We start from the raw sequence: 57,671 nt of genomic DNA, 5'->3' as shown, positions 1-57,671 counted from the left end.
AGGCGGGGCGCAGCCGTGCCGGTGCCCCAGGACGACTGCCAGCCAGCACCGGCGCCACCCGGATCGCTGAATCGGAACTCAGCGATGCCGGCGACGTCAAACAGGCCCTGCGGCGTCCCGCGGCCGCTGCTCCACGACACCCGCGTGTGCTCGCCATTCGGAGATAGGCTGATCGAGGCGCGGCAGCGCTCGCGCCATCCGCCGGCTGTGCGGCACAGCGCAAGGACGGAGACACTGCGCGAATCACCGGAGAACCGGTCGGACTTTGCCAGCCCGACCTGCGTCGTACCCAGCAGGTCGCGGAGCACGTGGTATCCGATCGCGAACTCGCTGAGTTGCACCGCGCGTTGCTGCGTGACCGTCGTGAGTCGGCGAAGACCGTCGAGCGAGGTCACGGCAGTCAAGAGCAACATGGCCGTGAGCGACAGTGCAATCGCCAGCTCGAGAACGGTGAACCCGCTGCGGCGGTCCTTCATTCGCCGCCTCGTTCAGGCAGCACGATGGTTGAGAGCAATGCCAAGCCATCCTCACTAGCCACGTCGAGACGCACGAGGCCTCCAGCAAGCTCGTGGCTGCGCACAACCACACGGCCGAATTGCCTGCCAGCTGCGAAGGCGAGCAGGCTGTCGGGCGGTGCTGCAGCCGCAAACGCCAACGCAGAATCGGCTTCGCGGATCAGCCGATCGTGCGCACCGAAGGCAACGACAGCACGGCCGGACTGTCGCGCCAACACCATCCAGCCGACAGCCGCAGTACCGAAGATCGCGATGGCGACCAAGGCCTCGATCAGCGCCGCGCCGCTTCTCGTCGTGCGCATGTTCATCGAGTCGGCTCCGGGATCAGCCCCAGCCCGACCAGAGAGTCCGTCACAACAAAGCCGTCAGGATAGGCTGTGATGAGCGTCGGCGTCGAAGAGTCGCCCATCAGCGCAGAGCGGGGCCGGCCGCTCGCCAGCGCATCTCCCTCCAACTGGGCGCGCACCGAGTGATCAGTGCGCCCCGAGGCTTCCGGTATTGACAGCGTCACCAAGCTCAGAACGAGACCAAGCACTAGCAGGACAACAACGAGTTCCACGAGCGTGGCTCCGCGCCTGCGGCGCGCGGTCTTACTGCGGTCGTACCGCATACACAGCCTGAAGTAGTGCGGACGAGACTAGCCCGACGACCAGCGCCAGCCCAAGGATGAGACCCGGCTCAAGGAAGCGAAGCGCCGCGCGAATGCGCCGCTCGGCCTCATCGGCCTGAACCGCAGCGGCACGCAGGCAGAAGACAGACACGCGCCCCGTGCGCTCGCCGGCGGCCACCAGCGTCAGTGCCACCGGACCGATCACGTGGAATCGCTCAAACGCGCGCCCAAGACTCTGCCCCTCGAGCACCGCCTCCCGCGCAGCGGCGAGCCGATGCCTGAGCTCCAGGTGCCGCTCGGCGTCGATGGCAATCTCGAGAGCTCTGCGAAGGGGAACGCCAGCGTCCACCGCAGACCCAACCGTCTCCAGTAGTCGTGCATCAAGCGATGCGCGAATGACCGGGCCGACTATCGGCGCGGCGAGCAGCAGGCGCTGCAGCTGGCGTCGGCGCTGGGGCGACCTCAGCAGTCGCTCACCTGCCGCGAGCAGCAGGACCGCACCGATGACGACGACGGCGCCGTACGACCGCAGAAAGTCCGCCGCGCCAAGGAGCAGCGCGAGGCCTCGAGGAACCCGAGCACCCATGTCTAGAAGCAGCGAAGCAAATCGCGGGATCACCGCGAGGACGAGCACCGCGAGGGTGACGACGCCCACCCCAAGGACGATGCTTGGATAGGCCAGGGCCGCGCGCAGTGCCTTGGCGCGCGCCTGCTGAGACTCGGCGTACGTGGCGGCTCGCATTAGCGACGGGCCGAGCGATCCGGCGGCCTCGCCCGCCTGCACGATACCGATCAGAGAACTCGCCAGTGGCCTCGGCATCTGGGTCAGGGCCGACGCCAGCGTCTCGCCCTCACGGATGGCCTGGAGAAGGGCCGGAAGAGCCTCCAGCCAGGTCGCCGGAGCAAGCGCGCCAAGCGTCTCCAATGCTGCCTCGATCGGAAGTCCTGACGCCAGTAGGTCCGCGAGCAGCCGCAGCCCGACGGCGCCATCGCTGCCAGGCATCTCGCGCCGCAGGTCCGCTGCGTCCGTGGGGACGAGGGAAACAGGCAACGTCCCCATCGCGGCGAGGCGCGCGCGGGCGGCTCCCTCGTTCGGCGCCCGAACGACGCCGCTGCAGCGTTCCCCTGAGGGCAGGAGCGCGGTGTACCGAAACGCCGCCGCGGCCTGCATCAGCGATCCACCGAGCCGTTCCACGAGGTGACATCGGCATCCTCGCCCTCCCCACCGACGAGACCGTCCCGCCCGAGAGAATACAAGTCATAGGAGGAGGTGTTCACGACCCCCGGGGAGCGGTAGAGGAAGGGCCGGCCCCAAGGATCCAACGGGACCTCCTGTTGCAGGTAGGGCCCGCGCCAGCGGGAGCCGGCCCCCACCGGACCGGGGTCTGCGCGCAGCGCCTGCAGTCCTTGCGCGCTCGTGGGGTAGGTGAACGCATCGAGTCGATACGTATCGAGCGCCAGCGCGAGCGTCTGGATCTGTGCCTTCGCTGCGCTCGCGCGCGCGTCGCCCACATTCCGGAAGAGGCTTGGTGCGACAACGCTCGCGAGCGTTGCGATGATGGCGATGACCACCAGCAGTTCGACCAACGTGAAACCGGGGCGCGCCCTACTCCGCCATGGCGACACGCTGCACCTCCTCGGCAGTTGTCTGCCCGTTTGAGACCTTGCGCTCTCCGTCGACCGTGAGTGGTTCGTATCCGACTTGCTTCGCGAGTTCGCGGAGCGTTGAGACGCTCGCCTGCGACGAAATGCGCTCGCGAAAGCGATCGTCAGGCTCCAAGAGCTCGAAGAGGCCAATGCGACCCTGATATCCGGAGCCGGCGCAGGCGGTACAGCGGGAGCTGCCCTTGCGCGTCGTTCCGTGGCAGGACGGGCACGGGCGGCGAACCAGCCGCTGACCGACCACGGCAAGCAGCGTGGCGGCGATCAGGTAGGGTGGCACGCCGAGGTCAAGCAGGCGCGGCACCGCTGCCACCGCATCGTTCGTATGCAAGGTCGACAGCACGAGATGGCCGGTGAGTGCGGCCTGAACCGCCAGCGCGGCGGTTTCTGCATCGCGCATCTCGCCAACCAGGATCACGTCTGGATCCTGACGAAGGATTGACCGCAGGGCCGCGGCGAAGGTGACGCCCTGCGACCGGTTCACCGGAACCTGGGTGACTCCGGCCAGCCGATACTCCACGGGATCTTCCACAGTGACCAGCTTCTCCCGACTGGCGTCGCGGAGCCGGAGCGCCGAGTAGAGCGTGGAAGTCTTGCCGCTGCCTGTGGGTCCCGTTACGAGGAGCAGGCCGTGAGGCCGCTCAACGATTCGCCGAACGCGCGTCTCGATCTCCGGAGGCATTCCCAGTTGACGCAGTTCTCCGGGACCAGACCCGCGATCGAGCACTCGGAGGACGACACTCTCGCCGAACATGCTCGGCAGCGTGCCGACGCGGATGTCCAAGTCGCGGTCGTCCAGGCGGATTCGCATTCTTCCGTCCTGCGGCCGCGCCACGTCAGAGATGTCGAGGTCCGCCAGCAGCTTCACGCGCGATACGACGGCCTTGCTGAAGTGCGGCGGCGCGTCCGGCGCCGGCCGCAGCGATCCATCCACGCGTACACGAACGGCAAGCTGTTCGGGGCCGAGTTCAAGGTGCACATCGCTCGCCCGCTGGTCGATGGCGAAGCGCAGCAGGAGGTTGACGTAGCGCACGACGGGCGCCGCCTCGACCTGATCGCGAACGTCGGTTGCGGCACCCTGCGCGGCGCCGGTCGAGGCCCTGTGGGTTTCCGACTGGAGGCTCGCGGCGTACTGCTCGATCAGGCGGTCGAGTTCCGCATCGTCAACTTCGCGGGCGCAGACCTCGCGACCGAACTCGACGCCGATCTCGTCCAGCGAGTCGAGGCTCGCGGCCCTGGTCGCTGCCACTGCGAGGGCTCCGTCTGGCTCGATGTTTAAGGGGCAGACGCGATGCGCAACCAAGTACTCACGCGCGATGGCGTGGGCCTCGAATTGGGAATCAGAGGTATGGTTAGGTGCAGTCGGCACGACCCTCGGAAGTGCACGAAGTGTGCCGCGTGGCGGTAGCCTATTAGGTCGCTCGTCTTGTGTGTGCGGCTAGAGAGAACTCACTGCCGTTCGCTGCGGTCGCGGTCTCACCGTCTCACTGCAGTCTCACGACGGGACTGCACGAGACGAGAGTGAGACCGTGCTTGAGGCGTCACGCCGACTGCTTGCTGCGCAAAGCCTTGAGTCTCCGAAACAGGGTAGAGCGACCGATGCCAAGCATGCTCGCCGCGACGTCGCGCTTCCCGCCGCACGCCGCCAGCGCCGCGATGATTTCGTCGTCGGTTGCTGCGCCGCTCGGCGGCCTCGGCGGAACCATCGGGCGTTCCGCAGTGCGAGCGACGCTCCCCGAAGCTGCAATCTCCTCCGTGACGACCTCAGCGCTCAGCTCCGACGCCTCGCGATGCAGCGTGAGGAGGCGGGCGACGACCCCCGCGACCTCTCGGAGGTTTCCGGGCCAGGTGTATTCGGCCACCACGCGGGCTGCGTCGGGATGCAGCGCAGGCGCGGGCCTCCGGGCGTACGAGAGGGCCGCCCGGCGTTGCATGAACCAGCGGAAGATGTCGGGCAGGTCCTGCTGGCGCTCACGAAGGCTCGGCAGTCTCACCACGAACGGTGAGACGCGGTACCGCAGGTCGTCGAGGAACTGCCCGTTGGCCACGAGCGTCGCGAGGGGGACGTTCGTCGCGCTCAGCATCCGACACTCCATCGGCACGTACTGTTTCGATCCGAGCGGGAGAACGCGCCGGTTCTCGACAACGTCGAGCAAGGCGCGCTGCAGCGGTGGCTGCGCGTGTCCGATCTCGTCCATAAACAGACTGCCCCCCTGGGCCTGTACGAACAGGCCATCGTGATTCGAGGTCGCGCCCGTGAAGGCACCTTTTCGGTGCCCGAAGAGGTGGCTGTGCATGAGGTCGTGATCCAGTCCGCTGAGCGAGACATCAAAACGGGGCCCGCGGCGTCTGGGGGAGAACTCGTGCGCGGCGATTGCCAAGTGCGACTTACCCGTTCCCGTCTCGCCTTCGAGAAGGATGGGGTCGTCTGCGAGTGCAAAGGCTCGCAGCCTCGCTACCGCCTCCTGGACGGACGGGACCTCCGACCTGAGAAAGAGAGCGTCGAGGCCGGAGCTCTCCGAGCTCACGCTTCCAAACGGGGTGGCGCGATCGGTCATTTGAGCCAGGTGTCGGGCACAACCATCTGCTAAAAGGACATAGAGTGCGCCGACAACTGCTCAATCTATGGCTTACATCGCTTCGGGCGTGAGAAGATAGAACTGGCTCGACCCAACGTCAACAAGCTCTTCCTTCTCTGTGCCACCGACCTGAACGCGCGCCGAGCGTGTCATGTAACTCCTTTCACCACATATAGTTACGGCGGGCACATTTCGTGCACGTCGTCCGGCAATCCTCCACCCTTCGCCTGGACGCGTTGCCGATGACGATTCCGCCAATCCGCATCCCCACCCTTGGCCGACGTGTGGCCATTGTCGTGGCTCTGGCTGCACTGCCCGCGTGGGCCGGACTCTCCTCAGGTCCAGCCCGTGAGGCCGATGCCGCGGTGGAGGTACCGGAGTCCGCACCAAGCATCGGCGCAACGGAGGCCGTCACGCCTCCGTTCTACGTCTCCTCGATCCCCTTCGGCTCGACGCTGAACGACCCGAACGCGCAGATCGCGGTGTCGATCTGCGGCGAGAATCTGCAAGGCCTTTCCGTAACCTCTTCTCGCGGCATCGTTGCCGACGGTGCGGCCGAGAACTGCGACGGCATGTGGGGAGGTCCGGGCGTCGCCTACTTCGTGAACTGGAATGAGGCCAACTCGAACGAGCTCCTGCACGGAGCGAACGATGTGCGGATCCAGGCCTGCAATCAGTACTACGAGTGCATCGACGAAACCGCCTACATCTTCTATGCGCCCCCGAGCCCAGACCCGGTGCAGCTCGAGGCCCCAGCCGAGCAGCTGACGACGACGCTGGGTGACAGCGTCGTCGTCAAGTTCGTCGTGCGGAACAACGGTTCGACGTCGCTGACGTACGATACGGTCGCCACGAAGTGCTACGGTGGCCTCGGGTCCTGCACCAAGCTGACGAGCACCGTCGTCGCCGCGGTCGGAAAGGGGACCTCGCCAGACACGGTGAAGGTACGTGTGCGTGGCGACTCGCTTGGCTCGAAGCCGGTGTCGGCGACCATCTGCCGCAGTACGCCGTCCTTGGTCTGTGTATTCGGGTCACAGACGGTGGCCGTCGTCCCCCCGACACCCGTCGCGGCCAACTTGGTTGTGACGCCGACGCTTGCGACTGTCGCGAAGGGGAACGGAACCTCGTTCAACGTGACGTTCACGGTGCAGAACCTGGGGTCATCGAGTGCCGTCGTCGCCCTGGACCGGGCGTGCGACGCTTCAGTCGTGACGCCTGCCTCGTGCAGCGCGCCTACGCAGACGACCTTGGCAGCGGGCGCCTCGACCCTGATCACCGTCGGCTCTCTCACGGCCGTCAGCTCAGACACGCTCGTGACAGGTGCCGTCTCGCTCACGGCGCGGCACGGCGCGGCGACCGTCACGGCCCATACCGGAGTCACCGTTGGTCCGAATGGCGGTGCTGGTGGGACCGCCGGAATCCTCGTATCGACAGCGAACCTGAATCCAGAGAGCTCTGTCTCGCGCGACCAGTGTCTGATGTACGCCGCCGGCGATGCGGCGGGCGTTGAGTGCGGCAGTCTCCGCCTGGCCCATTCGCTCGCGCCGATCCAGACGATGGGACGCACCCGAGCGCCCCGCCTCGTCTACCTGAGTCAGCACGCGCGGCCTGTGTACTTCGTGAGCGCCAACGTCACGACGCGACACGCCACGCCTGACACGGTGATGATGACGCTGACGATTCCCGGCAAGTCTCCCGTCGTTCGCAAGTATTACTGGAGTTCGTCCTGCCGCAACGTGGAATGTCGGGTCTCGATTCCAGTGGATGCTGAGGCGCTCTCGCTGGCCACGGGCTACTACACGTATTCCCTCGAGGCTCGCATCAACGGGACCAGCACGACGGCCACGACCTCGGGCGAGTTGGCCATCGTGAACCGCGCCAAGAGCCCGTATGGACGCGGCTGGTGGATTGAGGGGCTCGAACAGATCATCCATGTCAACGACAGCACGAAGTTCTGGGTCGGCGGTGATGGTAGCACGCGCTTGTACAAGCGCATCGTGGACTCAGTCTACACCGTGGCACACCTAGTCTCGCGACCGGACACGCTGCGTTTACACAGCGGCACTCACAACTGGCGCCGACGACTGCCAAACGGTGCGTACGTGCGCTTCAACTCGAGCGGCCATCACACGCACACTGTCAATGCCCAAGGACATGTTACTCGGTTCTTGCCGACGACTCTCGGCGGAGTGTCACGAGTCGACTCGATCACGGTGCCGGTGGAGAGCTCGACCATTAGTGTCGCGTACTGGTTCCGATACGATTCCACTACTCGCATTCTTTCTTCGACGACGCTCAAGCGTTCGGATATTCCCGACAGTGTGACCCGCGTTACGCAATTTGGTCATGTTCAGAACGACTCTTTGCTCAACACCATCACCGACCCAGATGGAACGTCAATAGCGTTCTCCTACGACGCCGCTACCGGCCGAGCCCTGAAGCGACTCAACCGAAAGGGAGACAGCACCACCTACGCGTACGACGCCCACGGTGCCGTGACGACCACGACCGTCGCCGTGCCAGGTGACAGCGCCATCCAGGTCAGGTTCTGCCATGCCGCAACAAGTGGCCTCGTCTCCTGCGGGTGGGGCCCTTCCACACCTCTCGGTGGCGTCCCCGTTGCATCCGCGCTCACCCGCGTGGACGGTCCGCGCGGCGGGTTGATCGACGTCTCGACCTTCCATCTCAATCGCTTCGGGGGGCCGGACAGCGTCCAGAACCCGCTGGGTGGCCGGACCAGGATTGAGCGGCACTGGAAATTTCCGGCGCTCGTGACCCGCATCGTGGACCCGATGGGGATCGAACAGCGCGCCTGGTATGACACGACCCGCGGGCTCGCCACGCAGGTACAGGCTGCGGGGCTCACCGCGAGCGACAGCAGCGCGCGGACCAAGATCACGTGGCACAGCAAGTGGACCTTGCCCACGCAGATCGTGCCGCCGCTCGGCGACACGACCCGCATTGGCTACGACGGCTCCTACGCCAAGGTCCTGTGGCGCCGCCTCGGCCCGCACGACTCGCTGAAGGTCACCTTCACCTACGATGCCAAGCATCGCGTCGCCTCGGTGGCCTCGCCAGGCAGCCCGACCGAGACGTACGACTACGACGCCACGCTGGGTAACATCGCCGAGGTTGAGACGCCGCCGATGACGACCACGGTGACGCGGAATGTCTGGGGAGAGGACACGGTGTCCTTTGACGGTTTCGCGCGCACGACGTCGTATCGCAGTGTGCTCGGGCGCGTCGACTCCACGCGCACCGTCAGCGTCCCGAGCTCCTATTCGCTGCTCTATTCAAGCCTGTCCGGCAGTGCGGACTCCGCACGCCGGATGATCCATACCTTCTACGACCTCGAGGGAAATGTCGACAGCATCGTGCGTCGGGGTCGCACTTCCGCCGGCGTCCTCACGACGGTCGCCAAGACTGCGTGGACGTACGACGCGGCCAGGCGCGTGAAGACGAAGCGCGAGGACGGCATGGGGCCCGACACGTTCACCTACGACCCCGCTGGTCTCGTGACGCGCCATCGGACTTCGCGCGGGCACATCGTCAGGAGCTACTACGATGCAGGCGGCCAGCTCGTCGCGCGCGTGACTCCCGCCGTGACCAGCCCAAAGCAGGACTGCATGTCACTCTGCTTCCTCGGCGTCTTTCCAGACTCGGCGTGGTCGACCTTCCCCTACTTCCCGACCAACCTGCTCGGCGGAGGCACGTCGCCGGACATCGTGCTCCCAGGTGACGTCGAGACGTTCTCCTACGATCTCGCAGGCCGGATGCTGACGGCCAACAACCGCGACGCCAGGATCTCCAGGGGCTACTACGCGAACGGGGCATTGAAGGCCGATACACTGCGCATCCGCCAGTATGCGCCGAGCGATACGCTCACGAGTGCGTACTCGCAGCATTGGCTCGGCCTCACGTTTGAGGTCGACATCCTCGGCAGGCGCACCAAGCGCACGATGAACACCGGCTCGACGCAGCTCTACCAATACCACCCGATGCTCGGGGTGCTCGAGCGCACGATTGAGTCGAATGGTGCGACGGGTGGTGACACCGTCACCTTCAGCTGGGACGCTGCGGGCCGGCTCCGCAGCCAGAAGGTCGCTGGACTCGTGGCCGATCAGTACTTCTACGGCTCGCTTGGGCGACTCGACTCGAGTTCCATCGCCGGCGTCTACTACAACCACTACGAGTACGACGCCCGCGGGAAGCAGACGGTGCGCCGCACGTCGGGCCTCGCGCCCGAGGATGCCGACACGTCTCGCATGCACTACGATGGCTTCGGCGCTTTGATCGCCCGAGAGCAGTACCGGCCGTACGGAGGCTGGAACATCTACAGCGACGAGTATTCGCTCGATCCCTTGGGCAACATGATGTCCCACGACTCCAACCGGGGATGGAGCACGTACCGGAGCCGTCGCGACTACCTCTACAGCTTTGAGCGCCTGGCGAGCTCTGCTACGGATCCCTTGAGCGCAGAGAGGCAGCCCAATCAGCAGCCGGCGGTGACCTCGCTGGACAACAGCACGTACTACTACGACCAGGCGGGCAATACCACGCGGCAAGGAAGCGTGATGCAGACCGTCACCTTCACTGGCTCCTTCGACTACGTCACGCCGACCTTCGAGGGTGGTTCGCAGTCGCGGCATTTCTACGATTCGTCGAATCGATTGCGCCAAGTGGAACGCTGGTTCGGCCAGCAGAGTGGGCGGCACACGATCCAGGAGTATCGCTACGACGCACTGGGCCGCCGCGTGCTTGTACGGACGCGCAAGGACAGCGTCACGACCTGCTCCGGCACCGTGCCTGCGACAGCGGCCGTGTGCGTGCAGGCAATCGAGCGGTTCTACTGGGACGGAGATCAGCTCCTGCTCGAGCGCCGTCGTGCCGGCAACTGGGCGATGTCGGCGGATTCTCTCGATGCCGTAGCGGGCGGCTCGGGCGCCTTCTTCGGGGAAGTGCGCTACGTGCACGCCCTGGGGATCGATGACCCGCTCATCGTGCGCAAGTCGGGCCACTCCGCCTTCTCTCCGATCCGGAGCGGCCGCGGCGGCTACGAGATGGGCCGGTATCTGAACAACACGGCCATGACGGCTTACCATTGGCCAGGGAAGCAAGAGGGCGCGTATCCGGGAGGTGAGGTTCGCTATCCCGACGTCGTGGACCTTGGCTGGTTCGGGTCCCTGCTTGACAACAAGCGGGACGCATCGGGTATGATTTATATGCGGAACCGGTACTACGACCCCGCGTCGGGTCGGTTCACGCAGCGCGACCCGATCGGGCTGGCGGGTGGGGTCAACCAGTACGGGTATGTGGGTGGGGACCCGGTCAACTCAAACGATCCGTTCGGACTCTGCGTCGAAATGAAGCTCAACGGGAACAACCTTGTGCTGCGCGCACAGCTGTCGTTCGAAGGCCCGAACTGGACCCCCGCGGACATGACTGCGGTGGAGGCAGGTATTCGGGCCGCTTGGGAGGGCCGCCGAGGAGGCTACAACGTTACGATCGATTTCAGTGGCGGCCCAGAAGTCAAGATCAAGAGAGATCGCGCAGGTGTCGATCACCAGGGCTCGAGCCACGGGAAGGACACCTTCGGAGTGCCGGCAGGGGGCGACATCTGGTTCCTTGCCGTGGCGAACACAAACGAGCTCCACCGCGGGGCCGGACACGAGTTCGGTCACGTAATGGGCATCAGCGACTCACCGTGGAAGGGGCATCTCATGAACAAGACGAAGCGTGACGCAGGCCCTCGAGTTACTGGATCGCAGATGCAGGAGTCCATCTCAAAGTGTATGCCTACCACACACCAGATGAATCCCTTCGCAGACGGCGAAGAGCAGGCGCGCTACCAGAGCCTGCAACGCGCCGTCCGGCACTCTGGCGGACGGTAGCCGATGCTCGACAGTCAGTCGCTGAACCGCATTTCGCCCGAGTTGACAGAGTTCCGATGCGCTGTTGATGGGGTGGCCACTGCAAGTTCGAGGACAGCGCCGGCTGCCTACATCGCACTACTTCTGGCGGTGGGAGTTGCATTGCTGCTTGCGCCGCTGTCCGCCGCGGCGCAAGCCCACCCATCAGCCGCCCCGGTGCGGCCGATACCCGCCTGCGGTGCGATGCTGTGCGAGACGGAGCACCTGCTCACCATAGCACTTGACGCCGTGCTGACTGAGCGGAAAGACTGCCAGCGGGCGGCGCCGTTAGTCTTGGACCTCCTCTACTTTGCGCCCTCGGTCGAGCGGGTAGTGCCGGCCGGTCCGCCGGTCGCACGCGCCCGCGAACTATCAATCGCTCTCTTCAGCCGCTATTGGCGCGAGATTTCCGTCGTGGACTCGGCGGCCGTGCTTGCGGTGCTAGACACTCCGGGGCCGTCATGCATTCTCGTGTTCTCACCTCCGCTCGCCTCGTTGCCAGGAACGATTCGCGTGCAAGTGGCCGTCTGGTCGCGACAGGATGGCCTGGCGCGAGGTGAGCAACTCTTCGTGCGAATCGCTTCAGTCGACGGTGTCTGGAGCGCGGTGCGCGTCGAGTACGGATGGCGTTAGCGCTGCGAGGAGAGCTGCAATAGCTATGCAGCAAGCGCTTCCCACAGAGGGCTCCTATGAGCGCCACACCACCCGCGGCACCGCAAGGAGCCTGCGCCTCTGCCCAGGTCTGCGCACCCTGCGTTGGAGCGGTTCGCTGGCTGTGTGCGTGCTCGCGGCGTGTTCGGGACCGCCGACTCCGGTTGTCTCCCTCGGTCTCGGGGAACCCCAAGTCTCGTTCAACTGGTCTCTTCAAGAGCTCCAGCGCGCGCGACCGCAGCTTGGGCACGTTCCATACGCTGGATGGATCGAACCGAGCGGCGACGCGCGGATCCTCGAGGCTCGATACGAGTTCAATCCAGCAACCCCCGCGTGGCTTGAGAGACGCGCGGGACGGCTCGCAAGGTTTCACCTTCGAATCGACTCTTCGCGCACGGCGGCAAGCACCCTCGATCTGCTCGTTAGCGCGTTTGGCGAACCCACGTCGCGCTCCTGCACTCCGCACTCGACACCACGAGGCTGGGCCACCCAATCTGTCATCTGGAAATCCGAGGCCACCAAGCGGCAGACGGTCGAGGCAGAGATATCCTTCGAAACGGGAGGGGATTCGTTGCGCCAGGTCGGCACCGTGATCGTGCGGGTGTCTCGAGGATCATCGAAGCAACGTGGCGGAGAGCTGCCGCGCACAGCTGACGCGTGTCCGGGGGCGGCGTGGATCGACTCGCTCCTGTCGCAGCCTCGGTAGACGCCAGCCGCCGGTCCCGCGTGCGCCGCTTAACGCGCCCCTGCGGGCCCCGTCCCCTCGCTAGCCCAGCGCCTTCCGCACGCCGACTAACGCCAACGACAGCTGCTCGAGCGCTCCCTGCACCGCCGCAGCATCACCACCCGCACCCGCCAACTCCGCAGCCGCACAGGCCGCCGCAACATCGCCAGCACCCAACTGCAGTGCACTGATCCGCAGGGCACGCGCACCCTCCGCCACGGCCTCGAAGTTCTTCGCCAGGAACTGCCGAGCCAACCACTCCTCCTGCGCCGCGGCGAAGGCGAGGAACGCCGAACTCATCGCCTCGACGAGCTCGTCGCCGCCCACGGCGCGAATGGCATCGAGCGCCCGACGAGTCTCCGGCGAGCGTGGGTCAGGTCCGCTGTGCGTATTCATCTCCCCAAGCTGTCACTGCTCCTTCATTCGCGAAATACCGCCGGTCCTCCGCGACGATCTGCCCCGCCCCCGTTGCCTCCCCCGCCCCATCAGTTGACCTTTCCCGGAGGCCCGGAGGGTTGGCAGAATGGCTATTGCAGCGGTCTTGAAAACCGCCGTCCGAAAGGACTTGGGGGTTCGAATCCCTCACCCTCCGCTTACAATCGCGAGAGAAACCGTTGGTAGGGTTGGCCGTATCGAATGGTGGGCGTGATTCCGCGTCCCCTGCTCGGAGGTCCGATGCCACATCGCTCCGCTCGTCAGACGCGTCTAATCGCCATCGCCGCGCTCACCCTCGCCCTCTTCACCGCCCCGACGCTCCAGGCGCAGTCAGCCAGCCAAGCCGCGGGCACCCAGCCGCCAACCCTTCGCGGCCCGATGGCCCAGATCGCCTGGCTCGCCGGCCGCTGGGTCGGCAGCGGCGGCAGCTACAGCGCCTTCTACGAGGAGTACCGCGTCCTCAACGACACGACGCTCGAACAGCGCGAGGTCGACGACGCGGCCTTCACCCAGCAGCGGTCCAACGGCGTCTTCACCGTCCGCGACGGCCAGATCGTGAAGCTCAACGCCCGCGGCGAGGTCACCACGCGCATCACCGTCGTCGCCGACACCGTGAGCTTCGCCAGCACCACGCCGGGCCGGGGCAGCTATCGCTGGATCCGCACCGGTCCCACTACCTGGCGCGCCGAGCTCGCTCGCGTGACCTACGAGCTGCGCCGACCTTGATTCACCCCCCGCTCGGGGCGAGATTCCCTGTCGACGCTCGGACACGCCCGAGTGCGCTGGAGACGTGGCCGAGAGGCTGAAGGCGGCGGTTTGCTAAACCGTTATACGGGGTTACACCTGTATCGAGGGTTCGAATCCCTCCGTCTCCGTGTGCGGGCCCGCCGGTACCTTCTCCGGTCGGGCCCGCTTCTCGTTTCCGTCCGTTCCCGCCCTGATGACTGCCTCGCCCCCACGCCTTCGCTTCGCGCCTTCCCCCACGGGCTACCTCCACGTGGGCGGCGCGCGCACGGCGCTCTTCAACTGGCTGCTCGCCCGCAAGCTCGGCGGCCAGTTCCTGCTGCGCGTCGAGGACACGGACCGCGCGCGCTCCACCGAGGAGTCCACGCGCGCGATCTTCGAGGGGATGACCTGGCTGGGCCTCGACTGGGACGAGGAAGTCGTCTTCCAGGGTGCCAACCTCGCGCGCCATCGCGCGGACGCCGAGCGCCTGCTGCTCGAGGGGAAGGCCTACCGCTGCTTCTGCACGGCCGATGACCTCGCGCAGCGCCGCGCCGCCGCCGAGGCCGCGGGTGGCGCCTTTGCCTACGACCGCCGTTGCGATCGCATCCTGCCCGAGGAGGCCGAGCGTCGTGCCGCCGCGGGTGAGGCCTTCACCATCCGCTTCCGCGTGCGCGATGGCGAGACGGCCTGGGACGATCTCGTCCACGGCCGCATCAGCTTTCCGAACAAGGACATCGACGACTTCATCATCCTGCGCTCGGACGGCTCGCCGATCTACAACCACGCGGTGGTCTCCGACGATATCGCGATGCGCATCTCCATCGTGATGCGCGGCGACGACCACATCTCCAACACGCCGAAGCAGATCCTGCTCTACGAGGCACTGGGCGCGGCGCAGCCGCAGTTCGCCCACCTGCCGATGATCCACGGCACCGACGGGAAGAAGCTCTCCAAGCGCCACGGCGCCACGGCCGTGGGCGACTACCAGCACCAGGGCATCCTGCCGCAGGCGATGGTGAACTTCCTCGCCCTGCTCGGCTGGTCGCCCGGCGGCGATTTCGACGAGGTGATGTCGATGGCGCAGCTGGTGGAGTCATTCAGCGGCGATGGGCTCCTCAAGAAGGCGGCGGTGTTCGACCCGGCCAAGCTGGAGTGGATGAACGGGCAGCACTTGGCGCGGATGCCGATTGGCGATGTGGTGGCGCTAGTCTCGCCGCTGCTCGTGAAGGCGGGGCTCGCCACGGCGACCGAGCTGGCCGGCAAGCGCGCCTGGCTCGAGAAGCTGCTCGAGCTGCTGCGCGTGCGCGCGCGGCTCACGGACGAGATCGTCACGCAGGCCTACGCCTACTTCAAGGACGATTTCGCCTACGAGCCGGATGCGGTCGCGAAGCAGTGGAAGGATGCCGCGGCCGCGACTGGGCATCTCGCTGCGGCGCGTGAGGCGCTGGTTTCGCTTGAGCCCTTCGACGAGTCATCGATTGAAGTCGCGATGCGCGCGTTGGCCGAGTCGCGCGGCGTGGGCGCCGGCAAGCTGCTCCAGCCCCTGCGGGTCGCGCTGGTCGGCTCGGCGGCCTCGCCCGGCATCTTCGAGGTGATGGTGCTGCTCGGCCGAGAGGCCTGTGTGTCGCGCATCGCGCGCGCCGTGTCGTATTTGGCGGCGACGAATGCCTGACACGCCGCGCGCGCCGCTCACTGCTGTCGAGCAGCGCGTTTGGCATCATCTGCTCGACCACCTGGCCTCGCACGGCTACCAGCCGAGCATTCGTGAGATTGCGCGGCATTTGCGCATCCCGTCCACCCGTACGGTCTCGGACCTGATCAAGGCGCTGGAACGGAAGGGCTACGTTCGGCGCGCGCCCGGCCGCTCGCGTGGCGTTGTGCTCGATGGCGTCAGTGGCGCGCGCGGCACGCAGCCCGTGCCCGTGGTGCGATGGTCGCCAGATGGCACGATGCTCACCGAGGAGCACCTCACGTTCGACCGCTCGCTGCTCCCCGCGGACGATTGTTTCCTGGTGCGGGCCAACACGGAGGACGCGCCGCGGGTCGGTGTGCGAGAGGGCGACTTGATTCTTGTGGCGCCGAGCGCGCGCGTGCCGGAGGGCGGCGCGGTGGTGGCGCGGGTCGGCCTGCAGATCTTCGTGCGGCAGATGGAGCGGCGCGGCACGACGGTGCGGCTGTTGGCGCCAGCGCCCGGCACGCAGGACATCATCGCCGGGGCGGACACGGTGCGCATTCTTGGGCCGCTGGCCGCGGTGCTGCGCGTGACGCTCACGCGCGCGCAGGATGACGAAGCTGGTTGAACGTGCGCCGCGCTGCATCGCGCAGCCAGCGGCCTAGTGCCGCGATCGGATTGGCGCGGCGAACCGCTTACGGTCGACCCGGAACCGTCGAAGGCGGCGGCGTGCTCGGCGGCGGTTCCTCGCCCCGCGCCTGCGCCTCGCGCCGCTCGCGCTCCTTGCGCTCTCTCAACGCCCGCACCGCCGCGTAGAACTGGTCCTCACGCATCGCCCGCAGCGCCTGCGACTGGATCTCCGCGCGCATCGACTCCAGCCGCCGCGCGCGCTCCATCGCAATCGGATTGGCCTGCACGTTGAGCGGCAGCATCGCGAGCGCCGCGGTGGGCAGCGAGAATCGCCCGAGCCGGATCATGCCGCGATCGATGCCGTACTTGCGACCGCCGAGGTCGAAGGTCCAGTCGCCGGGCCGCCGCTCGTCATCGCCCCCGAGCCGCGCGATGGAGTCGTCGAGGTAGTAGATCCGCTCGGCGAGCATCTGGCGCAGCGTGTCGGCGCGGGTCATCGGCACGATGGGCGAGACGATCTCGTTGCCGTGCTGCACCCAGAGCCGCTGGTCGGTGAACGAGGGCTGGATGCCCTGCAGCGGACCGCCGCCCCCGATGATGGGGCCGCTGCCGCCGCGGTCCTCGGTGCTCGGCGGCGTGACCGGCACGCTGCCCGGCACATTGGTCGGTGCCACGATGGGCGGCGCCTCGGCGGGCGTCTCGGTGGCCTCGCGTCCGTCGCCACCCGCGCGCGCAGGCCGTCGCTCGGCCGGACCCTCCGTGGGCAAGATCACCTGGAAGCTGATGCGCTCGGGGATGATGGCCCCGCCAGCATCGTCACGCAGGAAATCGAGCGCCACGGGCACCAGGAAGGCCGGCACGAGGATGGCGAGGAGCATCAATTGCGCGACCAACGCCGCCACGGACGCCCGGGGATCCCCGGAGCGCCGCTTGGGCAGCAGTTGGATGCGCTTCTTGGCCATTGCCTACTCGTCCGCCTTCACGGGGTTGGACACCTTGCTCCAGCCCGGCACCTCGACCTCGACGACATCACCGGGCGAGAGCGCGCGCACGCCGGCGGGGGTGCCCGTGAGCACGACATCACCGGGCTCGAGGGTCATCACGGTGGTGATGTGGGCAATGAGCTCGGCGATGGGAAAGACCATCTCGCGGGCGTGGCCGCGCTGCACTTCCTCGCCGTTGAGCCGGGTGACGACCTCGAGTGCCGTGAGGTCGACGCGGCCCTGCTTCTCGGGCCCGATGGGGCAGAAGCTGTCGGACCCCTTGGCGCGCCACCACTGGCCGTCGGCCTTCTGCCAATCGCGCGCGCTGACGTCGTTCACGGCCACGACGCCTCGCACGGCTTCGGCGGCTTCTTCAGCCGTGGCCTTCCGGATCTTGGAGCCGATGACAACGCCGATCTCGCCCTCAAAATCCACGCGTCCGGCGTCCGCCGGTAGCACGATGGCGTCACCGTTCTGGATCACGGTGCTCGGCGGCTTCAAGAAGATCAGCGGCGCCGCCGGGACCTCGTTGCCGAGTTCCTTGGCGTGCTCGCGATAGTTGCGTCCGGCGCAGACGATTTTGCTCGGTCTCATTGACGGTGAATTTACCCTGTTCGGCCGGGAGAGTTTGCTAACTGCTGGCCACAGAGGCACAGAGACACAGAGGACTGCAACTGCTCTTGGGGGGTCCGCGCCGCGGGGATCTGTCCAGGGGACCCCCTTGAAGGCCGTTGTGGTTCTCTGTGTCTCTGTGCCTCTGTGGCATTCAGTTTCTATCCAAGCGATAGAACGCCCGAAGCTCGTCCCGAAGCATGGCCCAGGGCCCTTGGAGACGAGTCGCGGGAGGCAGACCTTCGGTTAGACGGCGGCCGTAGGACTTGGTTACCACGCGCGGGTCGCAGATGATGACCGCGCCGTGGTCCGAAGCCGTGCGGATCAGGCGGCCGAAGCCCTGTTTGAGGCGCAGGGCCGCGTGCGGGATCATGTATTGGCCAAAGGGGTCGCCGCCGGCGGCCTCGATGGCCTCGCACTGGGCCGCCGTGATTGGCTCCGTCGGGACGCGGAAGGGGATCCGGCCGATCACCATCCCGCGCAGCGCACGGCCGGGGACGTCCACGCCCTCCCAGAAGCTCGCCGTGCCGATCAGGACCGCGTCGCCGTGCTCGCGGAAGCGGCGCAGGAGTTCGTCGCGCGCGGACTCGCCGTGGACCAGCAGCGGGTACTTGGACTCCACGCCCGCCGCCCGGAGCGCCGACGCCGCCTCGCGCACGTCACGGTGGCTCGTGAAGAGCAGGAACACCCCGCCCTCGGCGGCTTCGATCAAGTCCTGCGCTGCCGCCACCGTGCGTTTGAAGTGCCCCGCCCCGTCCGCGTTCGGCGCCGGGAAGTCGCTGGGGATCAGAAGCATCGCCTGACGCGGGTAGTCGAAGGGCGAGGCCAGCGAGGCCGTCACCGGCTCCAACTCCTCGTCGTCCAGGCCGAGGCGCTTCGTGATGAAGTCGAAGCCGTCGCCCACGGCCAGCGTCGCGCTCGTGACCACCGCCGTCTCCACGCGGCGGAAGAGGTCCTCGCGGAGGATCGGGGCCAGGTCCAGCGGCACCGACGTGGCGCCCACGTTGCGCTCGCCTGAGCCGCGTAGCTCCAACCATCGCACCTTCGGCGCGCCCTCGCGGCTCGGGCGCAGCGCCGAGCGCAGCGCGTCGCCCGCCGTCTGCAGGCGGCGCGTCACGCCGCGCACTTCGTTCAGGAAGGGCGCCAGCTCCTCGGCGCGGCCTTCGTCGGATTCCAGGCGCTCGCGCACCATCCGCAGGCCGTCAGCCAAGAGCTCGACCTCGGCCAGCAGGTCGTCCAGCGCCACGTCGAGCCCCGCCTTCCAGATTGGCTCATCGTCGAAGGCTTCCGTCAGCCGCACCACGGAATCGCTGCGATCACGCATCCATTCGGTGAGCAGGTCACAGAGCTGCTGCGACTTCTCGCGCGCCGTGTTGAGCGAAGGCACGAGCCGCGCGCGCAACAGGTCCAGACTCGCGACGCTGTAGAGATCCGAGCCCGACGCAAGCTTGCGTTCCAGCGCCGGCAGCAGGCCCTTGCCGCGGCGCTCGAGCCGTGCGAAGAGCCGCTCGAGGCCGCGGCGTGAGACCGTCTGCCCCAAGTGCGCGGCGGCCGCGTCCTCGAGATGGTGACCCTCATCAATCACCAAGCGCTTGTAGGCCGGCAGCACCGCCGCCTCGTCCCAGCGGCCCGAAGCCCGCCGCACCGCGATGTCGGCCATCAGCAGGTGATGGTTCACCACCACGACGTCCGCCTGCGCCGCCGCACGCCGCGCCTTGAACACGAAGCACTTGTCGAAGTGCGGACACTTGAGTCGCGTGCACAAATCGCCTTCCGCCGCCACTTCGTCCCAGACCTCACCGCGCGGTGGGCTCGTCAGGTCGGCCAGTGACCCGTCTTTGGTCTTCTCGGCCCAGGCCTCGAGCATCGCGAGATCCGCGGAAGATGCGTCGTCATCGAAGAGCACCGGCGCCTGCGCGCGCGCCTGCTCAAGCCGCTGCAGGCAGAGGTAGTTGCGCCAGCCCTTGAGCAGCGCGAAGCGCACGTCCTGGTCCGTGAGCGCTTCCTTCAGGAAGGGCAGGTCCTTGCTCGTGAGCTGTTCCTGCAGCGTGATGGTGTTCGTCGACACCACCGTGCGCTCGCCACTCTCGGCGGCCCATCGCAGCGCCGGCACCAGGTAGCCCAGTGATTTGCCCACGCCCGTGCCGGCCTCGATCAGCCCCACGCCACCGCGGGTGAACAGTTGTGCGGCGATGCGCGCCATCTCGCGCTGGCTTGGCCGGTCCTCGTAGCGCTTGAGATGCGCGGCGATCGGGCCGTCGGGACCGAGCGCGCCGGCCACGTCGCCCGGCGCGAGTGCAGCGACCTTGGCGGCCCGTGGGACCTCGACCACCACATAGAGCCGAGCGCCTTCGTTGTCCGTGATGGCGAAGCCGATGCCATCATCGTGCAGCTTGGCCGCCACCGCGAGGTCGGCATCGGACGGCTCCAGCCAGCCACTCGGGTGGTTGTGCAGCAGCAGCTCGCCGCGATTGGCGAAGCCCGGCAATGCCAGCACGCTTGAGACATCGCCGCGGGCCACCACGCGCGCCGACTGCACAACGCCCTCGTCGTTGATCGTGCAGACGAAGCACACTTCGCGCCCGCCGGCGAGGCGGATGGCGGAGCGGACGGCGGCTTGGGCACCGGGCGTCAGGCGCCCGGTCTCCCCTGTCACGTCTTGAGCGGCTTCTTCTTGGCCGCCGGGAAGAGCACGTTGTTGAGGATCAACCGATAGCCCGGCGAGTTGGGGTGCAGCGCCAGGTCCGTCGGCGGCGCGCCGATGCTGTGCTGCGGATCCTCGGGGTCGTGCCCGCCCAGGTACGTGAAGCTGCCGCGCCCGTACGAGCCGTGGATGTACTTCACCCAGGGCGCGCCTTCCTCGTGCGCGAGGATGGTGACACCCGGCTTCAGCGTCTTGCGCGTGAAGGAAGTCGTGACGCCGTAGTAGTCGCGCAGCACGGCGCGATGGTTCTGCACGAGCATCGTGGCCACGGGATCGAACTTGGCGGAGAAGCCGAACAGCGAGAAGGTGCCCAGCGGCTGGCGCCGCGACGGCACATTCACCTGGTGTCCGTCGATGTCGCTCATCGCGTTCACGCCGCCGCCATACTCCAGGTGCGCGCCCTGGATGGCGAAGGTGCGCGTCCAGTCGAGCTTGGACTCCGCCGCCGGGTCCATCGGCGTGCCGTCGGTCTGCGCGGCCGCGATGTCCACGCCGAAGCCGGCGACGGCCATCTCAAGCGTTTCCGTCGCGCCGCACATCGCGAAGAGGAAGCCGCCGCGCTCCACGAAGGCACGCAGCCGCTCCGCGACCATCTTCTTCAACTCGGGGATGTCGCGCATCTGGTACTTGCGCGCGGTCTGCAGATCGCGCTCGCGGGCCTGCACGTACCAGGGTGCGTCACGGAAGCCGAGGTAGAGCTTGTGCTGCTGGCCCGTGAAGTCCTCGTGGTGCAGATGGATCCAGTCGAACTGCGAGAGGTCCGTCGTGATGACGTCGTCATCCCAGATGGTCTGGTACGGGATGCCGGCATAGGTCAGCGCCAGCGTGACGGCGTCGTCCCAGGGCATCGACTGCGGCGGCGAGTACACGGCGATGCGCGGCGCACGCTCCAGCGGCACGGCGTCCATGTTGCCGTCGTTGATCTGCCGGCGGACGGCCGCCAGGGCGTTGCCGTCCAGCGCCTCGAAGGTCACGCCGGCGAGCAGCGCCGCGCGGCGGATGGCCGGCGTGTCGAGCAGCAGGAAGCTGCCGCCGCGGAAGTTGAGCAGCCACTCGCTGCGCATCCCTTCGGTGAGCGCCGAGAAGGTGACGCCGTAGGCCTTGAGATGGTTGGTCTGCGACTCGTCCATCGGCAGCAGGAGGTGCTGCGCGCGGAGGGGCGCAACCGCCAGCACCGCGCTGACGAGCCCGGCCGCGACAAACCGCGTGAATCGGGCCAGACGCGACCTCTGCGCAAGGCCGGTGCTACAGACGTTTCGAGAGCGAGCGAGCATCACAGAAAGCTAAGCGCGCGGCAGCGCGTCCAGCTCGCGCCGCGCCTGCGGCACCAGCGCCGAGCGCGGGTAGGTGATGATCAACTCCTCGAACTGCTCGCGCGCGCCGCGCGTATCGCCGCCGCGCACGAGGATGCGGCCCCACTCCAGCCGTGCCTCGGCGGCCTCGGGTGCGCTCGAGTGCTCCAGCGCGACCTTGGACCACAGCGGCAGCGCACGGGCGTCGGCGCGGCGCGAGGTTTCCAGGCGCGCGGCCATCGTCACGAGTAGGGGCGCGGCCTCGGCCAGCTCGCCGGCCGCCTCGAGATAGGCAGCGACCGCCTTGCTGGTGTCGGCGCGCGCGAGTTCGAGGAAGGCGCGACCCACGGTGACCGAGCGTGTCGCCGTGGTGCGCGAGAGCAATGCCAGCGCATTCACGGCCTCGGCCGCGCTCAGATCGCCGTTGCGCAATGCCACACGGGCGCCGGCCAGGTCGCCATCGAACAGCGCCAGCCATCCGGCGACGGCATCCTCGGCGTCGAGCGGCGCACCGGCCAAGGCGGCGCGCGCCTTGGGCACGTCGCCGGCGCGGATCCAGGCCCAGGCCACCGTGCGGGCGTAGCGGCGCTGGCCCTCGGAATTCAAGCCAGAGTTTGCCAGCGCACGCTCAGCGTCCGTGGCGCGGCCAAGTCGGGCGAGTGCGTCGAGCTCGATGCCCAGCAATTCTTCGTCGATGGCGCCGGGCTGCCGCGCGACTTGCGCGAGGCGCAGCGCGGTCGTCGCATCCGAGGCACGCAGCGCAGCCGTGGCCCCGCGCTTGGCGATGGCGGCGTCGGGCTTGGCGCCCTGCACTGCCACCAACGCATCGCGCGCCGCGGCCCAGGCCTGCGCGCGCTCGGCTTCCTCGGCAAAAGCGCGCCAGACGGCGACGACGGTGTCCGAGGCCGGCAGCTCGGCCAGCACGCGCCACCCGTCGCGCGGCGCGCCCCAGCTGAGTTCCAGCAGCGCCAACGCCTGCCGCGCGCCCAACGGGGCGTCCGTCACCGTCAGCTCGCGGCGGATGGCATCGCGGTAGTCCGACGGCGCGCCCTGCAGCGAGAACACGGTCGCGGACTCGTAGTACGCCTGGTCGCGCATCGTCTCGCGCCAGGCCTCGGCGGCCTCGCCCCATCGTCCGAGCGCGGCACGCAGCTGTGCGGACTCCAGTAGCAGCGATCGCGTATTGCCCAGCGCGCCGGCCGCCTCGCGCAGCACCGAGTCCGCCGAGGCCGTGCGATTGTTGTAGAGCAGCACGCGTGCGTAATCGCGGTAGGGCGTAACGTCGCCCGGCCGCAGGTCGCGCCAGGCCGCGAAGGCCTTCCGCGCATCAATGTCGCGGCCCAGCGCGAGGAGGGTGCGCAGCTGCACCGAGCGCAACTGCGGCTCGCTCGGCGTGATGGGAATCAGCGAGTCGAGCAGCGGCAGCAGCTCGGCTTCCTCGCCCATCATCGCATACGTGCGCTCGAGGCCGAGCATCCCGGAGAGTGTCGCGCCGGAGGCGACGACTTCCTTCCAGGCGTTCGCGGCGTCGAGCAGGCGGCCGGCGTTCTCGTGTTCAATGGCCTTGGAGATCAGCGTGCCGGCGGCGTCCTGCTGTGTCTGCGCGCGGGACGTCGAGGAGAGAGAGGCGAGTGCTGCAATGGTCAGAGCCGCACAACGCAACAACGCACCAGCCTTCACAGGCAAACGCACAGAGGCACTCGCGACGCAACGCGCCGCCTTCCACATCCCCCAACGCCTCACGGCCGACCCGCGGTGGCCGCGGCGTTGAGGCGCCGGAAGTACTCGATCACCAGTCGGCGATCCTCCGCACTCAACCCTCGAAGCTCGTCCCAACTCGGCACCGCGTAGCGCTCGCCCGGCTCACCCTTGCCGTCGCCGCTGGGGCGCAGTCTCTCGGTGGTCCGCGCGGCCCGCGCCTCGCGCCTGGCACTCTCGTCGCGCTGGTCCTGCTCCAGCGAGCGACCCGCATCGAGCATCCGACGGAAGAGCCGCTCCTGCCTCGCCTGCGTGGCGGGATCCACCGCGCCCTGGTCCAGCGCGAGCGCCAGCGCACGCGCCTCGCGCGCCATCTCCTCGGCGCGACCCGTGGGGTCGGCGTCGGCAACGTCGTCGAGCTGCCGCGCCACATCCCGCTGCGCGCGGGCCAACTGCCGCGCCTGCTCGCGCGTGGCCGCATCCATCTGCGACGCGCCGCCTTGGCGCTGCGCCATCGGCAGCAGGCTCAGCATCTGGTTGTTGAGCCCACCCTGCTGTTGCGCCAACTGCTGCAGCTGCTCCAACAGTTCAGCGATACCGGTAGCGGAACGCGCCGAACCGGCGCGCTCGCGATCGCGCGTGAGCTGCGCGGCGGCCTGTCGTAGGGCATCGGCGGCCTCGCGCATGGCCTGCTCGGTCTGCCCGCGGCGACCCTCGGCCGCATCGCGTGTGGCCTGCGCCGCGCGCTGCTCGGCGCGATCCATCAGCTCCTGCGTGCGCGGCGTGACCAGCGTGGAGCGACGGCTCTCCTCCTCGAGACGCTGCTGCGCCGCCTGCACGCCCTGCTGCAGCGCCGACTGCGCCCCGCGCATCTGCGAGGCATCCTGCTCGCCACGCGCCTGGTCGGCCAGCGCGTCCTGCTCGCGGGCCATCTGCAGCATCTCCTGCACCGAACGGTCGAGCGCCTCGGTCAGCTCGGCCTTCCATTCGCCGACCTGCTGGCGACGCGCATCGGACATCGCGTCGGCGGCCTTCTCCATTGACTGCGCGGCCTGCGCGGCGGCGTTGGGATCCTGTCCCGCCTGCTGCATCTGCTGCGCCGACTGCTGCGCCTGCTCCGCGCCCTGCTGCATCTGCTGCGCGCCGGTCTGCGCGCCGGCCTGTTGCAGGCGCTCGGCCAACTGCTGCGCCATCTTCGCGAGGTCCGACGCCTCGCGCTGCATCTGCTGTGCCTGATCCGGCGATGGCGGACGGCTCTGCGCACTGTCCGCCATCTGCCGCTGCCGCTCGGCGAGGTCGCGGCTCTGGTCGGCGACGGTCTGCATCTGCCCTTCCATCGCCGCGCGCTTGAGCATCTCGGCGCTCTTCTCCAGCGTCTCGCGCAGGCGACGCTGCTGTTCGGCGAGCTGCTGCATCGACTGGCGCGTGCGCTGGCCGTCGAGTTCCTGCGTAGACTGCTCGAGGTTCTCCATCGCCGCCATCATTTCCGGCGTCATCGCGTCGCGCAGCATCCGTTGCGCGTCCTGCAGTTGGCGCGCGAGCGAGCTGTCGAGCGCACCGGCGCTGCGCAGGCGATCCTCGAGCTCGCGCGCCGCGTCCTCGAGCTGCTCCACCTGGTTGGCCATCTGCCGCTGCCGCTCGGCGATGTCGCGGGCGCGTTCGGCGCTGTCGTAGTTCAGGCCTTCACGCGGCGCGTTGGCATTGGGCTGCGCGTTCTGCGCGCCCTGCTGCTGGCCTTGGGCGTTCGGTGGCGCGTCGCGGTTCTCGGCGTTGGCGCCACGGTCGGCGCGAGTGCGCGCCTCGTTGGCGGTCTGCTCGGCGAGCGCGGCCTGCGCGGCGGCGGCGGCTTCGGCCGCGCCAACAGCGGCGTCAGCGGCGGCACGTGCCGCGGCGCGGGCCTGATCCGCGGTCGGCACACGCAGCGTGAGCGGCGCGCTCAGGCCTTCACGCGCACCGGGCGCCGCGTCGCGCGCGACAAGTTGAACTTCCACGGCGTCGCCAGGCTGCAGGCGGAAGGGCCTGAGGTCCGCCGCGGCCGAGCCGCTCCAGAGCGCGTCGCGCCCGTCGCTCAGGCGAATCTCGCGCGGCGCGGACTCGCTGCCGCTCTTGCGCAGTCGCAGCCACACGCCGGTGAGGCCGTTGTCGTCCTGCGCGAGCAAGTCGAGAAGCACCGCGACGTCGGGCTCGACGAGCAGCTCACCTGTCGGCGACAGGATGTCGGCGTGCGGCGCGGAGTCCGGCAGCACTTCGATGTCCAGCGGCGGCGGCACGTCGAGGATCGGCTGCGCGGCGCTGGTCACGTCCCAGGCGTAGACATCGCGCCCGCGCGGCGTGAACGCCCCGCGGAAGTGCGAGCCATCGGCCACCATCGCCACGCGCGCCGTCTCGCCGCGCAGCGCGACGGCGGCGAGCGGCTCGGAGGCGTTGCCTTCAATCGAGAGTCGCGTGCCTGCCGGGATGCGCAGCGGTGCGTCGGATGGCAGGCGTTCGCGGGCGCGCTCCAGATACGCCGGATACTCGGCCAACACCGTCACGTTTCCGACGAAGGGCCGGTCCACGACACGAATGGCGATCGAGTCGCTGCCCGCACGGCCGTCGGAGGCCAGCACCACGAGATCGGCATCGGCCGAGGGAATCCGCAGTGCTGCGCGGCCGGTGGAATCGACGAGCAACATCTCCTGCTGCCAGCCACCGCCCGTGGCACGCCAGCGCATCTGCACCACGCGACGCCCCGGCGCCTCGATGCCGAGGTCGATGGCCGAGCCACGCATCGCACGCTCAGGCGCGTCGGCGATGCGCAGGGGCGCGACGAGTGCACCGCGCCAAGCCTCGATCGGATGCAGCAGCGCCGACCAGCCCTCGGGGCGCCGCGCCCAGGACGAAGAGGCCAGCGTGAAGATCTGCGCAAAGGCAAACAGCGACAGCAGCGCCGCGCGCAGGATACGGCGGCGCAACCGCGGGGCCGGCCGACGCGTGGCCTCGCGCAACTGTGCGCCGAGCAACTCGGCGGCGTGTTCGGCGAAGATGCCGGTATGCGCAACCTCGAGCAGGCCCGTGAGGGCGCCGCGGCGCATGCCCTGCTCTGTCTCGATGGACTCTGCGACGTGGTGCGGCGAGGCGCGCCGGCCGAGGCGCAGGGCGAGGAACGCACCGAATCCCACGGCGGCGGCGATCGCCGCGACCCAGACGAGCAGCGGCGTCGCGGCCGGCAGCGTGAGCCAGCGGCCGCCGTCGAACCATCCGGCCGCGGCGCTCAGCGCGCCGAGCAGCAGCGCAATCGGCAGCAGCAGGCGCGGAATGAAACCGAGCCGGCGCAAGCGAGCCGCTTCGCGGCGCACGACGGAGAGGACGCTCATCGTGCCACCTCAACGCAATCGCGACGGCGAACGCTCATCGCGCCACCCCGCTGGTCACCGCGTACACGAACAGGTTCACGCCCATCCGCAGCGCCGTCTCGTGCAGCGCCGGCGGGTCCTCGGGATACGTGCCGATGTCCTCCCAGCCATTCCCCAGGTCCGCCTCGTGCGAGTAGTAGACCGCCAAGCGCTCCCCGATGAAGATGCCCAGTCCGCGCGGCGGCTTGCCGTCGTGCTCGTGGATCTTCGGCACGCCCTGCGGGAACGGGTACACGATGCGGTAGATCGGATGCTCCAGCGGAACATCCACCAGCGCCCGGTCGGGGAACACCCTGGCGATTTCGCGACGGAAGTTCTGGTCCAGTCCGTAGTTGTCGTCCACGTGCAGGAAGCCGCCGCGCAGCAGGTACTCGCGCAGGCGCTGCACCTCGGCGTCGCTCAGCCGGATGTTGCCGTGTCCGGTGATGTGCAGGAACGGGTGGTCCCAGAGCCGCTCGTCCATGAGAGTCAGCCGGACTTCCGTGGGCTCGACCGCCAGCGTGGTGCGCTGCTGGATGGCGCGGATGAGATTCGGCAGGCTGGACGGGTTCGCGTACCAGTCGTCGCCGTCGTACTGGAGCCGGGCGACGGTGAGTCGGGGGCCAGAGCCCGCGCCAAGGGTCACGGCAAGCAGCAGCAGGAGAAGCAGTCGGGACCGCATCAATCCTCGTGCGCCAACCGGTAGGCCAGATTGCGCGGCGCGCCGAGCGCCTGCAGCTCGCGCTGCACGTCCCGCGCGGACGCGCCTTCCCCACGCCGCGTGGCGGCGCGCTGACGGAGCTGCGCCTCGTCGATGGGCGCCGCCTCCGCTCCGGCAATTACGATCACGACTTCTCCCCGGGGCTCGTGCTGCCCGTAGTACGCAGCGAGTTCGCGGACCGTTCCGCGACGAAACTCCTCATACTGCTTGGTCAGTTCCCGGGCGACGACCGTTGCTCGTTCCCCGCCGCCGGCGGCCTCCAAATCGGCCAGCGTGGCGGCCACACGGTTGGGCGCTTCGTACAGCACCGACGTGAGCGGCGAGCCGACCACGAGGCCGAGCATCTGCTGCCGTTCCCCACCCTTCCGCGGCAGGAAGCCCAGGTAGGTGAAGCGGTCGGCGGCCAGCCCGGAGCCGACCAGTGCGGCGAGCAGCGCCGAGGCGCCCGGTACGGGCGAGACCGGAATGCCGGCGTCGATGGCCGCGCGCACCAAGCGTGCGCCGGGGTCGGAGAGCAGCGGCGTCCCGGCATCGCTGATCAGCGCCAATGATTCACCCGCCTGCAGCCGCGCGATGAACGTTGGCGTGGCCTGCGCCTCGTTGTGCTCGTGGTAGGCCAGCAACGGCGTCCTAATCTCAAACCGTTCGCAAAGAACGCGCGAGTGCCGCGTGTCCTCCGCGAGCACGGCAGCCACCGCGCGCAGCGTGTCCACGGCGCGCGGACTCAGGTCCCCGAGATTCCCGATCGGTGTGCTGACGATGTAGAGAGTGCCCGGGCGATTGTCGTCGGTGAGCGCGCCGCTCACCACTTCACTTTCCACGGCAGGGCATCGTAGAGACCCGCCGACTGGAACACGTGGCGGCGCGAGGCGGTGAGCTCGCGCAGCAGGTCCTCAGGCGTGACGTCGTCGGGAGCCGCTGCCCACAGAATGTCCGCGACCCAGGCGCCGATCGCCTTGGTCAGCGTGTTGGCGTCGGTGACCGGATCCTTGAGGCGCTCGAGCGCCGGCGAGAAGCGGTCCAGTGTGGGGTGCTTCTGCACCAAGGCCCGTCGCGCACCCTCGCTCACCTCGCTGGCGTGCGCCTTGCCCGCGCTCTCCAAGCGCGCCGTCAGCGCGCCCATGAGCTCGCGATACGCCTGGATCAGCGCCGGCGACGCCTGCGCCGGCAGGGGGTCGGGTGTCGGCCACAGGCGCAGCACGGGCGGAGTCGCGTGCGCCCCACCGTGCAGCAAGCCGCGCATCAGCGCCACCGGCTCGCCCGGCCGAGGGTCCACGAAGTAGCCGCGCGATATCTGCCCGCTGGAGACGGACACGAAGTTCACCATCCCGTCCACCATCAACTCCACGGCGCCGTCGTGCATCGTGCCGTGCAGGTACGAGATGATGGGGTCGAGCGTACTGACGTCCAGCTCGCGCGGCCAAGGCAGCGGCTCGCGCGTCTGCGAGGCGTACATCAGGTCCAGCTGCTCGTTGTCCGCCTCGTGGAAACAGATGCTCCCATACTCGGCGGCCGTCGGCACGCGGCCGATGGCATCACTGATGGCGATGGGCGAGAACGCGAAGCCGTCGCTGCTGGTGGTGGCGTTCACCACCTCGCCTTCCTCGAGGTAGAGGCAGATCAGCTCCTCGGGGAGCCAGCAGGCCACATAGCCGGCCACGCGCGCCGCGCGGTCGCGCTTGGCGTCGGTGAGCAGGTTCCGTAGATGCACGTACGCCAAGCGAGTCCTCTGCAACAGGACCCGCTTGGCGGGATAACGGATGGCGTCGCGGATTCCCGGCATCGCCCCCCGAACTTAGCGCGTCAGGCGGCGTGCTGCTCGAACTTCGCGGCCAGCGCCGGCTTCGGCACGGCCCCGATCACCTGGTCCACCAGCTTGCCGTCTTTGAAGAACAGCAGCGTGGGGATCGAGCGCACCTGGAAGCGCATCGCCGTCTTCTGGTTGGCGTCCACGTCCAGCTTGGTCACCTTCACGCGGCCGTCGAACTCCTCGCTCAGCTGCTCGAGGATCGGCGCGATCATCCGGCAGGGGCCGCACCAGGTGGCCCAGAAGTCCACCACGGCGAGTCCCTTGTGCTGCTCCACTTCGTTCGCGAACGAGTCGTCGGTCACGGCCATCGTCTTCGACATCGGCTCCCTCTCCTTATGATGCGGAGCCCGGCGCTCGCGCCGGCCACTTCCGCGATTACGTTTTTGCTCGATGCGACTGCGGTCGCCGAACGCACCGTCCACACCTTGCTATGTCTGCTTCCACTCCGCGCGGCACCCGCATCGCCCACCTCGGCATCGCCGTCGAGAGCCTCGAGGCGATCCTGCCCTTCTACCGCGACCTACTCGGCCTGCCCGAGGTTCCCGTCGACGACGCCGACGGGGCCCGCATCGCAGCCCTCGCAGCCGGCGAATCCCTCGTCGAACTGCTTGAGCCTAAAGAATCCGACTCCCCCATCGGGAAGTTCCTCGCCAAGCGAGGACCCGGCATCCATCACATCTGCTTCGCCGTGGACGACCTCGACGGCACGCTCGCGCGCTGCAAGGCCCAGGGCATCCAACTCATCGACGAGACACCGCGCATCGGCGCCGAGGGCAAGCGCATCGCCTTTTTGCATCCGCGCGCCACGAACGGCGTGCTCGTCGAACTCAGTGAATATTAATCCCGACCGGAACCCGGTCGAACGGGTGCATTTGGTGAACTACAGAAGTCCCGCAGCGGGCGCGGGTCGAACTCCTCGACAAACCAGCGGTTCGTCCGCGCGTTCTGCACGGTCGTGAAGGTCGTCGTTGCCAGCTTGTCGCCCTGCTTGAGCTCCACCCGATAGACCTGCCGCCCCGCTTCACCCGGCGACGCCACGCCCAACCGAGACTCATCGTGCCGCAGCAGGCAGATCATCACCAGCAAGCGCTGCTCGAGCTCCTGTCGGCTGACCTCGTCACGCGTCGGGCGTGCCGCGTTGCCCCACACCGCAGACATCTGGTCGAGGTCGCGCGCCCGCGCGGCATCGAGGAACTGCACCACCGCTTCCGGCGACGTCCGTGTACCCGTGTCGCCCCCACCAGTCGAGCGCCGGCACGCGCCCGCGACCACCACTGCCAGCAGCAACGCCCCGATCGGCAACACGCGTCTCACGATTGACCCTCTGCGATGAAGGAAAGGATGTCCGACAAGATGCCCGCGCAGCGCCTCTACATCAACATCGATCACGTCGCGACATTGCGGCAGGCGCGACGCGCGAGTTATCCCGATCCGGTCGCCGCCGCGCAGATTTGTGAGGATGCCGGCGCGGACGGCATCACCGTGCACCTGCGCGAAGATCGACGACACATCCAGGACCGCGATGTCGAGCGCCTGGCCAAGGTCGTGCGCACGCCGCTCAACCTGGAGATGGCGGCCACCGCGGAGATGACCGGCATCGCCATCGCGCTCAAGCCGCACCAGGTCACGCTGGTGCCGGAGAAGCGCGAGGAGATCACCACCGAGGGCGGGCTCGACCTCTTCGCCAACCCCGCCAGGTTGCAGGCCACCATCGACGCGCTCGGCGCCGCCGGCATCCGCACATCGCTTTTTATTGACCCCGACCTCCGGCAGATCGCCCGCGCCGCGGAGCTTGGCGTGCCCGCCATCGAACTGCACACCGGACGCTACTGTCACCACCCGGAGCAGCCCGAGCACCTGCGCGCGCTTCAGGACGCCTCCCGCGACGCCAAGGCGCGTGGCCTCGCCGTCCACGCCGGCCACGGGCTCACGCTCGAGAACGTTGGGCCGGTCGCGGCCATCCCCGAGTGCGAGGAACTCAACATCGGGCACGCGATTGTCAGTCACGCCGTCTTCGTCGGCCTTGCCGAGGCCGTGCGGGCCATGCGCGAGGCCATGGACCGTGCGCGCGGCTAGCCCCGTCGCCCCGTTGACCACGGGCGGTCGGCGGGCGAACCTTAGCGTTCCTATGGAGACGCGATGAGCGGCCTGCTCGACTTCTTCACCCTCGAAGCCAGCGAATACGTCGAGCAGCTCGACGGCCTGGTGTCGCGGGCCACGTCGTCGCCGCCGGAACCCGAGCCCTTCGCCCGGGCACTGCGCGCCCTTCGCGGCAGCGCCACGATGGCCAAGGTGGATGGCATCGCCGAGTTGGCCTCCGCAATGGAGCGCCTCGCCAAGCAGGTGCGCGACGGCAAGCTGGCCTGGGACACGGAGACCCGTGGGGTCGCGATCGCCGCGGTGGACGACGCCAAAATCCTCATCCGTGGCGTGCGCAACTGGGGCTCGGCGCAGACGCAGCGTGCGGCCGCGCGCGTGGATGAGATCGAGCGCATCGCGCCCAAGCCGGAGAGTGCCTCGGCGGAGTCGCGAAAGGCGAGCAACTATCTGGCGAAGGCGGCGGCCGAGGCGGCCGCGGCGCTGCTCGAGTACGTGGAGAGCCCGGGTTCGCCGCAGCACTTCACGCTGGTGATGGGCAAGGTGCGCGCGCTGCGCGGCGTGGCGGCGCTGGCCGACCTGCCGCCGCTGGCCGAGGTCGTGGACGCCGTGGACGCGGCGGCCAAGCCGCTGGAGCTCGGGCTCACCGAAGCGACCGCCGAACGTCGTCGGCTGCTGCGCACCGCCGCGAAGGTGCTGCTCGAAGGCGGCGACGCCATCCGGATGGGTGGAGCGCCGCCGCTCAACTCGGCGGCCGTGCAGGAGTTCACGCTCGCCGCTGCCGCACTTGGCGCGCAGCAGGACGCCGACCACGTGGTGCCGATTGCCTCGCTGCTGGAGGACGTGCCGGACGCCGTGCAGGCGGCGCCCAACCCGCCGACGACGGCTGCGCAGCGATTCCGGCTCGAGGTCGTCAGCCAGGCGGAGCATCTGCGGCGCCTCGTGCACGATGGTGGCCGCGCGCAGGATGGCGCCACGAAAGAGCGGCTTACGCGCGAGGTGCGCGCGGCGGTGCGCAGTCTCGCCCGCGCTGCACAGAGTTTCGGCGCGACGCCGATCGCCGAGTTGTTCCTGGCCGCTGAACGCGGCGCCGCGGCATTGCAGCCGGAGACGCTCGGCGTGCTGGATCGCGCCGCGCAGCGCCTGAGCGCGAGTGATGCCGCGCCGGACACGCTCGACGCCGACTTCGCGGCCTTGATGTCTTCCCTGGCCACCGAGCGCCCGCGCGCGATGACGCCGTCAGTCGCCGCTGTGGTCGCCAAACGCGCGTCGTCCGGTGAGATGGCGGCCGTAGGAGCGGAGCGTATGCCCACCCCCGCCCGTGGCTCGACAGCCACCCGCACGCCGACGCCGGCCGCGACGCGAACCGCAACACCCGCGTCGATGCCCGCTGTTGGCAATGCCGGTGGTGCCGGCTCGCCGCCCTCCGGCGCCGCCCTGCGCGACTTGCTCGCCGTGGGCATCGCCGGACTCGCGCCGCTCGACGAAGTGCGGCTCGCCGATCCCGTGATCGGCGAGGACGACGACGTCATCCCGATCGAGGAGTTGCTCTACCGCGGGAAGGACGCGCTCAGGCGCGCCATCGAGATCGGCGAGACGCTGCGGCAGGCCGCCAGCACGCCCGACGACGACACCCTCGCCGAACTCTACGACCTGCTGCAGCTCGCGGCGGTGGAGTAGGCCGCGTGCGCCTCGGATGGCGCGGACTGCTCGGCATTGCGCTCAGTGTCCTGCTGCTCTGGTTCACGCTGCGTGGCGTGGACCTGCACGAGGTTTGGACGGTGCTCTCGACCTCGAGCATTCCGCTATGGATCGCGTCGACGGTCGCGGCGACGCTGATCTTTCCGCTGCGCGCGCGGCGCTGGCAGGCGCTGTTGGCTCCGGTGGCCGGTCGCCTGCCGCTGGGACCGCTGTGGCGCGGCACGGCCATCGGCATGATGGTGAACAACGTGCTGCCGATGCGCGCGGGCGAGCCGGCGCGCGCCTACGCGCTCACGCGCGAGCGGCGTGAGCTACGATTCACCGCCGCGTTCGCCTCGCTGGCCGTGGATCGATTGTTCGACGGGACGGTGGTGCTCGGCCTGATGCTGTTGGCCACGATGGATCCGCGTTTCCCCGCCGACGCCACGGTGTTCGGCGCCACGGCCTGGAGCATCGCCGCCTCCGCGGCGACGGTCTTGGCGGCCGTGTTCGTGGTGCTCGCGCTGCTGGCCTACGCGCCCACGTTCTTCCTGGCCCTCTCCGATCGCATCTGGGGCGCGGTGCTGCCGGGACTGGCGCCGAAGATCCGCGGCATGCTCGAAGGCGCCATCGGTGGCCTCGGCGTGATGCGCGATCCGAAGCTGGCGCTCGAGGTCCTCTGGTGGGCCATCCTGCATTGGCTGATGAACGCCTTCGCGTTCTGGCTGGGCTTCAAAGCGCTCGCGATTGCCGCGCCGTTCTCGGCCGCGCTGTTCACGCAGGGACTGATCGGCATCGGCGTGTCCCTGCCCTCGGCGCCGGGATTCTTCGGCATCTTTGAACTCGCGGGCAAGGCAGGACTCTCGTTGTACGGCGTCAGCGACGCGGATGCGGTCAGCTGGGCGCTGGGATTCCACCTGCTCTCGTTCATCCCCATCACGGTGCTCGGGGCCTGGTACTTCTCGCGACTCGACCTGCACCTGGCGGACATCAAGGATGCGAAGGAAGAGGCCGCGCACGTCGGTGAGGCGCAGGGCCCCGACGCGTGACCGCGACCGCCGCCAGCGTCGACGCGCAGGCAAAACTCAACCTGCGACTCTGCGTGCTCGCGCGCGAAGCGTCGGGCTATCACCAGCTTGAATCGCTATTCGTCCGCATCGATCTCTCGGACGCGGTGCGCGTGGCCACCGATACGTCCGCGCGCACGCTGGACTGCCCCGGCGTCGACCTCCCCGCGGAACGCAACCTCGCCTTTCGCGCGGCCGTCGCGTTCGCCGAGGCCGCTGGCTGGCCGACGGGGTTCGACATCAAGATCGAGAAGCGTATCCCGGCCGGTGGCGGACTGGGCGGCGGCAGCGCGGATGCCGGTGCCGTGCTCCGCGCGCTGAACGCACTCGCGCCCAAGCCGCTGGACGGCGCCCGCCTGATGTCGCTGGCCCTACAACTCGGCGCCGACGTGCCCTTCCTCGCCACGGATGCCGCACTGGCCTTGGGCTGGGGCCGCGGCGAGCGCCTGCTCGCGCTACGCCCGCTTCCCGCGCGCGAGGTGCTGCTCGCGCTGCCAGGCTTCGGTGTCGAAACGGCGGCGGCATTCAAGTGGCACGCCGCCCAAGGCGATGGCACCCCGGCCGCCGCACCGCCGCCGCTCACACTCGACGACCTCGACCGCTGGGACAACATCGCGCCGCTGGCGATTAACGACCTCGAACCCGTGGTCTTCGCGCGGCACGAGGCCGTGCAGCAATGCGTGGAGCGTCTGGCCGCGGCGGGCGCGAAGATCGCGCGGATGAGCGGCTCCGGCTCCACGGCCTTCGGCGTCTTCGATCGCCGCCCGATGCCCGAACCCAGCGGTTTCCCCGACGGCACCACGCTCGTCCACACGCGGACGTCCACGAGCGTCGCACAGGTGAAGCTGCTCGATTAGCTTCCCCGCAGTGGTACTGCCCCTTCGTCCAATGGCAGGACATCGCACTTTGGATGCGAGAATGGTGGTTCGAATCCACCAGGGGCAACTCTTCAGCTAGACGGCGAACACCCCACCCTGCGGCCCCGCGAGCCATTCGGCGAGCGTCGGGGCCGCTCGGTCTTTGGGGGAGACTTCAGTCGCAGTGAGCGGCCAGGGGATCCCCAGCGCGGGATCGTCGAAGCGGATGCCCGCCTCGCCGGCACCGGAGTAGGTCGCGGTGCAGAGGTACTCCACCTCTGTGCCATCCTCGAGCGCCTGCAGCCCGCGGGCAAACCCTGCCGGCGCGAATACCCATAGGTCTTCGTCTGCCCGCGTCTCGCGCCACCACGCGCGCCCACAGGTCTTACTGCCGCGGCGGATATCCACGGCGACGAGGAACGCCCGCCCCTTCGCCACGCGCATCAGCTTGGCCATCGGCGGCTCAAACTGGAAATGCAGGCCACGCACCACGCCAAGCGCCGAGCGTGAGTGATTCATCTGTGCGAACTGCGACGGCAAACCGGACGCCGCGAAGTGGTCGGCCCGGAACAGTTCGCGAAACGAGCCACGCGCGTCGGGATACGCTGTGACGCGCGCAATCACGAGATCGGGGATGTCGGTGGGCTCGAGGGTGACGGGCATTCGGGCGACGAGAGCGAGGGCTGGAGGCAGCGAGTTAGCGGAGTTGATGGACGCAAAGGCGTTGTGATGCTCGCGCCGTCACGAGTCGTTCGGCTTGAGCGTGGCAAGATACTCGTCCAGCGCGTCCTCCCACGAGCGCCGCGGTGGCGCGCCTGCCGCGGCGAGCAGCGCATCGAGCCGCGAGCAGTCCAGCACGCTGTAGAGCGGCCGACGCGCCGGCGTCGGGAAGTCCGCGCTGGCGACCGGTGTGACGCCCTCGGCGAATGCCGCGTGTGCGAACGCGCGTCGTGCCACCTCGAACCACGTGGTCTCACCGCGATTGCTCCCGTGCAAGACACCACGCGCCTCGGACGCCATAAGCGTCCAGCACCAATTAGCGAGATCAACCGCAGCCGTTGGCGTGCCCCGCTGATCGGCGACCACGCGCGCCGCCTCGCGGCGAATGGCCCGCTCCCACATTGCGCGCGGGAAGCTGCGGCGGCCGGGCCCAAACACCCAACTCGTCCGCACAATCACGTGCGCGGCACCGCTGGCCTCGAGCGCCAACTCACCGTCGCGCTTCGATGTCGCGTAGGCACCGTGGGGGTCGGGCGCGTCATCCTCGCGCCAGGGGCGGCCGGGATCGCCCTGAAACACGTAGTCGGTGCTCGGCAACAACACGCGCGCGCCTACATCTGCCGCCGCGCGCGCGACGTGGGCGACCGCCGTCGCGTTCAGCACGCGAGCCAGCTCCGGCTCGGACTCGGCGCGATCCACCGCCGTGTACGCTGCGCAGACCGCAATCCAATCAGGTCGCGCGGCAGAGACGGCAGCGGCTACGGCGTTCTCATTCGTGATGTCGAGCTCGCCACGCGGCGGCGCGATCACCGTCACACCGGACGGAACTGAATCGCGAAGCGCCGAGCCAAGCAAGCCCGTGCCACCGAAGAGGAGGACCTTCATACGCGGGTCGGCAGCGGCCGCGCCGCGCGCGCCACCGGCACGCCGCGAGTGCCCGAACGGCGCGATGTCACGCCCTTGGCGTCACGTAGAGCGCCTCGGCCGCACGGGATGCCTCGCGCTGCACTGCGCGCCACCAGGCCTCGTGCTCCACGTACCACTGCACCGTCTCGGCGAGGCCGCGCTCGAAGGGCACGCGTGGAGACCAACCGAGCTCCGCACGCAGTCGCGTCGCGTCCATCCCGTAGCGGCGGTCGTGGGCGGGTCGGTCGCGCACGTGGCTCACCAGCGAGTGATCACGCCCCAGCGCGTCGAGGATCGAATGCACCACCGCGAGATTCTCGCGCTCGCCATCCGCACCAATGTTGAACACGTGGCCACCGGAAGCCTTGCTCTCGGATACCGCCCACAGCGCGGCGGCGTGATCCGACACGTGCAGCCAATCGCGTACCTGACGCCCATCGCCGTACACGGGCAGCGACTCGCCGGCGAGCGCGCGCGTGACCATCAGGGGAATCAGCTTCTCGGGAAACTGGAACGGCCCGTAGTTGTTCGAGCAGCGCGTAATGACGGCGTTGATCCCGAAGGTCTGGGCCCAACCCTGTACCAAGAGGTCCGCCGCGGCCTTCGACGCGGCGTAGGGCGAACTCGGCGAGAGCGCGCGCGACTCGGTGAAGCGTGCCTCGTCGGGCCCGAGAGAGCCGTAGACCTCGTCCGTGCTCACGTGCACGCACCGGAGCGATTGTCCCGCATCGCCGCGTTCCCGCAGCGCCTCTAGCAGCCGCAGCGTGCCGATGACATTCGTGTCCACGAACACCGCGGGATCGAGGATCGAGCGGTCCACGTGCGTCTCGGCGGCGAGGTGCCAGACCGTGTCGGGGCGCGGCACCGCGCGGCCGGCAGCATCGCGTGCCTCGCCCGCGAGCACCCGACGCAGCGCGTCGCCATCACGCACGTCGGCGCGAATGAGGAAGTGCCGGCTCTCGTGCCCGGCCGTCACCATCGCCAGGCTCTCGGGATGCGCCGCGTAGGTGAAGGCATCGTACGAGATGACCGTCACCTGCGGCTGCTCGCGCAGCAGCCACGCCACCGTATTCACGCCAATGAACCCGGCAGCACCGGTGACGAGAATCGTCGTCACGCCTGCTCCGCCGCGACCCGCTGCAGGTACTGCCCGTACTCGCTGGTCGCCAACGGCGCGGCCAACGCCTCCAACTGCTCCCGCGTGATGAATCCCATGCGGAACGCAACCTCTTCGGGGCAGCCAATCTTGAGCCCCTGCCGTGCCTCGATGGCCTGGACGAACTGCGCGGCTTCCTGCATCGCCGTCACCGTGCCGGTGTCGAGCCAGGCCATGCCGCGCCCCAGTTGCTCGAGCGTCAGCGAGCCATCGGCGAGGTACGCCGCGTTCACGTCGGTGATCTCGTACTCGCCGCGCCCGGATTTCCTGAGGTCACGGGCGATGTCGAGCACGCGATTGTCATAGCAGTAGAGCCCGGTCACGGCGACGCTCGACGCGGGCTTGGCCGGCTTCTCGACAATCCCACGCACGCGCCCCTCGCGATCCACATCGACGACGCCATAGCGCTCCGGGTTCCGCACCGGATAGCCGAAAATGGTCGCCCCGCCGCTGTCCGTCACGCGACGCACCGCGTTCCGAAGCCGCGCCCCCATCCCTGCCCCGAAGAACAGGTTGTCGCCGAGGATCAGGCTGACCGGGTCGCGGCCGACGAACTCGCGGCCGAGCACAAACGCCTGCGCCAACCCCTCCGGCGCCGCCTGCGCCTGGTAGCGCAGCGAGATCCCCCACGGCGCTCCATCGCCCAGCAGAGCCTCAAAGCGCGGCAGGTCCTCGGGCGTGGAGATGACCAGGATGTCCCGCACGCCCCCGAGCAGCAGGGTGCTCAGCGGATAGTAGACCAGCGGCTTGTCGTAGACCGGGAGCAGTTGCTTGGAGACCACCCGCGTCATCGGCGCGAGGCGGGTCCCGGCCCCCCCGGCGAGCAGGATGCCTTTCATCGTCCCCAAGGATACCGACGGCGCCCCGGCCGAGCCACTCCGCCCGGGGCCTTCCCCCTGCCATTTTGGGCCGGGTTGCCGTAGCTTTCGAGGCTGTCCCGCGACCCCTCGTTTCGAGGGACGTGGACACAGGCTATCTCCAACGGCGTTCGCCTCTTACACCCACTCGACTTCCGATGGACGGACTTGCAGTTCCCGTACACGGCTTTCGCATCCTCACGGGGAATGCGAACCGTGCCCTCGCCGAGGGCATCGCCAAGCAGTTGGACGTCGAACTCTCGAAGGCCACGGTCACGCGCTTCGCCGACGGCGAGGTGTTTGTGCGGCTCGACGAGAATGTGCGCGGGGCGGACGTGTTCATCGTACAGCCGACCAACACGCCGGCCGAGAGCATCATGGAGCTGCTGCTCCTGGTGGACGCGGCCAAGCGGGCGTCGGCAGCACGCATCACCTGTGTGATCCCGTACTTCGGCTACGCGCGGCAGGACCGCAAGGACCAGCCACGCGTCGCCATCGGGGCCAAGCTGATGGCGAACATGATCATCACCGCGGGTGCGGACCGCATCCTCGGACTCGATTTTCATTTTCACCAGCTGCAGGGCTTCTTCGACATCCCGGTGGACCACCTCTACGCGGCCCCCGTCTTCACGGCGCACTACCGGAAGAAGGGACTCGTGGACCCGGTGGTCGTCGCGCCGGACGTCGGCTCGGCCAAGATGGCGCGTGGTTTTGCCAAGCGTCTCAACGCCTCGCTGGCGATCATCGACAAGCGTCGCCCCACGGCCAACGTGGCCGAGGTGGTGAACGTGGTGGGTGAAGTGGAAGGCCGGGACTGCGTCCTCGCGGACGACATGATCGACACCGCGGGCACGGTCTCGGAGGCGGCGAAGGCCCTCAAGGCACTCGGCGCGCGCGACATCTACGTCTGCGCGACGCACGCGTTGCTCTCGGGTCCCGCCGTCGAACGGCTGTCGAACGCCCCGATCCGCGAAGTCGCGGTGACGGACTCGATCGCCATCCCGGAGGACCGGCGTTTCCCCTCCCTCACGGTGCTGGGGGTGGGCGAACTGCTGGCGAAGGCGATTCGCTTTACGCACTCCGACCAGAGTGTGAGTTCGCTCTTCGAGTAGTGACAGTTGTTGCAGCACCGTAGGTCGGCGCTGGTCCGGATTCGCCGGGAACCCACGTAACCGACCACAACATTTCCAGAAGGAACCGAAGCAATGGCTACCGCCAACCTGAACGCCAAGTCCCGCTCGACCACCGGCAAGGGTGTCGCCCGCAAGCTGCGCGCCGCCGGTGAGGTCCCCGCGGTCATCTACGGACACGCCCGCGAGCCGCAGTCGCTGTCGCTGAACGCGCACGAGCTCACGCTGCTGCTCGAGAAGGTGCCCTACCAGAGCACGGTCATCGAGCTCGCCATCGAGGGCGGCACGGCGCGCACGCTGATCCGCGAGATCCAGCGCCATCCGTTCAAGAAGCAGATCATCCACGTGGACTTCCAGGAACTCGTCGCCGGTGAGAAGGTCTCCGTCGAGGTGCCGATCCACTTCGTGGGCACGCCCGACGGCGTGCGGCACGGCGGTGGCGTGCTCGACCAGATCCTCCACGAGCTCGAGATCTCGGTGGATCCGTCGAACATCCCGTCGCGCATCGATGTCGACGTGACGCCGCTGACCATCGGCCACTCCATCCACGCGGGTGAGGTGCCTCTCCCCGAAGGCGTGGAGCTGCTCACCGATGCCGAGGCCACGCTCTGCGTCTGCGCTGCCCCGAAGGTCGAGGCCGCGCCGGCCGCGACCGAGGAAGCTGCGGCCGCCGAGCCGGAGCTCATCCGCAAGACGAAGGACGAGGACGAGGCCGAGGAGAAGTAAGACCCTCGTCCGCCCGCTGGCGCGCAGGGTCCCGCGATGAAGGTCATCCTCGGGCTCGGCAACCCCGGGCAGGAGTACGCCGATACGCGCCACAACGTCGGCTGGTGGATGCTGGACCACCTGGCCGACCAGTGGCGGATGGACGGATGGCGAAAGGACGGCGAGGCGATGACGGCCTCGGGCACCGTGGACGGCATCAAGGTCCGGCTGGTCAAGCCACAGACCTTCATGAATCTCTCCGGTGCCGTCCTCAAGCCCTGGCTGCGGCGCCCCTTCTGGGCCGCGGCCACCGACCTGATGGTCGTGTCGGACGAAGTGCAGTTGGAGACCGGGACCTACCGGTTCCGGGCCCGCGGCTCCGCCGGCGGGCACAATGGGCTCAAGAGCATCGAGCAGGCGCTCAAGGGCCAGGAGTATGCGCGGCTGCGGATCGGCGTCGGACCTAGCGACCCGCAGCGGCGCATCGGCGACTTGGCCGACTACGTGTTGGATCGGTTCGGGAAGGCGGAGGCCGCGACCGTTCGCGACCTGCTCCCCACCCTCGAGGAGGCCCTGCGCCTCTGGACCGCGGAAGGCATTCTGCGCGTGATGAACGCGTTCAACCGCTGACGTTCACCACAGTAACCCTCTCCCCACTCCCCCAATGATCGAGAATCTGACGCTGTACGCCCTCGGGATTGGCATTGTCGGGCTCATCGCCTGCGTGCTGACCTACCAGGGCATCGTGCGCCAGTCCGCCGGCTCGCAGACGATGCGCGACCTCGCCGAGCAGATCCAGCTTGGCGCGATGGCCTTCCTCAAGCGCGAGTACACCGTGCTGATGCCCTTCCTGCTCCTCGTCGCCGCGCTGCTCGGCTTCGCGGTGGGCTGGAACACCGCCGTCGCCTACGTCATCGGCGGCCTCTGCTCCGTCGCCGCCGGCTGGGCGGGCATGACCTCGGCCACGCGTGCCAACGTGCGCACCTCCGAGGCCGCGCGCGCCAACGGCCAGGCGGCCGCGCTGCGCGTCGCCTTCGGCGGCGGCGCGGTGATGGGGCTCGCCGTCGCGGCGCTCGGCCTGATCGGCATCGCCGTCGTGTTCATGATGCATAAGGGCCTGCTCTTCGGCGACAGCGGCTTCAAGGAGTTCGGCGAGATCATCTCCGGCTTCGCGATGGGTGCCAGCTCGATCGCCCTGTTCGCCCGCGTGGGCGGCGGCATCTACACCAAGGCCGCCGACGTCGGCGCCGACCTCGTGGGCAAGGTCGAGGCCGGCATCCCCGAGGACGACCCGCGCAACCCCGCGACCATCGCCGACAACGTCGGTGACAACGTGGGTGACGTGGCCGGCCTCGGCGCCGACATCTTCGAGTCGTACGTGGGTGCGACCATCGCGACCATCGCGCTGGCTGCCACCTCGACGCTTATTCCCGACACGGCGCGCCTCACGGCCGTGCTGCTGCCGGTGGCCTATATCGCCTCCGGCCTCGTCGCCTCGCTGGTCGGCATCCTCGTGATGCGCGTGCTGGCCAAGGGTGACCCGGCCAACGCGCTGCGTCTGGTGACGTTCATCGCCGCCGCGCTGTTCCTCGCCTTCGCGTTCTTCCTGACGAAGGCGATGCCGCTGAACATGGTCGACCCCGACACCGGCCGCGTGCTGCCGGCGCTCGGACCGTTCTTCGCCGTGCTCGCCGGTACCGTGTCGGGCATCGCGATCGGCCTCGTGACCGAGTACTACACGGCGGCCGGCCCCGTGCTGCGCATCGCCGAGTCGTCCAAGACCGGCCCCGCGACGAACATCATCGCCGGCCTGGCGGTGGGCATGGAGTCCACGATCGTCCCCGTGCTGCTGATCTGCGGCGCCACGTATGTGGCCGTGCAGAGCGCGGGTCTCTACGGCGTGGCGATTGCCGCGGTCGGCATGCTGGCCACGGTCGGCGTGACGATGTCCGTGGACGCCTACGGCCCGATTGCCGACAACGCCGGTGGCATCAGCGAGATGAGCCACCTGGGTCCGGAAGTCCGCAAGATCACCGACGGCCTCGACGCGCTGGGCAACACGACGGCCGCCATCGGCAAGGGCTTCGCGATTGGCTCGGCGGCGCTGACCGCGCTGGCGATGTTCTCGGCCTACGCCTCGGCGGTGGGCCTGCGTGAGACCGGCCTCAACCTGGTCGACCCGATGGTCGTCATCGGCCTGTTCATCGGCGGCGTGATGCCGTTCTTTGTCGGCGCCAACACGATGACCGCGGTGGGTCGCGCCGCGCAGGGCATGGTGGAGGAAGTCCGCCGCCAGTTCCGTGAGATCCCCGGCCTGCTCGAGGGCAAGGAGGGCGTGAAGCCCGACTCCGCGCGTTGCGTGGACATCTCGACCTCGGCCGCGCTCAAGGAAATGATCGTGCCCGGCGTCGCGTCGGTCGCGCTGCCGGTGATCGTCGGCAAGCTGTTCGGCGTGCAGGCGCTCGGCGGCCTGCTGGCTGGCGCCACGGTGACGGGTGTGATGATGGCGCTGTTCATGGCCAACGCCGGCGGTGCCTGGGACAACGCCAAGAAGGCGATCGAGGGCGGGATCCACGGCGGCAAGGGCAGCGACGTGCACAAGGCGGCCGTCGTCGGCGACACGGTGGGCGATCCGTTCAAGGACACTTCCGGCCCCGCGATGAACATCCTCATCAAGCTCATGAGCGTCGTTTCGCTCGTGCTGGCTCCCTGGTTCATCGGGTAAGTCGTTGCCGTTCACTCATGACTCACAACTCACGACTTACAACTGCAGTTGTGAGTTATGAGTCGTGAGTTATGAGTCTTTGAATGCGGAGGGGGGAGAAGCCTGGCTTCTTCCCCCTCTTCATTTGCGGGCCTCAGGATGCGGGTTTTTTGCCTTTTCGGCGACTCGCTTTCGCAGCCCCATCAGCATCGCACGCACTTCGCTCAGGCGCGCCTCCAGCTGCGCATACTCCTTCGAGCCTATGAGGTCGAGGTCGCGCGCAAGGAGTAGTTGGTAGTCGGTCTCGCAGGCCGAGGCGAGGGCGATCTCAAGGAAGCGCTTGAACTGCGCTGGCGAGACGTGGCCACTGCCCTCCGCAATGTTCGTCGGGATGGCGGCGGCGGACCGACACAGCTGGGCACTGAGGCCAGGAAACCTCCGCAGTCCTCCTTCCTCCGCGAGCCGAAACACACGCAGCGTCAGCTCGTGCGCCTTCTCCCACACCGCGAGACGTCGAAACGGTTGCATGCGCGAACGCTGCGCCTCCGCCTCCCGCATCCCATCATCCGCATCCCGCCTCCAGTTACCTTTCCCCTCACAACTCACGACTCACAACTCACGACTGCAGTTATATGCTCAGCCTAGGCATCGTCGGCCTCCCCAACGTCGGCAAATCGTCCCTCTTCAACGCGCTGACGGCAGCCAAAGCCGAAGCCGCCAACTACCCCTTCTGCACCATCGACCCGAACGTGGGTGTGGTGAACGTCCCCGATCCCCGCCTCGACAAGCTCGCGGAGATCGTGAGTCCAGAGCGCACCGTCCCCGCCGCCGTGCAGTTTGTCGACATCGCCGGCCTCGTGAAGGGCGCCAGCAAGGGTGAAGGCCGCGGCAACGCCTTCCTCAGCAACATCCGCGAGACCGACGCCATCGTGCACGTCGTGCGCTGCTTCGACGATCCCGACGTCATCCACGTCGACGGCTCGGTGAACCCGGCCCGCGACCGCGAGACGATCGAGTTCGAACTCGCCCTCGCCGACCTCGGCGTGGTGGAGAAGCGACTCGACAAGTCCAAGCGCACGGCCAAGACGGGCGACAAGGCGGCAGCGGCCGAGGCGGGGGTGCTGGAGAAGGCGCTGGCGCCGCTGCAGGAGGGCAAGGCGCTGTGGCACGTGGCGCTGACGCCGGAGGAGCGCGAGACGCTCCAGCCGCTGCAGCTGCTGACGCTCAAGCCCATCCTCTACGCGGCCAACGTCACCGACGGCGAGCTGACAGGCGAGGAGGGCGCGCATGTGAAGGCCCTGCGCGCGGCCATCGCCGCCGACCACGAGCCGGCCGAGGTCGTCACCTTCTCGGCCAAGATCGAGTCGGAGCTGGCCGAGTTGCCTCCGGAGGATCGCACGGAGTTTCTCTCGTCGCTGGGGCTGGAGAGCGCGGGTCTCGACCGACTCATCCGCGGCGGTTTCCACCTGCTCGGCCTGCAGACCTACTTCACGGCGGGCGAGAAGGAAGTGCGCGCGTGGACGATTCATCAAGGCGATACGGCGCCGCAGGCGGCGGGCGTGATCCACACGGACTTCGAGCGCGGCTTCATTCGCGCGGAGACGGTGTCCTTCGCGGACTTCGTGGCGAATGGTGGCTGGAAGGGCGCGCGCGAGAAGGGCGTCGCGCGGGCTGAGGGCAAGGAGTACGTGGTGCAGGATGGGGATGTGATGCTGTTCCGATTCAACGTCTGATCAACGCCAAAGGACGGAGGCCGGATGACGAAGGCTGAACAACGGGACGTGGCGGGGCCGACTCTAGCGGTCGCCACCGCGCGCCTCGCCACCACGCGCGTCGCGGCCTTCGCGCGCGGCGCGGCGCTCATGCTCCTCGCAGCGTCGCCCGTCGTGCGCGCGCCGCTCGCCGCGCAAGCACCGCCCCAGGACCTGCCCGCCGCCCGGGCAGCCTGGGAACGCTCCCCGCGAAACGTCGACTCCATCATCTGGTTCGGGCGGCGCACTGCGTACACGGGCGCCTTCGCCGATGCGGTGGTCATCTATACGGAAGGGCTGCGACTGCACCCGGACGAACCGCATCTGCTGCGGCACCGAGGACACCGCTACATCTCGCTGCGGCAGTACCCGCTGGCGATTCGCGACCTGTCCCGCGCCCTTGGCGTCGTTGGCGGAGCGCCGGATGAAATCGAGCCCGATGGCCAACCCAACGCGCGCGGCATCCCGACCAGCACCCTGCATGGGAACATCCGCTACCATCTCGCGCTGGCCTACTTCCTGACGGGAGAGTTCGCCCGCGCCGCGGCGCTCTGGGAGGACGACGCGCGTCTCGCGCGCAACCTCGACCATCGCGTCGCCGCCACCCATTGGGCGGTGATCGCCCACGGCCGCGCCGGCGACCTCGACAAGGCCAAGGCCCTGCTCGCCCCCATCCGCGCGGACTGGGACATCATCGAGAACGGCTCCTACCACCAGGTGCTGCTCTGGATGAAGGGCGAGCGCACCGACGCCCAGATTCGCAGCCAGATGACCGCCGGCACCCCGGCCCAGACGATGGCCAACGGAATGGCGCAGTGGTACCTGGCGAATGGGCGGCGGGCGGAGGCGGAGCGGCTGTTTGCCGAGATCCTCGCCGGGGAGCGCTCGGCTTCTTTCGGCTACTTGGCCGCCGAGGCTGCTCGACGGGGAATGCGGTAGGGGCAACCGCAGTCGTGAGTTGTGAGTCATGAGTCGTGAGCATTGCGATGATTGCCCGGCCGCTTCTCCTCACGACTCACAACTCATAACTCACCACTGCCCTTGACCTTACCCCCTGTCCCCACCTAAGCTTAAGGGCTGTTCCAAACTTACAGAGCGGGCCGAAACCCCGCCCCTCCATCCCTGTCGGCAACCCAGGGATGGCGGTCACGACCAAAGGGAGGATTGCCGCATTGTCTCGTGAATACGAGGCGGTGTACATCTTCGATTCCGCACTCGAAGACACCGCCATTGCCGAGAAGCTCGAGAAGCACCACGGGCTCCTGGCACTCGCTGAGCCCGCGACCCTGGATCACTGGGGCCGTCGCCAGCTCGCCTACAAGATCAAGAACAAGGAAGCCGGCTACTACGTCGTCGCCCGCTTCACGGCCGAGGGCAAGGTCCTGCCCGAGTTCGAGCGCGCACTCAAGCTCGACGAGGGCGTGATCCGCTACCTCATCTCGGTGCACGAGCACGAGCTCGGCGCCCCGCCGATGACCGAAGAGCAGCTCGCCGCCCGTCGCGCCCGCGACGGCGATGACGACGACGACGAGGAGTAGCCCCATGCGCCGCAACAAGAAGGTCTGCCCGGTCACCGAGGCCGGCATCCGCCACATCGACTACAAGGACGAGCGCTTCCTGTCCCGCTTCGTGACCGACACGGGGAAGATCCTCCCGAGCCGGCTGAGCGGCGTGGACGCCCGTCACCAGCGCCAGCTGGCCAAGGCCATCAAGAAGGCCCGCTACCTCGCGCTGCTGCCGTACTCGAACAGCCAGTCGGCGCAGTAAGCCACCGGCGTTCGTGACGTCCGAGGAGGGCGCGGCTCCGCCGCGTGAGCAGGGCTGGTGGGGACCGCTCCTCGCCACGCTCGTGCTCCTGATCCTGCCGGCCGCACCGCCCCTGGCGATGCTGGTGCCGGTGGATCAGACCCTTCTCCTGCTGGCCCCGACCCTCGCGGCATTTGCGGTGGTCGGGTGGCGGGCCGGGGGGCGACTCCCGCTCGCGTTGGTCTGGACCGCCTTTGCGGTGTGGGTCCTGTGGGTGCCGGCCACGGCGGGCACCTACGAGATCCTGGCCCGCGGGTGGGGCGTGCTGGTGGCGGCGAGCTTCGGCGCGCTGCTGCTGCTCGGCAACCGGGAGCGTTCGTTCCTTCCGCAGGCCCTGCTGGCCATCGTGATCGCGATGGCGGTGGCGCTGCTCGCCACGATGCTGGCGAGTGGTGGGCTGACGGAGGCGGGGACGGTCCTCGGGGACGAGGTGGCGCGCCGTGCCGAGTTTGGCTTGGCGGCGTGGCGGCAGTTCACCGCGCGGCCGGAGTGGCTGGAGATGGTGCGGGACAACCCAGCGGCGGATCAGCTTGCCCGCCAGGTGGAGCAGCAGTTCGAGGTGCTGCCGCAGGTGGCGCGGGTGCTGGTGCCGGCGATGCTGGCCCTGGAGTCCCTCGCCGCGCTGGCGCTTGGCTGGGCGGTCTACCACCGCTTCGGTCGGGTCCGGCTGGGGCCGCCGCTGGCCCCGCTGGCGGAGTTGCGCTTCCACGACGCGTTCGTGTGGGGCGTGATCGCGGGACTGTTGGTGCTGGTGGTTCCGATGCCCGACGCGGCGCGAGCCGTGGGCATCAACCTGATGGTGTTCTTCAGCGCCCTGTACGTGCTGCGCGGGCTGGGCGTGCTGCTCTGGTTCCTGAAGCCGGGACGATGGATGCTGGTGCTCTGGACCATCGTGCTGGTGCTGTTCCTACAAGTCGTCGGTGCCGTCGCGCTCGCGCTCGGTGTCGGGGACACGTGGCTCGACTGGCGTCGCCGGGCGCGGCCGAAATCCCAACGTTCGGAGTAATCATGGAAGTCATTCTTCGTCAGGCCGTGGACAACCTCGGCCACCCGGGCGACATCGTGGACGTCTCGTCCGGCTACGCCCGCAACTTCCTGCTGCCACGCGGCATCGCCTACGAGGCGACGCCCGGCAACAAGAAGCGCATCGCGCAGGAGAAGGAGCGCCTCGAGGCCGCCGAGAACGCGCGCCGCGACGCCGCCTCGACCATCGCCAAGCGCCTGGAGGAGGTTTCGCTGACCTTCTCGGCCAAGGTGGGCGAGGAAGGCAAGCTCTTCGGCTCGGTGACGACGGCGGACATCGCCCACCAGCTCGAGGCGCAGGGCTTCAAGGAGGTCGAGAAGCGCATGATCGACCTGCACGAGCCGATCAAGGCGCTGGGCGTCTACAAGGTCGCCATCCGCCTGCACGCGGACGTGAAGCCCGAGATCAAGGTCTGGGTCATCAAGGGCTGATCCGCCCTTTCGTTCGTGCTCGAGACATCACGCCCCTGGGCTTTGGAGCTCAGGGGCGTGGTTTGTTTCCGTGGTTGGTCAACGGCGATTTGCCACAGAGACACGGAGACACAGAGAACTGCGGATGCGGAATGGACTGCGGATGCGGGTAACCCCCGAACGGCGGTGCGGGAACGGCAACAGCCTTTCAAAGAGGGCCCTTGGACGGATCTCTGCGTGGCGGCTCCCCCAAGAAGCAGTTGTCGTTCCGGCATCGCCTCTCGCCGTTGTCCCGCATTCGCCGTTGATCCCGCATCCGCAGTTCTCTGCGTCTCTGTGTCTCCGTGGTAATTCAAGAAGATCCATCCAAACCCCGGCACCAGAACGCGAACACCAATGCCAACCAAACCCTTGCCCGAGTCCAAGCACTCGGGAACCTTTCGGTATCCACAGGGTTGGCTCTCCCATTCACCGCACTCCCACTCGATGGCCACTGACGCCACGGATTCGATGACCGCTGCCCGCCGCGCCGCGCAGGTGTTGCTCGACAACAAGGCGAACGACGTCGTGATGCTCGACCTGCGCCCCGTGTCCGACATGGCCGACTTCTTCATCGTCGCCAGTGGCACCTCCGACACCCACGTGCGCGCCACCGCCGGCCACGTCGTCGACACGCTCAAGGCCGAGGGGATCAAGGTGCACTCCGTCGAGGGACTCGAGCAGGGACGCTGGGTGCTCCTCGACTACGTCGATTTCGTCGTGCACGTCTTCCATCCGACGCTGCGCACGTTCTATCAGCTCGAACGGCTCTGGGGGGACGCCCCGGCCGTGGCCGTCACCGCGTAGGGACCATATGCGCCGACCTGTTCGCCTCCCCGCCCTGCTCCTCGTTGCCGTCGCGGCCGCACTCGCCGCCCCGCTGAACCCGCTCGCCGCGCAGGGCCAGTACTTCGGCCAGAACCACGTCCAGTTCCGCAAGTTCCGCTGGCAGGTGCTCAAGACCGAGCACTTCGACGTCCACTACTATCCCGAGCTCGAGGACGTCGCGCAGTACACGGGACAGATGGCGGAGCGGACCTACGCGCGGCTCAAGGTCGTGTTCAACCACGAGTTCCGCGAGCGCAAGCCCATCCTCATCTACGGCTCGCGCAACGAATTCGCCCAGAACAACGTGATCGGCGACCCCGGCGAGGGCACGGGCGGCGTCACCGACGCGCTCCGCCAGCGCAACATGTTCTTCTTCACCGGGGACATGAAGGAATCGGAGCACGTGCTCGCCCACGAGATGGTGCACGTGTTCCAGTACGACATCTTCGGGCGCGGCCGCGCCGGCGGCGGCATGCAGGCGCTGGCGCAGGTGGGGCCACCGCTCTGGTTCACGGAAGGCATGGCCGAGTACCTGTCCATCGGCCCCGAGCATCCGTACACGGATGCCATCATGCGCGACGCGGCGCTGAACGGAAACATCCCCAGCGTCGAGCAGATGACGCAGCGGCCCGACCAGTACTTCCCGTACCGCTTCGGCGAATCGTTCTTCAAGTACGTCGGCGCGCGCTGGGGCGACGAGATCATCGGCGAGATCATGCAGGCCGTGCCCTCGCTGGGCATCGAGCGGGCCTTCCGCCGCTACACCGGCACCGACCTCGAAGTCCTCGGCGACGAATGGAAGGAGTCGGTGCAGACCGCGTACCTGCCCGACATCCCGAACCTCGAGCGCCCACGCAAGGTCGCCAACGCGTTGCTGGACGAGCGCCGCACCGGCGGCCTGATCCCCGTGTACGTCGCGCCCTCGCTCTCGCCGGACGGTCGCCAGATCGCCTTCATCTCGATGGGCTCGCTGCTGCGCGCGGAGGTCTTCCTCGACCTCTACCTCGCCGATGCGACCACCGGTAAGCGCACGGCGCGACTGACGAAGAGCCAACTGGACCCCGAGTTCGAGGAGCTGCGCTTTGGCTACTCGCAGGGCGCGTTCTCGCCGGACGGCCGGCTCTTCGCCTTCACGGCGCAACGCCAGGGCCGCGACGTCATCTATCTGCACGACGTGCGCCGCAACCGCACCGCGCGCCGGCTCGACACGCCGCTGGTCCAGATGCTCGGCCCCTCGTTCTCGCCGGATGGCCGCCAGATCGTGTTCTCCGGCATCGCCGGCGGGACCAGCGACCTCTACATCATCGACGCCGACGGCAAGAACCTACGGCGCCTCACGCAGGACCCCTACGGCGATGTGCAGCCACAGTGGTCGCCGGACGGCCGCTACATCGTGTTCGCCAGCGAGCGCGGCCCGCAGTCCGACCTCGAGACGCTGTCCTTCGGCCACTGGCAGCTCAGCATCTACGACCTGCAGACCGGCAACATCGAGGTCCTGCCGAACCAGGATGGCAAGAGCCTGAACCCGATGTGGTCGCCGGACGGCCAGTCGATTGCCTACGTGAACGACCGCACGGGCATCCCGCAGATATTCCTCTACGAGCTGGGCGACAAGCAGCACTACCAGCTCACCAAGTTCGTCGGCGGCGTGTTCTCGCTCACGGAGCACAGCCCGGCCATCACCTGGGCGCGGCAGGCGGACAAGCTGGCCTTCACGTACCACGATGACGGCGAGTTCGCGATCTGGAGCATCGTCGACCCGCGGTCGCTCAAGAAGGAGCCCTTCAGCCCGAAGGCCGCCATGCCGGTCATCGCCGAGGGCGCGGGGAGCGACAGCAGCGCGGCAGGCGCCGACAGCCGCGCCGGCGCGATCGCACGCATCGCGGAGATTGCCCGCGCCGTCGGCGACAGCGGCGCCCAACGCCTCAACACCCAGCGTGTGACGCCCGAGCGTCGACGCGCCGTCTATCTCGGGGCGGACGGCTGGCGACCCTCCGCCGTCGCCCCCGCCGTTGCCGCGCGCGGTGTCAGCGTCGCCGCCCTGCTCGACAGCGCGGAGTTGGCGCTGCCAAGCGTCAGCGACTTCACGACCGAGCGCTATCGGGCCAAGCTCTCGCCGGAATACGTGGCCACGCCGTCGGTCGGCTACTCGCAGGACAACTTTGGACGCGGCGTGTACGGTGCCACCGGCATCGTGCTCTCCGACATGGTCGGCAATCGGCGCCTGATGATCGCCGGCGGCATCAACGGCCGCCTCAGCGAAGCCCAACTCTTCCTGCAGTACAACGACCTCGGCAGCCGCAACCAGTGGGGCATCGGACTGCAGCACTATCCGATGTTCTTCCTCTCCGGCTTCCAGCAGCTGCAGCAGGGCAGTGTCATCGTGCAGCAGCAGGTCCTCTCGCGCTTCATCGTCCGCAGTGCCTTTGCGATGGGGCAGTACCCGTTGAACCGCTTCACGCGCTTCGAGTACGGGTCGTCGTTCAACAACATCGACCGCTCGCTGATGTACATCTCGGCGGCCTACGATGCCTTCTCCGGCACGGGCGGCGGCTACCTCGTCGACTCCATCGTCGGCCAGGGCTCGCTGAACTACTTCTCGCCCTTTGTCGCCTTCGTTTCCGACAACGCGCTGATGGGCGCCACGGGCGGCATCTATGGCCGGCGCTACCGCTTCCAGCTGGAGCAGACCACCGGCTCCGTGCGCTGGACCACGTACTCGGCCGACATCCGCCGCTACGACGCCATCCTGTTCAACTTCCTGACCTTCGCCACGCGCCTCGCCGCGCACGTGTCGGTCGGCCCGGACGAGGACGAGTTCCCGAAGTACATCGGCCGACCCGATTTCATCCGCGGCTACGACCGCGAGACCTACGGCGCGGACTGCGAGGCGTCGATCAGCGATCCCACGCAGTGTTCGGCCGTGCAGTTGCTGGGGTCTCGCGTCGCCTACGCCAACGCCGAGTTGCGATTCCCGCTCCTGCGCCGCGTGGATCTCGGCATCCTGCCGATCTCGCTACCACCGGTGGACGGCTTGTTCTTCTACGACTTCGGCATGGCCTGGACCGCGGGCCAGAAGCTGCATCTGGCGCGCCCGTCCAACTATGACTTCCTGTCGGATCGCTACCCGCTGCGCAGCTACGGCTTCGGCATCCGTCTGAACCTCTTTGGCGTCGCCCTGGTGCGCTGGGACTACTCCATCCCGCTCGATGGAGTGCGCCGCGACGGCTATTGGTTCTGGACGCTGGGGCAGTCCTTCTGACGGCCGCGCGCGACTAAGTTTCGCGCGTGCGCCCGATCTCGCGACTTCTTTTCCTGACGGCCGTCCTCGCCGCTGCAGCCTGCGGGGACGGCCGTCGTTCGTCCGGCTCCGCGCTGGCCGTGATGGGCCCGGACGCCGTGCTCCTGCGCGTCCCGTCGCGCGGCGGCACCGCGCGCGCCCACCGCGCCGGCAGCGACAGCGTGCTCTGGGAGTCGCGAGCTGCCGTGCCAGCTGCCGAGCAGCTGCTCGGCTTTGACGATTTCCTCGGGCTCGTGCTCGCGCGCGACCCGCGCGGACGCGTGCTCTCCATCAACCTGCGCCTCGGCACGCTCGACACGCTGGGCAGCGAACGCCTCGGCGCGCAGGCCGTCTCGGAGGGCTCGTCGGTCTATGGTCTCGATGCCCAGGGCAAGCTGCTGCGGCTGACACCCTCGGCCACCTGGACCTGGTCGGGGAGCGGCGGCACCACGGCGCTGCTGCCCAACCCCGATGGATCGCTGGTCGTCCTCGGTGGGTCGGCGACGCGCACCACGGTCCGACGCCTGATCCCGCCGGACTCCCGCACGCTGGACTCGGCCGAGGTGCCGCCGGTGCGTCTCGCCGCGCGCACCGCGGCCGGCGACCGCCTCTGGATGGTCACCGACAGCGGCCTGATCGCGCTGCGCACGCGAGAGCTCGCACGCGTGCTGCGCCTGCCGCTGCGCGACTCCATCGTCGCCTTGGTGCCCACGCCAAGTGGTGACCGCGTCTTCCTCGCCACGGCCGACGACGGCATCCGCGTGGTGGACCGCTACGCGGAGGACTTCGACGGCCAGATCGACCTGCCCGCACCGGCGACCGCGCTGCGTATCGATCCCGACGGACGCTACCTGCTGGCGCGCGCGCGCGGCAGCGATTCGGTGTTTGTCATCTCCATCGGCACGATGCGCGTCGTGAACACGGTCGTGACCGAGTGGCGCGACGACCTGCCGCTGGTGACGCCAGAGGGCAACGTCCTCGTGGCACGCAGCGCGGCCGCCGTGCTCTTGGACGCGGAGACGGGGCGCGAGCGCATGCAGTACGCGGGTGGGGCCAGCGACCGCTGGGCCCTGATCCGTTGGAACGGCTTCCGCCCGCGCGCCGCCGGACTGGACCGCCCGGTGGAGTTCGAGGAGTTTGCCGCGGACTCGGCACGTGCGGACTCGGCGCTGGCCGCGCTGATCGCGGCGCGCTACGGCGACCTCTCGGGCCTCACGCGCGCCGCGCCACTGCCGCAGGAAGAGGCTCCGCCTGCCGCCGAGCCAGCGTCCGATCCGGCAACGACGCGCGGGGAGCGCGGGACCTGGACAGTGTCCTTCGCCACTCTGCTCGACGAGAATCGCGCGCGGCAGCTGGCGGAAACGATCATCGTGGACGGCCGCCGCGCGCGCGTGGTCTCGGGTGACCGCGACGGCGTCCCGGTCTGGCGCGTGCTGCTCGGGCCCTTCAACACACGGCAGGATGCCGAGCGCGCCGGCATGACCTCCCGACTCTCGTACTGGGTGTTCGAGGGCGTGCCTTGAGCCCAGAGCGCCTGCCGCCCGCGCTCTGGGCGGACGAGGGGCAACGGGCCGCGCCGGCCCTGGCGGAGGTAGCAGCGGCGATCGTGACCGGGCGGGACCCGGAAGCGGCCGCCGCTGTCGCATTGGGCCTCGCACGCGCCCACGCCGCGGAGCGCCGCGTGGCCATCGCGGACTTGGTGGGCGGGATTCCGGCCCTCACCCCGCTGGCGGACCAACCCGGATTGCTGGAGTGCCTGCGCGATGGGCACCCGGTCTCGGACATTGGCCAGGCGCTACCAGGGCTCGCCGACGTGTACGTACTCCCGTCGGGCAACGGTCCGATCGCCGAGCGCTGGGTGATGGAGAGCCGCCGATGGGAGCGGCTCATCGGTGGCTTTCGTGAGGCCGATGCGCTGCTGCTGCTCGTAGTGCCGCCTCACGCGCCAGGGATTGCGTCGTTGATCGCCCAGGTGGATGGCGTGGTCGCGGTGGACCTGCCACCCGCCGAGCTACGCGCCTGGCCGCTGCTGGCGACGGTTGATCACCCGGAACCTGAGCTGCCACCCATCATTCCTGCCGCCGGACGGGCCGCCGACGCGGATGAGGCACGCCCTGTCGGAGTGGATGGTGCGCGCGGTGGCACCCAGCCCAGGTTGCATCGCGGCCTGCGCCAGCGCCCCAGGCGCGTGGGCCGCTGGATACTCGCCGCGACCCTCGCGCTGGGCGCCACCGGCTGGTGGTGGCTCAATCGCGCTGAGCGCTCACGACTGGGCTCCGCTTCGCCGGTGGACAGCAGCGCCGCGCCAGCGCCCATTCCCGACTCGGCTGCGGGCGCCGAGCGCGAAGGCGCCGCGCCGGAAGCCACGGCGCCTGCCCCGCGAATTCTCGAAGTGACGCTGGGTCCGCTCGTCAACCCCTCGGACTCCCTCGCCGCCCAACGATTCACGGTCGAACTCGTAGCGGCGAACACCCTCACGAGTGCAAATTCCACGCTTCGCTTTCCGAGCGGGACACCGCCGGTCGCGACCGTGTCGCCCGTGCTCTTGGGGGCCACGCCGCGCCCGTGGTACCGCGCCCTCGCCGGGGCGTGGCAGACCCGCGACGAAGCCGAGGCTTGGCTCGCGGCGCGACGCGCCACGGGTGAGGTCCGGGAGGGGGTCGGACGCGTGCTCGAGGCGCCGTATGCCTTGGTGCTCGCCGACGGGCTCTCCACGACGGAAGCGTCGGCCCTCGTGGCCGAGTGGGAGATGCGCGGGGTCGCGAGCTATGCCCTGCGCCAGGAGGCAGGACGGGTGCGCGTGTATGCGGGCGCCTTCGAGACGGTGGGCCAGGCCGCCTGGCTTGCCAGCACGTTGCGTGACGTGACGGGAGAACTCCCGCGCGTGGCGTATCGAACCGGGAGAATGTTCTAAGTGCGGTTGACCAAGCTCGAGTTGCACGGCTTCAAGTCGTTTGCGGATCCGGTGTTCCTCACCTTCGACCACGGGGCGACGGCGATCGTCGGCCCCAACGGCTGCGGCAAGTCGAACGTGTCGGACGCGGTGCGCTGGGTGCTGGGTGAGCAGCGCGCGCGATTGCTGCGCGGCGGCAAGATGGAGGACGTGATCTTCCAGGGCTCCTCGGCGCGGCGCGCGACAAACATCGCCGAGGTCTCGCTGCACTTCGAGAACGAGGACGGCCAGCTGCCGGTGCCGTTCAAGGAAGTCGTCATCACGCGGCGCCTCTCGCGCAGCGGTGAGAGCGATTACTTCCTGAACCGCGCGCCCTGCCGCCTCCGCGACATCCACGACCTCGTGCGCGGCACGGGGCTCGGTGCCGATTCCGGCGTGGTCATCGAGAGCAAGATGATCGATGCCCTGCTCTCCGACCGGCCCGACGACCGTCGCGAGCTGTTCGAGGAAGCGGCCGGCGTGGGCCTGTATCGCGATCGCCGTCGCACCACGGAGCGCCAGCTCGAGGCGACCAGCGCGGACCTGATTCGCATCGACGACCTGATGTCTGAGGTGCAGACGCAGGTGCGCTCGCTGCTTCGCCAGCGCAACAAGGCGGAGAAGTCGGCCACGCTCACGGCGCGCCGCTTCTCGGTGGAACTCACGCTCGCCTCGCGCGAGATGGCCGCCTGGCAGGCCGAGCTCGCCGACCTCGAGTCGCGGCTGGGCTCGCTGCGCGAGGCGCTGCCCACGCGCCAGCAGGCCGTGCGCGACGCCGAGGTCGCGCGCGACGCGGCGCAGGCCTCACGTGCCGCCGCTGAGACGCAGCGCCACGAGCGCGCCGCCGTGGCCGCAACCGCACGGCAGGCCGTGCTCGAGTTGCAGCAGGAACTCGCGGTGGCCGAGGAGCGCCATCGCAATGCGCTGACGCGCCGCGAACGCGCGCAGCAAGAGCAGGCCGAGGGCGCCGCCTTCGGCGATCGCCTCAAGGGCGAGGCCGAGGCAGCGGCTGCGGAGGAATCGCAGTGCGCCACCGCCCTGCACGAAGCCAACGACCTGCTGCGCCAGCGCGTGCAGGCTGAGGAGCAGGCCCGTCAGGGCGTCGTCGAGGCGCGTAACGCCGCCGACGCCGCCGACCGCGGCGTGCGCGAGTTGCGCGACCAGTCGCGTCGCCTGGAGCTCGAGCGCGAGAATGCGGAGCGGGAGCTGGCAGAGGTCGCTCAGCGCAGCGAGGCCCTGGTGGCCGAGCACGAAGCGCTGGCGGACCGCCTGGGCCTCGCCGAGCGCGAGCTGCAGGCCGCCGACGAGTCGCTGGCCATCGCCAAGGAAGCCTCCGACGCCGCCGACGCCGCCTTGCAGGCCGCGCGCGCCGCCGCGCGCGACGCGCGTGAGCGCGAGGGAGCGGCCCGCGCCGATGTGCGGCGCATCGAGGAGGAGCACACGGCGCTGCAGGGTCGTCTCGCCGCGTTGGAGCGCCTCGAAAAGGAGCGCGTGGGCCTGGCGCCGGCGGCGGCGCGCCTGATCCGGGAGCGCGAGCGGTTTGCGCAGGATGCCATCCTCGGCCCGCTCTCCGACTTCATCGGCGCCGACGCCGAGGCCGCCGTTCAGATCGAGCGCTTCCTCGGGGCCTCGGTGCACGCCGTCGTCGTGCGGGATCGTGCGGCGGCCGACGCCGTGCGCGCCTGGCACGCCGAGGTGAACCCTGGTGCCCTCCTGCTGCTGCCGCTGGACTCGCTGCAGGCTGAGGGCGGCAACGCAGATCCCAGTGAACTCGCCGCCCGCGTGCGCGCCGAGGGTGCAGGCAGCGGCTGGGTGCGCGCCCTGCTCGGCAAGGTGCGCGCCACCGGCGACGGCAACGGGTTCGTCGATGCGCGTGGTGCGATGTGGCTGCCCGCGCGCGATACCGGCGCCGGCCCGCTGGCGCGGCGCGCTGAACTCGACACGCTGCGCGCCTCGCTGGCCACGGTGGACACGCGCCGCGCCGACGTGCAGGCGCGCGCGCAGCAGGTACACAACGAGGTCGTGCAGGCCGAAGCCTCCGCGGCGCAGGCGGCCGACGGCGCCGCCGCCGCGCAGCAGCAGTTGGCGCAGGCCGCGCAGCAGCGGGGCGAGCGGGATCGCGTGCGCGAGCGCGCGGCGCGCGAACTCGCCGACGCGGTGGCCCTGCGCGAGAAGCTCGCCGGCCGCCACACCGAGCTCGGCGATCGCGTCAACGCCAGCCTGACGGCGCAGGATGAACTCGCGCGCCGTCTCACCGAGGCCGATGAGTCCGCCGGATCCGTGCGCGGGTTGCTTGCCGCCGCCGAGCGGGCGCAGGACGAAGCCCGCGAGTCGCGCGCCGCCCAGCAGGTGGCGCACGCGCAGGCTGAGGCACGTCGACAAGTCGCCGCCGAGCGCCGCGAACGCCTCGAGCGC

Annotated in this window: 49 protein-coding genes and 3 tRNA genes (2 of these 52 running past the window's edge); 28 read left to right on the top strand and 24 right to left on the bottom strand. The window is 68.8% G+C overall.

All coding sequences use genetic code 11. The features are described 5' to 3' along the window. The 7 genes from KF709_12630 to KF709_12600 all read right to left on the bottom strand — a co-directional run. Window positions 1–476: the 5' portion of a hypothetical protein gene (locus KF709_12630; protein ID MBX3175253.1), read on the bottom strand. The gene continues 55 nt to the left of window position 1, outside the view; only the first 476 of its 531 coding nucleotides appear in the window; the start codon lies at window positions 474–476; its stop codon lies off the left edge, out of view. After that, window positions 473–817 (bottom strand): hypothetical protein, encoded by a 345-nt coding sequence (locus KF709_12625; protein ID MBX3175252.1) that lies wholly within the window; start codon window positions 815–817, stop codon window positions 473–475. Before KF709_12625 ends, KF709_12630 begins: the two co-directional genes overlap by 4 nt. A gap of 2 nt (window positions 818–819) precedes the next feature. Continuing rightward, a complete protein-coding gene (locus KF709_12620) occupies window positions 820–1,074 on the bottom strand; it encodes a hypothetical protein (protein ID MBX3175251.1) in 255 nt (84 codons plus the stop codon). Between the two features lie 31 nt (window positions 1,075–1,105). Continuing rightward, window positions 1,106–2,320, bottom strand: coding sequence for a type II secretion system F family protein (locus tag KF709_12615; GenBank protein ID MBX3175250.1), 1,215 nt, complete (start codon window positions 2,318–2,320; stop codon window positions 1,106–1,108). Then, on the bottom strand, window positions 2,296–2,769 hold the full coding sequence (gene gspG, locus KF709_12610) for a type II secretion system major pseudopilin GspG (protein ID MBX3175249.1): 474 nt from the start codon (window positions 2,767–2,769) through the stop codon (window positions 2,296–2,298). Before gspG ends, KF709_12615 begins: the two co-directional genes overlap by 25 nt. After that, the gene (locus tag KF709_12605; protein ID MBX3175248.1) at window positions 2,732–4,036 is read right to left on the bottom strand and encodes a type II/IV secretion system protein; all 1,305 of its coding nucleotides are present in this window, start codon (window positions 4,034–4,036) and stop codon (window positions 2,732–2,734) included. The genes gspG and KF709_12605 overlap by 38 nt, the downstream gene beginning before the upstream one ends. Before the next feature lie 292 nt (window positions 4,037–4,328). Next, window positions 4,329–5,345 carry a sigma-54-dependent Fis family transcriptional regulator gene (locus tag KF709_12600; GenBank protein MBX3175247.1) on the bottom strand — a complete coding sequence of 339 codons (1,017 nt, stop codon included), beginning with the start codon at window positions 5,343–5,345 and terminating at the stop codon, window positions 4,329–4,331. A 263-nt stretch (window positions 5,346–5,608) separates the two neighbouring features. Here KF709_12600 and KF709_12595 point away from each other — a divergent pair, with 263 nt between their 5' ends. Both KF709_12595 and KF709_12590 read left to right on the top strand, forming a co-directional pair. Beyond that, window positions 5,609–11,257 (top strand): hypothetical protein, encoded by a 5,649-nt coding sequence (locus KF709_12595; protein MBX3175246.1) that lies wholly within the window; start codon window positions 5,609–5,611, stop codon window positions 11,255–11,257. A gap of 3 nt (window positions 11,258–11,260) precedes the next feature. Beyond that, entirely contained in the window at window positions 11,261–11,908 is a 648-nt protein-coding gene (locus KF709_12590; protein ID MBX3175245.1) for a hypothetical protein, read from the top strand. A 784-nt stretch (window positions 11,909–12,692) separates the two neighbouring features. Here the strand turns inward: KF709_12590 and KF709_12585 are convergent. Next, a complete protein-coding gene (locus KF709_12585; protein MBX3175244.1) occupies window positions 12,693–13,046 on the bottom strand; it encodes a hypothetical protein in 354 nt (117 codons plus the stop codon). Between the two features lie 113 nt (window positions 13,047–13,159). On the opposite strand from KF709_12585, the gene KF709_12580 reads away from it, so the two are divergent. From KF709_12580 to KF709_12560, 5 genes are all read left to right on the top strand, one after another. After that, window positions 13,160–13,242 (top strand) — tRNA-Ser (locus KF709_12580). Between the two features lie 83 nt (window positions 13,243–13,325). Next, a complete protein-coding gene (locus tag KF709_12575; protein ID MBX3175243.1) occupies window positions 13,326–13,811 on the top strand; it encodes a hypothetical protein in 486 nt (161 codons plus the stop codon). Window positions 13,812–13,869: 58 nt separating this feature from the next. Continuing rightward, window positions 13,870–13,960, top strand: a tRNA-Ser gene (locus KF709_12570). A 65-nt stretch (window positions 13,961–14,025) separates the two neighbouring features. Then, window positions 14,026–15,483 carry a glutamate--tRNA ligase gene (locus KF709_12565; protein ID MBX3175242.1) on the top strand — a complete coding sequence of 486 codons (1,458 nt, stop codon included), beginning with the start codon at window positions 14,026–14,028 and terminating at the stop codon, window positions 15,481–15,483. Next, window positions 15,476–16,111, top strand: coding sequence for a MarR family transcriptional regulator (locus KF709_12560; protein ID MBX3175241.1), 636 nt, complete (start codon window positions 15,476–15,478; stop codon window positions 16,109–16,111). Before KF709_12565 ends, KF709_12560 begins: the two co-directional genes overlap by 8 nt. Window positions 16,112–16,178: 67 nt before the next feature. Here KF709_12560 and KF709_12555 read toward each other — a convergent pair whose 3' ends face one another. From KF709_12555 to trxA, 10 genes are all read right to left on the bottom strand, one after another. Next, on the bottom strand, window positions 16,179–17,075 hold the full coding sequence (locus KF709_12555) for a hypothetical protein (GenBank protein MBX3175240.1): 897 nt from the start codon (window positions 17,073–17,075) through the stop codon (window positions 16,179–16,181). A gap of 3 nt (window positions 17,076–17,078) precedes the next feature. Continuing rightward, window positions 17,079–17,690: a fumarylacetoacetate hydrolase family protein gene (locus KF709_12550; GenBank protein ID MBX3175239.1), complete on the bottom strand. Its 612-nt coding sequence runs from the start codon at window positions 17,688–17,690 to the stop codon at window positions 17,079–17,081. Between the two features lie 172 nt (window positions 17,691–17,862). Beyond that, entirely contained in the window at window positions 17,863–20,364 is a 2,502-nt protein-coding gene (locus KF709_12545) for a hypothetical protein (protein MBX3175238.1), read from the bottom strand. After that, complete coding sequence (locus KF709_12540; protein ID MBX3175237.1) at window positions 20,361–21,686, bottom strand: hypothetical protein; 1,326 nt, start codon at window positions 21,684–21,686, stop codon at window positions 20,361–20,363. Before KF709_12540 ends, KF709_12545 begins: the two co-directional genes overlap by 4 nt. Before the next feature lie 9 nt (window positions 21,687–21,695). Further along, entirely contained in the window at window positions 21,696–23,396 is a 1,701-nt protein-coding gene (locus tag KF709_12535; GenBank protein ID MBX3175236.1) for a hypothetical protein, read from the bottom strand. A 47-nt stretch (window positions 23,397–23,443) separates the two neighbouring features. Next, window positions 23,444–26,758, bottom strand: coding sequence for a hypothetical protein (locus KF709_12530; protein ID MBX3175235.1), 3,315 nt, complete (start codon window positions 26,756–26,758; stop codon window positions 23,444–23,446). Between the two features lie 34 nt (window positions 26,759–26,792). Further along, a complete protein-coding gene (locus KF709_12525; GenBank protein ID MBX3175234.1) occupies window positions 26,793–27,458 on the bottom strand; it encodes a DUF4159 domain-containing protein in 666 nt (221 codons plus the stop codon). Next, window positions 27,458–28,303, bottom strand: a complete 846-nt coding sequence (gene rsmI, locus KF709_12520; protein ID MBX3175233.1) for a 16S rRNA (cytidine(1402)-2'-O)-methyltransferase — start codon at window positions 28,301–28,303, stop codon at window positions 27,458–27,460. Before rsmI ends, KF709_12525 begins: the two co-directional genes overlap by 1 nt. After that, on the bottom strand, window positions 28,300–29,280 hold the full coding sequence (locus tag KF709_12515; protein MBX3175232.1) for a hypothetical protein: 981 nt from the start codon (window positions 29,278–29,280) through the stop codon (window positions 28,300–28,302). The genes rsmI and KF709_12515 overlap by 4 nt, the downstream gene beginning before the upstream one ends. 20 nt (window positions 29,281–29,300) lie before the next feature. Further along, a complete protein-coding gene (gene trxA, locus KF709_12510; GenBank protein ID MBX3175231.1) occupies window positions 29,301–29,627 on the bottom strand; it encodes a thioredoxin in 327 nt (108 codons plus the stop codon). A 110-nt stretch (window positions 29,628–29,737) separates the two neighbouring features. Between trxA and mce the strand changes: the two genes are divergently transcribed. Further along, complete coding sequence (mce, locus tag KF709_12505; protein MBX3175230.1) at window positions 29,738–30,148, top strand: methylmalonyl-CoA epimerase; 411 nt, start codon at window positions 29,738–29,740, stop codon at window positions 30,146–30,148. On the opposite strand, the gene KF709_12500 is transcribed toward mce, so the two are convergent. Continuing rightward, the gene (locus KF709_12500) at window positions 30,145–30,621 is read right to left on the bottom strand and encodes a hypothetical protein (protein ID MBX3175229.1); all 477 of its coding nucleotides are present in this window, start codon (window positions 30,619–30,621) and stop codon (window positions 30,145–30,147) included. The two genes, mce and KF709_12500, sit on opposite strands and share 4 nt — an antisense overlap. 27 nt (window positions 30,622–30,648) lie before the next feature. Here KF709_12500 and KF709_12495 point away from each other — a divergent pair, with 27 nt between their 5' ends. The 5 genes from KF709_12495 (at window position 30,649) to KF709_12475 (ending at window position 35,096) form a co-directional block, all read left to right on the top strand. Then, window positions 30,649–31,383: a pyridoxine 5'-phosphate synthase gene (locus KF709_12495; protein MBX3175228.1), complete on the top strand. Its 735-nt coding sequence runs from the start codon at window positions 30,649–30,651 to the stop codon at window positions 31,381–31,383. A 63-nt stretch (window positions 31,384–31,446) separates the two neighbouring features. After that, complete coding sequence (locus tag KF709_12490) at window positions 31,447–33,084, top strand: hypothetical protein (protein ID MBX3175227.1); 1,638 nt, start codon at window positions 31,447–31,449, stop codon at window positions 33,082–33,084. Window positions 33,085–33,089: 5 nt separating this feature from the next. Further along, window positions 33,090–34,133, top strand: coding sequence for a flippase-like domain-containing protein (locus tag KF709_12485; GenBank protein ID MBX3175226.1), 1,044 nt, complete (start codon window positions 33,090–33,092; stop codon window positions 34,131–34,133). Next, window positions 34,130–35,008: a 4-(cytidine 5'-diphospho)-2-C-methyl-D-erythritol kinase gene (gene ispE / locus KF709_12480; GenBank protein ID MBX3175225.1), complete on the top strand. Its 879-nt coding sequence runs from the start codon at window positions 34,130–34,132 to the stop codon at window positions 35,006–35,008. The genes KF709_12485 and ispE overlap by 4 nt, the downstream gene beginning before the upstream one ends. A gap of 17 nt (window positions 35,009–35,025) precedes the next feature. Then, a tRNA-Gln gene (locus KF709_12475) sits at window positions 35,026–35,096 on the top strand. 8 nt (window positions 35,097–35,104) lie between these two features. Here the strand turns inward: KF709_12475 and rfbC are convergent. The 4 genes from rfbC to rfbA form a co-directional block, all read right to left on the bottom strand. Further along, complete coding sequence (gene rfbC, locus KF709_12470; GenBank protein MBX3175224.1) at window positions 35,105–35,671, bottom strand: dTDP-4-dehydrorhamnose 3,5-epimerase; 567 nt, start codon at window positions 35,669–35,671, stop codon at window positions 35,105–35,107. A 78-nt stretch (window positions 35,672–35,749) separates the two neighbouring features. Then, window positions 35,750–36,613 carry a dTDP-4-dehydrorhamnose reductase gene (rfbD, locus tag KF709_12465; protein ID MBX3175223.1) on the bottom strand — a complete coding sequence of 288 codons (864 nt, stop codon included), beginning with the start codon at window positions 36,611–36,613 and terminating at the stop codon, window positions 35,750–35,752. Between the two features lie 67 nt (window positions 36,614–36,680). Then, on the bottom strand, window positions 36,681–37,751 hold the full coding sequence (rfbB, locus tag KF709_12460; GenBank protein MBX3175222.1) for a dTDP-glucose 4,6-dehydratase: 1,071 nt from the start codon (window positions 37,749–37,751) through the stop codon (window positions 36,681–36,683). Continuing rightward, entirely contained in the window at window positions 37,748–38,629 is an 882-nt protein-coding gene (gene rfbA, locus KF709_12455) for a glucose-1-phosphate thymidylyltransferase RfbA (protein MBX3175221.1), read from the bottom strand. The genes rfbB and rfbA overlap by 4 nt, the downstream gene beginning before the upstream one ends. 176 nt (window positions 38,630–38,805) lie before the next feature. On the opposite strand from rfbA, the gene KF709_12450 reads away from it, so the two are divergent. From KF709_12450 to KF709_12435, 4 genes are all read left to right on the top strand, one after another. After that, window positions 38,806–39,759, top strand: a complete 954-nt coding sequence (locus tag KF709_12450; protein ID MBX3175220.1) for a ribose-phosphate pyrophosphokinase — start codon at window positions 38,806–38,808, stop codon at window positions 39,757–39,759. Between the two features lie 93 nt (window positions 39,760–39,852). Continuing rightward, window positions 39,853–40,503 (top strand): 50S ribosomal protein L25/general stress protein Ctc, encoded by a 651-nt coding sequence (locus KF709_12445; GenBank protein MBX3175219.1) that lies wholly within the window; start codon window positions 39,853–39,855, stop codon window positions 40,501–40,503. Between the two features lie 36 nt (window positions 40,504–40,539). Beyond that, entirely contained in the window at window positions 40,540–41,112 is a 573-nt protein-coding gene (gene pth / locus KF709_12440; GenBank protein ID MBX3175218.1) for an aminoacyl-tRNA hydrolase, read from the top strand. Window positions 41,113–41,146: 34 nt separating this feature from the next. Continuing rightward, the gene (locus KF709_12435) at window positions 41,147–43,207 is read left to right on the top strand and encodes a sodium-translocating pyrophosphatase (protein MBX3175217.1); all 2,061 of its coding nucleotides are present in this window, start codon (window positions 41,147–41,149) and stop codon (window positions 43,205–43,207) included. Window positions 43,208–43,327: 120 nt separating this feature from the next. Here the strand turns inward: KF709_12435 and KF709_12430 are convergent, their stop codons facing one another. After that, window positions 43,328–43,714: a four helix bundle protein gene (locus KF709_12430; protein ID MBX3175216.1), complete on the bottom strand. Its 387-nt coding sequence runs from the start codon at window positions 43,712–43,714 to the stop codon at window positions 43,328–43,330. A 104-nt stretch (window positions 43,715–43,818) separates the two neighbouring features. Here KF709_12430 and ychF point away from each other — a divergent pair, with 104 nt between their 5' ends. From ychF to smc, 11 genes are all read left to right on the top strand, one after another. Further along, window positions 43,819–44,919, top strand: a complete 1,101-nt coding sequence (ychF, locus tag KF709_12425; protein MBX3175215.1) for a redox-regulated ATPase YchF — start codon at window positions 43,819–43,821, stop codon at window positions 44,917–44,919. A gap of 24 nt (window positions 44,920–44,943) precedes the next feature. Then, a complete protein-coding gene (locus KF709_12420) occupies window positions 44,944–45,876 on the top strand; it encodes a hypothetical protein (GenBank protein MBX3175214.1) in 933 nt (310 codons plus the stop codon). A gap of 233 nt (window positions 45,877–46,109) precedes the next feature. After that, on the top strand, window positions 46,110–46,475 hold the full coding sequence (gene rpsF / locus KF709_12415) for a 30S ribosomal protein S6 (GenBank protein ID MBX3175213.1): 366 nt from the start codon (window positions 46,110–46,112) through the stop codon (window positions 46,473–46,475). 4 nt (window positions 46,476–46,479) lie between these two features. Then, window positions 46,480–46,704, top strand: coding sequence for a 30S ribosomal protein S18 (gene rpsR / locus KF709_12410; GenBank protein ID MBX3175212.1), 225 nt, complete (start codon window positions 46,480–46,482; stop codon window positions 46,702–46,704). A gap of 13 nt (window positions 46,705–46,717) precedes the next feature. Next, window positions 46,718–47,749: a DUF2232 domain-containing protein gene (locus KF709_12405; GenBank protein ID MBX3175211.1), complete on the top strand. Its 1,032-nt coding sequence runs from the start codon at window positions 46,718–46,720 to the stop codon at window positions 47,747–47,749. A 2-nt stretch (window positions 47,750–47,751) separates the two neighbouring features. Then, entirely contained in the window at window positions 47,752–48,198 is a 447-nt protein-coding gene (gene rplI, locus KF709_12400) for a 50S ribosomal protein L9 (GenBank protein MBX3175210.1), read from the top strand. A gap of 465 nt (window positions 48,199–48,663) precedes the next feature. Then, window positions 48,664–49,023: a ribosome silencing factor gene (rsfS, locus tag KF709_12395; GenBank protein ID MBX3175209.1), complete on the top strand. Its 360-nt coding sequence runs from the start codon at window positions 48,664–48,666 to the stop codon at window positions 49,021–49,023. A 7-nt stretch (window positions 49,024–49,030) separates the two neighbouring features. Beyond that, window positions 49,031–52,306, top strand: a complete 3,276-nt coding sequence (locus KF709_12390; protein MBX3175208.1) for a PD40 domain-containing protein — start codon at window positions 49,031–49,033, stop codon at window positions 52,304–52,306. Between the two features lie 26 nt (window positions 52,307–52,332). Next, the gene (locus KF709_12385; protein MBX3175207.1) at window positions 52,333–53,847 is read left to right on the top strand and encodes an SPOR domain-containing protein; all 1,515 of its coding nucleotides are present in this window, start codon (window positions 52,333–52,335) and stop codon (window positions 53,845–53,847) included. Continuing rightward, window positions 53,844–55,238, top strand: a complete 1,395-nt coding sequence (locus tag KF709_12380) for a hypothetical protein (protein ID MBX3175206.1) — start codon at window positions 53,844–53,846, stop codon at window positions 55,236–55,238. Before KF709_12385 ends, KF709_12380 begins: the two co-directional genes overlap by 4 nt. Then, window positions 55,239–57,671, top strand: the 5' portion of a protein-coding gene (smc, locus tag KF709_12375) for a chromosome segregation protein SMC (protein ID MBX3175205.1). 1,062 nt of this gene lie beyond the right edge of the window; 2,433 of the gene's 3,495 nt are visible here — the first part of the coding sequence; the start codon lies at window positions 55,239–55,241; the stop codon falls past the right edge of the window.

This window comes from Gemmatimonadaceae bacterium (assembly GCA_019637445.1).
Lineage (GTDB): Bacteria > Gemmatimonadota > Gemmatimonadetes > Gemmatimonadales > Gemmatimonadaceae > Pseudogemmatithrix.
The sequence above is the reverse complement of the archived record's forward strand: the minus strand, read 5'-3'. Positions and strand labels throughout refer to the sequence as shown.

What these genes read in the sequence shown, in the direction of transcription:
- KF709_12525 (MBX3175234.1), bottom strand. Translation starts at nt 27,458, where the DNA reads ATGCGGTCCCGACTGCTTCTCCTGCTGCTGCTTGCCGTGACCCTTGGC.
- KF709_12530 (MBX3175235.1), bottom strand. Translation starts at nt 26,758, where the DNA reads ATGAGCGTCCTCTCCGTCGTGCGCCGCGAAGCGGCTCGCTTGCGCCGG.
- KF709_12515 (MBX3175232.1), bottom strand. Translation starts at nt 29,280, where the DNA reads ATGCCGGGAATCCGCGACGCCATCCGTTATCCCGCCAAGCGGGTCCTG.
- KF709_12430 (MBX3175216.1), bottom strand. Translation starts at nt 43,714, where the DNA reads ATGCAACCGTTTCGACGTCTCGCGGTGTGGGAGAAGGCGCACGAGCTG.
- KF709_12445 (MBX3175219.1), top strand. Translation starts at nt 39,853, where the DNA reads ATGGCTACCGCCAACCTGAACGCCAAGTCCCGCTCGACCACCGGCAAG.
- KF709_12450 (MBX3175220.1), top strand. Translation starts at nt 38,806, where the DNA reads ATGGACGGACTTGCAGTTCCCGTACACGGCTTTCGCATCCTCACGGGG.
- rplI (MBX3175210.1), top strand. Translation starts at nt 47,752, where the DNA reads ATGGAAGTCATTCTTCGTCAGGCCGTGGACAACCTCGGCCACCCGGGC.
- KF709_12565 (MBX3175242.1), top strand. Translation starts at nt 14,026, where the DNA reads ATGACTGCCTCGCCCCCACGCCTTCGCTTCGCGCCTTCCCCCACGGGC.
- KF709_12490 (MBX3175227.1), top strand. Translation starts at nt 31,447, where the DNA reads ATGAGCGGCCTGCTCGACTTCTTCACCCTCGAAGCCAGCGAATACGTC.
- KF709_12585 (MBX3175244.1), bottom strand. Translation starts at nt 13,046, where the DNA reads ATGAATACGCACAGCGGACCTGACCCACGCTCGCCGGAGACTCGTCGG.
- KF709_12590 (MBX3175245.1), top strand. Translation starts at nt 11,261, where the DNA reads ATGCTCGACAGTCAGTCGCTGAACCGCATTTCGCCCGAGTTGACAGAG.
- KF709_12420 (MBX3175214.1), top strand. Translation starts at nt 44,944, where the DNA reads ATGACGAAGGCTGAACAACGGGACGTGGCGGGGCCGACTCTAGCGGTC.
- rfbC (MBX3175224.1), bottom strand. Translation starts at nt 35,671, where the DNA reads ATGCCCGTCACCCTCGAGCCCACCGACATCCCCGATCTCGTGATTGCG.
- rfbD (MBX3175223.1), bottom strand. Translation starts at nt 36,613, where the DNA reads ATGAAGGTCCTCCTCTTCGGTGGCACGGGCTTGCTTGGCTCGGCGCTT.
- rpsR (MBX3175212.1), top strand. Translation starts at nt 46,480, where the DNA reads ATGCGCCGCAACAAGAAGGTCTGCCCGGTCACCGAGGCCGGCATCCGC.
- pth (MBX3175218.1), top strand. Translation starts at nt 40,540, where the DNA reads ATGAAGGTCATCCTCGGGCTCGGCAACCCCGGGCAGGAGTACGCCGAT.
- rfbA (MBX3175221.1), bottom strand. Translation starts at nt 38,629, where the DNA reads ATGAAAGGCATCCTGCTCGCCGGGGGGGCCGGGACCCGCCTCGCGCCG.
- KF709_12625 (MBX3175252.1), bottom strand. Translation starts at nt 817, where the DNA reads ATGCGCACGACGAGAAGCGGCGCGGCGCTGATCGAGGCCTTGGTCGCC.
- mce (MBX3175230.1), top strand. Translation starts at nt 29,738, where the DNA reads ATGTCTGCTTCCACTCCGCGCGGCACCCGCATCGCCCACCTCGGCATC.
- KF709_12540 (MBX3175237.1), bottom strand. Translation starts at nt 21,686, where the DNA reads ATGCTCGCTCGCTCTCGAAACGTCTGTAGCACCGGCCTTGCGCAGAGG.
- KF709_12600 (MBX3175247.1), bottom strand. Translation starts at nt 5,345, where the DNA reads ATGACCGATCGCGCCACCCCGTTTGGAAGCGTGAGCTCGGAGAGCTCC.
- KF709_12495 (MBX3175228.1), top strand. Translation starts at nt 30,649, where the DNA reads ATGTCCGACAAGATGCCCGCGCAGCGCCTCTACATCAACATCGATCAC.
- trxA (MBX3175231.1), bottom strand. Translation starts at nt 29,627, where the DNA reads ATGTCGAAGACGATGGCCGTGACCGACGACTCGTTCGCGAACGAAGTG.
- ychF (MBX3175215.1), top strand. Translation starts at nt 43,819, where the DNA reads ATGCTCAGCCTAGGCATCGTCGGCCTCCCCAACGTCGGCAAATCGTCC.
- KF709_12390 (MBX3175208.1), top strand. Translation starts at nt 49,031, where the DNA reads ATGCGCCGACCTGTTCGCCTCCCCGCCCTGCTCCTCGTTGCCGTCGCG.
- KF709_12435 (MBX3175217.1), top strand. Translation starts at nt 41,147, where the DNA reads ATGATCGAGAATCTGACGCTGTACGCCCTCGGGATTGGCATTGTCGGG.
- KF709_12595 (MBX3175246.1), top strand. Translation starts at nt 5,609, where the DNA reads ATGACGATTCCGCCAATCCGCATCCCCACCCTTGGCCGACGTGTGGCC.
- KF709_12550 (MBX3175239.1), bottom strand. Translation starts at nt 17,690, where the DNA reads ATGAGACCGAGCAAAATCGTCTGCGCCGGACGCAACTATCGCGAGCAC.
- KF709_12555 (MBX3175240.1), bottom strand. Translation starts at nt 17,075, where the DNA reads ATGGCCAAGAAGCGCATCCAACTGCTGCCCAAGCGGCGCTCCGGGGAT.
- rsfS (MBX3175209.1), top strand. Translation starts at nt 48,664, where the DNA reads ATGGCCACTGACGCCACGGATTCGATGACCGCTGCCCGCCGCGCCGCG.
- KF709_12575 (MBX3175243.1), top strand. Translation starts at nt 13,326, where the DNA reads ATGCCACATCGCTCCGCTCGTCAGACGCGTCTAATCGCCATCGCCGCG.
- KF709_12560 (MBX3175241.1), top strand. Translation starts at nt 15,476, where the DNA reads ATGCCTGACACGCCGCGCGCGCCGCTCACTGCTGTCGAGCAGCGCGTT.